This is a genomic window from Serratia sp. 25CWL12, from assembly GCF_055790885.1.
Map to the genome: position 1 here is coordinate 1,958,970 of NZ_CM147698.1, position 57,671 is coordinate 2,016,640.

Annotated in this window: 49 protein-coding genes and 1 pseudogene (2 of these 50 cut by a window edge); 30 read left to right on the forward strand and 20 right to left on the reverse strand. The window is 48.0% G+C overall.

Features of this window, described 5'->3' with window-relative positions; genetic code table 11:
- Positions 1-59: the final stretch of a 6-phosphofructokinase II gene (gene pfkB, locus ACX9GV_RS08515; protein ID WP_473197725.1), read on the forward strand. It extends 874 nt beyond the left edge of the window; the window shows 59 of its 933 coding nt (coding positions 875-933); its start codon lies beyond the left edge, outside the window; the stop codon is at positions 57-59.
- A 199-nt stretch (positions 60-258) separates the two neighbouring features.
- Positions 259-1,452: an enoyl-ACP reductase FabV gene (fabV, locus tag ACX9GV_RS08520; protein WP_473197726.1), complete on the forward strand. Its 1,194-nt coding sequence runs from the start codon at positions 259-261 to the stop codon at positions 1,450-1,452.
- A gap of 234 nt (positions 1,453-1,686) precedes the next feature.
- On the opposite strand, the gene uspE is transcribed toward fabV, so the two are convergent.
- From uspE to ogt, 3 genes are all read right to left on the reverse strand, one after another.
- Complete coding sequence (gene uspE / locus ACX9GV_RS08525; RefSeq protein WP_473197727.1) at positions 1,687-2,646, reverse strand: universal stress protein UspE; 960 nt, start codon at positions 2,644-2,646, stop codon at positions 1,687-1,689.
- A 130-nt stretch (positions 2,647-2,776) separates the two neighbouring features.
- Positions 2,777-3,550, reverse strand: a complete 774-nt coding sequence (locus ACX9GV_RS08530; RefSeq protein WP_023490874.1) for an FNR family transcription factor — start codon at positions 3,548-3,550, stop codon at positions 2,777-2,779.
- A gap of 316 nt (positions 3,551-3,866) precedes the next feature.
- On the reverse strand, positions 3,867-4,376 hold the full coding sequence (gene ogt / locus ACX9GV_RS08535; protein WP_473197728.1) for a methylated-DNA--[protein]-cysteine S-methyltransferase: 510 nt from the start codon (positions 4,374-4,376) through the stop codon (positions 3,867-3,869).
- 290 nt (positions 4,377-4,666) lie between these two features.
- Between ogt and olsF the strand changes: the two genes are divergently transcribed.
- The gene (olsF, locus tag ACX9GV_RS08540; RefSeq protein ID WP_473197729.1) at positions 4,667-6,382 is read left to right on the forward strand and encodes a bifunctional ornithine lipid synthase OlsF; all 1,716 of its coding nucleotides are present in this window, start codon (positions 4,667-4,669) and stop codon (positions 6,380-6,382) included.
- Between the two features lie 86 nt (positions 6,383-6,468).
- Entirely contained in the window at positions 6,469-6,909 is a 441-nt protein-coding gene (locus tag ACX9GV_RS08545; protein ID WP_473197730.1) for a VOC family protein, read from the forward strand.
- Here ACX9GV_RS08545 and ACX9GV_RS08550 read toward each other — a convergent pair.
- On the reverse strand, positions 6,883-8,103 hold the full coding sequence (locus ACX9GV_RS08550; protein WP_473197731.1) for a multidrug efflux MFS transporter: 1,221 nt from the start codon (positions 8,101-8,103) through the stop codon (positions 6,883-6,885). The genes ACX9GV_RS08545 and ACX9GV_RS08550 overlap by 27 nt on opposite strands.
- 251 nt (positions 8,104-8,354) lie before the next feature.
- Between ACX9GV_RS08550 and ACX9GV_RS08555 the strand changes: the two genes are divergently transcribed.
- Positions 8,355-9,125, forward strand: coding sequence for a PA3715 family protein (locus ACX9GV_RS08555; RefSeq protein WP_473197732.1), 771 nt, complete (start codon positions 8,355-8,357; stop codon positions 9,123-9,125).
- Positions 9,126-9,235: 110 nt separating this feature from the next.
- Here the strand turns inward: ACX9GV_RS08555 and arcA are convergent, their stop codons facing one another.
- Positions 9,236-10,510, reverse strand: a complete 1,275-nt coding sequence (arcA, locus tag ACX9GV_RS08560; RefSeq protein ID WP_473197733.1) for an arginine deiminase — start codon at positions 10,508-10,510, stop codon at positions 9,236-9,238.
- Between the two features lie 14 nt (positions 10,511-10,524).
- Entirely contained in the window at positions 10,525-12,042 is a 1,518-nt protein-coding gene (locus ACX9GV_RS08565) for an amino acid permease (RefSeq protein ID WP_473197734.1), read from the reverse strand.
- A 632-nt stretch (positions 12,043-12,674) separates the two neighbouring features.
- On the opposite strand from ACX9GV_RS08565, the gene ACX9GV_RS08570 reads away from it, so the two are divergent.
- Positions 12,675-13,643 carry an acyltransferase family protein gene (locus ACX9GV_RS08570; protein ID WP_473197735.1) on the forward strand — a complete coding sequence of 323 codons (969 nt, stop codon included), beginning with the start codon at positions 12,675-12,677 and terminating at the stop codon, positions 13,641-13,643.
- Here the strand turns inward: ACX9GV_RS08570 and ACX9GV_RS08575 are convergent.
- From ACX9GV_RS08575 to ACX9GV_RS08595, 5 genes are all read right to left on the reverse strand, one after another.
- Positions 13,608-15,110, reverse strand: a complete 1,503-nt coding sequence (locus ACX9GV_RS08575) for a Na+/H+ antiporter NhaC family protein (protein WP_023491849.1) — start codon at positions 15,108-15,110, stop codon at positions 13,608-13,610. The two genes, ACX9GV_RS08570 and ACX9GV_RS08575, sit on opposite strands and share 36 nt — an antisense overlap.
- A 357-nt stretch (positions 15,111-15,467) precedes the next feature.
- The gene (locus tag ACX9GV_RS08580) at positions 15,468-16,208 is read right to left on the reverse strand and encodes a 3'-5' exonuclease (protein ID WP_473197736.1); all 741 of its coding nucleotides are present in this window, start codon (positions 16,206-16,208) and stop codon (positions 15,468-15,470) included.
- Between the two features lie 6 nt (positions 16,209-16,214).
- Positions 16,215-18,083 (reverse strand): DUF294 nucleotidyltransferase-like domain-containing protein, encoded by a 1,869-nt coding sequence (locus tag ACX9GV_RS08585; protein ID WP_473197737.1) that lies wholly within the window; start codon positions 18,081-18,083, stop codon positions 16,215-16,217.
- Positions 18,084-18,140: 57 nt separating this feature from the next.
- Positions 18,141-18,671 carry a YgjV family protein gene (locus ACX9GV_RS08590; RefSeq protein ID WP_023491853.1) on the reverse strand — a complete coding sequence of 177 codons (531 nt, stop codon included), beginning with the start codon at positions 18,669-18,671 and terminating at the stop codon, positions 18,141-18,143.
- A 98-nt stretch (positions 18,672-18,769) separates the two neighbouring features.
- Positions 18,770-20,542 (reverse strand): sodium:solute symporter family transporter, encoded by a 1,773-nt coding sequence (locus ACX9GV_RS08595; protein ID WP_473197738.1) that lies wholly within the window; start codon positions 20,540-20,542, stop codon positions 18,770-18,772.
- A 298-nt stretch (positions 20,543-20,840) separates the two neighbouring features.
- Here ACX9GV_RS08595 and ACX9GV_RS08600 point away from each other — a divergent pair, with 298 nt between their 5' ends.
- The 6 genes from ACX9GV_RS08600 to ACX9GV_RS08625 all read left to right on the forward strand — a co-directional run bounded on the left by ACX9GV_RS08600 (position 20,841) and on the right by ACX9GV_RS08625 (position 28,296).
- Entirely contained in the window at positions 20,841-22,868 is a 2,028-nt protein-coding gene (locus ACX9GV_RS08600; protein ID WP_473197739.1) for a heparinase II/III domain-containing protein, read from the forward strand.
- Between the two features lie 199 nt (positions 22,869-23,067).
- Positions 23,068-23,913 (forward strand): hypothetical protein, encoded by an 846-nt coding sequence (locus tag ACX9GV_RS08605; RefSeq protein WP_473197740.1) that lies wholly within the window; start codon positions 23,068-23,070, stop codon positions 23,911-23,913.
- 262 nt (positions 23,914-24,175) lie between these two features.
- Complete coding sequence (locus ACX9GV_RS08610; protein ID WP_473197741.1) at positions 24,176-24,952, forward strand: SDR family NAD(P)-dependent oxidoreductase; 777 nt, start codon at positions 24,176-24,178, stop codon at positions 24,950-24,952.
- Positions 24,953-25,104: 152 nt separating this feature from the next.
- The gene (locus ACX9GV_RS08615; protein ID WP_473197742.1) at positions 25,105-25,458 is read left to right on the forward strand and encodes a VOC family protein; all 354 of its coding nucleotides are present in this window, start codon (positions 25,105-25,107) and stop codon (positions 25,456-25,458) included.
- Between the two features lie 190 nt (positions 25,459-25,648).
- Entirely contained in the window at positions 25,649-26,104 is a 456-nt protein-coding gene (locus tag ACX9GV_RS08620; RefSeq protein ID WP_473197743.1) for a GNAT family N-acetyltransferase, read from the forward strand.
- 572 nt (positions 26,105-26,676) lie between these two features.
- Positions 26,677-28,296, forward strand: coding sequence for a phosphoethanolamine transferase (locus ACX9GV_RS08625; protein WP_473197744.1), 1,620 nt, complete (start codon positions 26,677-26,679; stop codon positions 28,294-28,296).
- A 219-nt stretch (positions 28,297-28,515) separates the two neighbouring features.
- On the opposite strand, the gene ACX9GV_RS08630 is transcribed toward ACX9GV_RS08625, so the two are convergent.
- Positions 28,516-29,016 (reverse strand): nuclear transport factor 2 family protein, encoded by a 501-nt coding sequence (locus tag ACX9GV_RS08630; protein ID WP_473197745.1) that lies wholly within the window; start codon positions 29,014-29,016, stop codon positions 28,516-28,518.
- 407 nt (positions 29,017-29,423) lie between these two features.
- Positions 29,424-29,741, reverse strand: a pseudogene (locus ACX9GV_RS08635) (cupin domain-containing protein).
- Positions 29,742-29,868: 127 nt separating this feature from the next.
- On the opposite strand from ACX9GV_RS08635, the gene ACX9GV_RS08640 reads away from it, so the two are divergent.
- From ACX9GV_RS08640 to clcB, 4 genes are all read left to right on the forward strand, one after another.
- Positions 29,869-30,405 carry a metal-dependent hydrolase gene (locus ACX9GV_RS08640; protein ID WP_473197746.1) on the forward strand — a complete coding sequence of 179 codons (537 nt, stop codon included), beginning with the start codon at positions 29,869-29,871 and terminating at the stop codon, positions 30,403-30,405.
- A 109-nt stretch (positions 30,406-30,514) separates the two neighbouring features.
- Positions 30,515-31,264, forward strand: a complete 750-nt coding sequence (gene ydfG, locus ACX9GV_RS08645; RefSeq protein WP_473197747.1) for a bifunctional NADP-dependent 3-hydroxy acid dehydrogenase/3-hydroxypropionate dehydrogenase YdfG — start codon at positions 30,515-30,517, stop codon at positions 31,262-31,264.
- Positions 31,265-31,489: 225 nt separating this feature from the next.
- Positions 31,490-31,852, forward strand: a complete 363-nt coding sequence (locus ACX9GV_RS08650; RefSeq protein ID WP_473197748.1) for a DUF1283 family protein — start codon at positions 31,490-31,492, stop codon at positions 31,850-31,852.
- 140 nt (positions 31,853-31,992) lie between these two features.
- Complete coding sequence (gene clcB, locus ACX9GV_RS08655) at positions 31,993-33,273, forward strand: voltage-gated ClC-type chloride channel ClcB (protein WP_473197749.1); 1,281 nt, start codon at positions 31,993-31,995, stop codon at positions 33,271-33,273.
- A gap of 3 nt (positions 33,274-33,276) precedes the next feature.
- Here clcB and bioD read toward each other — a convergent pair whose 3' ends face one another.
- Positions 33,277-33,942 carry a dethiobiotin synthase gene (gene bioD / locus ACX9GV_RS08660; RefSeq protein WP_473197750.1) on the reverse strand — a complete coding sequence of 222 codons (666 nt, stop codon included), beginning with the start codon at positions 33,940-33,942 and terminating at the stop codon, positions 33,277-33,279.
- A 276-nt stretch (positions 33,943-34,218) separates the two neighbouring features.
- Between bioD and ACX9GV_RS08665 the strand changes: the two genes are divergently transcribed.
- Positions 34,219-34,977 carry a hypothetical protein gene (locus tag ACX9GV_RS08665; protein ID WP_473197751.1) on the forward strand — a complete coding sequence of 253 codons (759 nt, stop codon included), beginning with the start codon at positions 34,219-34,221 and terminating at the stop codon, positions 34,975-34,977.
- Between the two features lie 186 nt (positions 34,978-35,163).
- The gene (locus tag ACX9GV_RS08670) at positions 35,164-35,511 is read left to right on the forward strand and encodes a YgiW/YdeI family stress tolerance OB fold protein (RefSeq protein WP_473197752.1); all 348 of its coding nucleotides are present in this window, start codon (positions 35,164-35,166) and stop codon (positions 35,509-35,511) included.
- Between the two features lie 281 nt (positions 35,512-35,792).
- Here ACX9GV_RS08670 and mlc read toward each other — a convergent pair whose 3' ends face one another.
- Complete coding sequence (gene mlc / locus ACX9GV_RS08675) at positions 35,793-37,010, reverse strand: sugar metabolism global transcriptional regulator Mlc (protein WP_473197753.1); 1,218 nt, start codon at positions 37,008-37,010, stop codon at positions 35,793-35,795.
- Positions 37,011-37,327: 317 nt separating this feature from the next.
- Here mlc and ACX9GV_RS08680 point away from each other — a divergent pair, with 317 nt between their 5' ends.
- From ACX9GV_RS08680 to tus, 3 genes are all read left to right on the forward strand, one after another.
- On the forward strand, positions 37,328-38,623 hold the full coding sequence (locus ACX9GV_RS08680) for an MFS transporter (protein ID WP_473197754.1): 1,296 nt from the start codon (positions 37,328-37,330) through the stop codon (positions 38,621-38,623).
- Between the two features lie 50 nt (positions 38,624-38,673).
- On the forward strand, positions 38,674-39,600 hold the full coding sequence (locus ACX9GV_RS08685) for a fumarylacetoacetate hydrolase family protein (RefSeq protein ID WP_473197755.1): 927 nt from the start codon (positions 38,674-38,676) through the stop codon (positions 39,598-39,600).
- 198 nt (positions 39,601-39,798) lie between these two features.
- Positions 39,799-40,716, forward strand: a complete 918-nt coding sequence (gene tus / locus ACX9GV_RS08690; protein ID WP_473198008.1) for a DNA replication terminus site-binding protein — start codon at positions 39,799-39,801, stop codon at positions 40,714-40,716.
- Positions 40,717-40,755: 39 nt separating this feature from the next.
- On the opposite strand, the gene ACX9GV_RS08695 is transcribed toward tus, so the two are convergent.
- The gene (locus ACX9GV_RS08695; RefSeq protein WP_473197756.1) at positions 40,756-41,457 is read right to left on the reverse strand and encodes a helix-turn-helix transcriptional regulator; all 702 of its coding nucleotides are present in this window, start codon (positions 41,455-41,457) and stop codon (positions 40,756-40,758) included.
- 285 nt (positions 41,458-41,742) lie between these two features.
- Here ACX9GV_RS08695 and manA point away from each other — a divergent pair, with 285 nt between their 5' ends.
- Both manA and ACX9GV_RS08705 read left to right on the forward strand, forming a co-directional pair.
- Complete coding sequence (gene manA / locus ACX9GV_RS08700; RefSeq protein ID WP_473197757.1) at positions 41,743-42,921, forward strand: mannose-6-phosphate isomerase; 1,179 nt, start codon at positions 41,743-41,745, stop codon at positions 42,919-42,921.
- Between the two features lie 154 nt (positions 42,922-43,075).
- Complete coding sequence (locus ACX9GV_RS08705) at positions 43,076-44,557, forward strand: YdgA family protein (protein WP_473197758.1); 1,482 nt, start codon at positions 43,076-43,078, stop codon at positions 44,555-44,557.
- Between the two features lie 152 nt (positions 44,558-44,709).
- On the opposite strand, the gene ACX9GV_RS08710 is transcribed toward ACX9GV_RS08705, so the two are convergent.
- Positions 44,710-45,741, reverse strand: a complete 1,032-nt coding sequence (locus tag ACX9GV_RS08710) for a Mal regulon transcriptional regulator MalI (RefSeq protein WP_473198009.1) — start codon at positions 45,739-45,741, stop codon at positions 44,710-44,712.
- Between the two features lie 226 nt (positions 45,742-45,967).
- Between ACX9GV_RS08710 and malX the strand changes: the two genes are divergently transcribed.
- On the forward strand, positions 45,968-47,551 hold the full coding sequence (gene malX, locus ACX9GV_RS08715) for a maltose/glucose-specific PTS transporter subunit IIBC (RefSeq protein ID WP_473197759.1): 1,584 nt from the start codon (positions 45,968-45,970) through the stop codon (positions 47,549-47,551).
- A 45-nt stretch (positions 47,552-47,596) separates the two neighbouring features.
- Positions 47,597-48,778 (forward strand): MalY/PatB family protein, encoded by a 1,182-nt coding sequence (locus ACX9GV_RS08720; protein WP_473197760.1) that lies wholly within the window; start codon positions 47,597-47,599, stop codon positions 48,776-48,778.
- Positions 48,779-48,934: 156 nt separating this feature from the next.
- Here the strand turns inward: ACX9GV_RS08720 and ACX9GV_RS08725 are convergent, their stop codons facing one another.
- From ACX9GV_RS08725 to ACX9GV_RS08735, 3 genes are all read right to left on the reverse strand, one after another.
- Positions 48,935-49,255 carry an NIPSNAP family protein gene (locus ACX9GV_RS08725; RefSeq protein ID WP_473197761.1) on the reverse strand — a complete coding sequence of 107 codons (321 nt, stop codon included), beginning with the start codon at positions 49,253-49,255 and terminating at the stop codon, positions 48,935-48,937.
- 31 nt (positions 49,256-49,286) lie between these two features.
- On the reverse strand, positions 49,287-50,285 hold the full coding sequence (locus ACX9GV_RS08730; protein WP_473197762.1) for a bile acid:sodium symporter family protein: 999 nt from the start codon (positions 50,283-50,285) through the stop codon (positions 49,287-49,289).
- A 195-nt stretch (positions 50,286-50,480) separates the two neighbouring features.
- The gene (locus tag ACX9GV_RS08735; RefSeq protein ID WP_473197763.1) at positions 50,481-51,521 is read right to left on the reverse strand and encodes an oxidoreductase; all 1,041 of its coding nucleotides are present in this window, start codon (positions 51,519-51,521) and stop codon (positions 50,481-50,483) included.
- A 222-nt stretch (positions 51,522-51,743) separates the two neighbouring features.
- Here ACX9GV_RS08735 and ACX9GV_RS08740 point away from each other — a divergent pair, with 222 nt between their 5' ends.
- The 5 genes from ACX9GV_RS08740 to rsxD form a co-directional block, all read left to right on the forward strand.
- Positions 51,744-53,156: a glycoside hydrolase family 1 protein gene (locus tag ACX9GV_RS08740; RefSeq protein WP_473197764.1), complete on the forward strand. Its 1,413-nt coding sequence runs from the start codon at positions 51,744-51,746 to the stop codon at positions 53,154-53,156.
- A 186-nt stretch (positions 53,157-53,342) separates the two neighbouring features.
- Complete coding sequence (rsxA, locus tag ACX9GV_RS08745) at positions 53,343-53,924, forward strand: electron transport complex subunit RsxA (RefSeq protein WP_473197765.1); 582 nt, start codon at positions 53,343-53,345, stop codon at positions 53,922-53,924.
- Positions 53,924-54,499, forward strand: coding sequence for an electron transport complex subunit RsxB (rsxB, locus tag ACX9GV_RS08750; RefSeq protein WP_023490193.1), 576 nt, complete (start codon positions 53,924-53,926; stop codon positions 54,497-54,499). The genes rsxA and rsxB overlap by 1 nt, the downstream gene beginning before the upstream one ends.
- Positions 54,492-56,867 carry an electron transport complex subunit RsxC gene (rsxC, locus tag ACX9GV_RS08755; protein ID WP_473197766.1) on the forward strand — a complete coding sequence of 792 codons (2,376 nt, stop codon included), beginning with the start codon at positions 54,492-54,494 and terminating at the stop codon, positions 56,865-56,867. Before rsxB ends, rsxC begins: the two co-directional genes overlap by 8 nt.
- A 107-nt stretch (positions 56,868-56,974) precedes the next feature.
- Positions 56,975-57,671: the 5' portion of an electron transport complex subunit RsxD gene (gene rsxD / locus ACX9GV_RS08760; protein WP_473197767.1), read on the forward strand. 386 nt of this gene lie beyond the right edge of the window; the window shows 697 of its 1,083 coding nt (coding positions 1-697); its start codon is at positions 56,975-56,977; the stop codon falls past the right edge of the window.

Sequence of the window (57,671 nt, forward strand, 5' to 3'; positions counted from 1 at the left end):
CGAAACTTTGCTCTTTGGCAGATACCGAGCGGTTATATCACTATATTTGTCAGCGCTAAATTAACGGCATACTAAGCAAAATGAGTTACAAGGCAGACACTGTATATGCCAAAACTACAGCCAAGTTGGCAGCCGAAGTATCTCATTTAGCAAAATTTGTATAAAATACAATCAATCTAACAAGTCAGATCACAAAAAAGGCACATAATGAGTTATCTTATGTGCCGATTTCATCTCTTTAACGGATCCTAGACCCATATGATTATTAAACCTAAGGTTCGCGGCTTTATCTGCACCACCACTCATCCGGTAGGTTGTGAAGCGAATGTTCGTCGTCAAATTGCCTATACCAAAGCGCAGGGTAAGATTGCTAATGGCCCTAAACGTGTTTTGGTGATCGGTGCCTCTACCGGTTATGGTCTGGCTTCCCGTATTGCCGCGGCCTTTGGCAGTGACGCTGCCACCATTGGGGTGTTTTTTGAAAAAGCCGGAACGGAAAGCAAACCGGCTACGGCGGGTTGGTATAACTCGGCAGCTTTTGATAAAGCCGCTAAAGAAGCCGGTCTGTATGCCAAAAGCGTTAATGGTGATGCTTTCTCTAACGAATGCCGCGCCAAGGTGATTGAGCTGATTAAAGCCGACCTGGGCCAGGTGGATCTGGTGGTTTATTCACTGGCTTCACCGGTGCGTAAAATGCCAGAAACTGGCGAAGTCGTGCGTTCTGCCTTGAAGCCGATCGGTGAGGTTTACACCACCACCGCTATCGATACCAATAAAGACCAGATTATTACTGCAACCGTTGAACCCGCCAATGAAGAAGAGATCCAGAACACCATTACCGTGATGGGTGGTCAGGATTGGGAATTGTGGATGTCAGCGCTGGAACAGGCTGGTGTGCTGGCTGAAGGTGCTAAATCTGTCGCTTATTCCTATATTGGTACTGACTTGACCTGGCCTATTTACTGGCATGGGACGTTGGGCCGTGCCAAAGAAGATTTGGACCGTGCAGCTAGCGCTATTCGTGGCAATCTGGCTGCCAAAAAGGGTACAGCCCATGTGGCGGTATTGAAATCTGTGGTCACTCAGGCCTCTTCCGCCATTCCCGTGATGCCGCTGTATATCTCCATGGCTTTCAAAATAATGAAAGAGAAGGGGATCCATGAAGGTTGTATGGAGCAGGTTGACCGCATGATGCGTACCCGTCTGTACAGTGACGATATGGCGCTTGACGACCAAGCTCGTATTCGTATGGATGACTGGGAGCTGCGTGACGATGTGCAAAAAACCTGTCGTGACCTTTGGCCCTCAATCACCAGTGAAAACTTGAGTGAATTGACGGATTACACGGGTTACAAGCAGGAGTTCTTGCGTCTGTTCGGTTTTGGGCTGGAAGAAGTCGACTACGATGCCGATGTTAACCCGGACGTTCGTTTTGATGTGGTTGAACTGTAATAAAATAAACAAAGATACTTAGTCTTGATATGACTTGACTAAGTGTTCACATGACTATTAAAGCCGGGGCTAACAAGGTTCCGGTTTTTTTGTCTCGATTTTTTATCGGGGATAACTTTGTTTCTCCAGCCGTTTGTGGAAGCCTTATTTCCCCCTGCCGGTGTTAACGGGCAGGGGGCTGAGGTCTACTGGTTATTTAAAACTCACGAAAACTTCCCTCAAATAGGGCAGTGATTAATCCTCATCATCGTGCTCGTCATCTTCATCGACGACAGGCTTACCAAAATCATCGGGCTTTAACACCAATAGGTCACATTTAAGATGATCGATCACATGTTCGGCGGTATTACCGATAAAGGCTGCTGAAAGCCCAGTGCGACCGAGAGTCCCTAACACCACAACACCAGCCTTGAGTTCTTCGGCTAAATGAGGGATCACCTCTTCGGGTAGCCCTTTTTCCACATGGGTAAACTCTTCGCTGATATGGAATTTCTGCCTTAATGCTTTCATGGCAATCAGATGTTGACCACGAATTGCATCGTTATAAACACTAGGATCAAAATCAGGCAATTCAATTGCGATATTGAATGGTGTAACCGGGTAGGCTCCTACCAAATGAACTTCGGTTTGGTCAGCATTTTGTGCCAGTTCCAGCGTTTCTTTGACCAGCCGGATATTCAAAGGATCGTGATAAGGTTCCTCACTGGAAAGGTTAACTGCAACCAGCGCTTTACCCCCTTCGGGCCAAGGTTGATCTTTCACCATCCAGACTGGGCAAGGGCACTTGCGCAGTAGGTGCCAATCGGTAGGGGTGAAGATCACAGACTCCAGCCGATCATGTTGATGGGTCATTTTCACCAGCAGATCATGATTGCTACTTGTCACTTCCTGAATAATTGCTTCATAGGGGCGACGGTGCCATACCACTTTGATTTCAATCGGAACGCCATCTGCCAGATAAAAACGACACTGTTGCTTAATCCAAGCTTCACGTTGCTTGATGACACCTTCCCTCATGGCAGTTCTTTCGTCAGGGGAAAGTAGCGTTGTTAATTCATAAGAAAAGTCATAGATAGGAAGAAAAGCTTTAATGCACCCACCGTTCCTTTTCACCAGATAAACCGCCCGCCGTAGTGCCGGTTGGTCGTCTTGGTTTGGGTCAATAACCACCAGAATATTCTGATACTTTGCCATAGGACCTCCTCCAAACAGCTATAGATCAATGCTCAATTCAATAACAGAGTAACTCAACATTGAAAAACAGAATAGTAGCAGCAGAGTCGTTAGGCCAATAATTTCAGGGAATTATTGGCCTAATTGTGGGTTAAATGTTAACCGCGGTGAGATGTGTTTTTATTTTTGGCGATCCAGCCAGTTGTGATAAGACGTCCATATTCTCTATGGTGATATATTTGCCTTTTACGCTAAGAATTTGACCTTTTTGGAAACGACCCAGCAAGCGGCTGATGGTTTCAACGGTCAAGCCCAGATAGTTACCGATATCACCTCGGGTCATGGTCAAGCGAAACTCACGTGCAGAAAAGCCACGCTCAGCAAAACGATGCGAAAGGTTATGAATAAAGGCAGCCAGGCGTTCTTCGGCATTTTTCTTGGAGAGCAGCAGAATCATCTCTTGATCGCCTTTGATTTCACCACTCATTAGACGCATGATCTGCTGACGTAGGTTTGGCATTTTGCCTGAAAGGTCATCTAATGTTTCAAATGGGATCTCGCAGACCATGGAGGTTTCTAACGCCTGAGCAAAGCTTGGATGCATTTGCCCACCAATAGCATCAAAACCGACCAAATCGCCCGCTAAGTGGAAGCCGGTGATCTGCTCATCACCTTGTTCGGTGATGGTGTAACTTTTAATGGTTCCGGAACGGATTGCGTATATCGACTTCAGCTCGTCGCCAGCCTTAAATAACGTCTGACCCTTTTGGATTGGCTTCTTCCGTTCGATAATGTTATCGAGTTGGTCAAGCTCATGGGAATTCAGCGTAAAAGGGATGCATAACTGGCTGATACTACAGTCTTGGCAATGGATTGCACAACCACCAGACTGAATACGACGAATCACGCGTTTTTCCGGGATCATAAATTAAGCTCATGCAATAATTGATATGTGTCAATTTTAACATCATTTTTGGCAGATGATAAGTACAGCAATCAATAAGCTCAGCGACATTTCTTTCAATTTGACTTTCTTCGGTTAACGAGAGAAATCAAGTATTGAGGTAAATCTCTTTTGTGGTGGTTAAGTCTAAATTTATTAAAAAAAACAACATTTAATCATAACAATGCTTTATAAATAAGTATATTATTATCATTTAAGCTTGAAGTATGAATGCAATTAGCACGAGTAATAAATGTAGCCAAAGATAGGCACTTCACCATGTTTGCCTTGGAAGCCATTAAGGCAAAAAACCTTCGTGTTTAAGCAACCATTGTTTACGTTGTAAGCCCCCCGCGTATCCGGTAAGCGTTCCTTGTGCGCCAATAACACGGTGGCAAGGTACCACGATACTGATGGGGTTGGCACCATTAGCCATGCCCACTGCACGAGAAGCAGTAGGGCGACCTATTCGTTTCGCCAACTCCCCATAAGTGACGGTTTCTCCACAGGGGATTTTGCGCAACTGTTCCCAGACGGTACGCTGGAATTCACTACCGAGCGTCTTGACTGGCATACTGTCGATCACGGTTAACTCCCCGGCAAAATAACGTTGCATCAGATCCGTAAGCCCTCCTGGATTGGTTTTTATCTGTAGTGCGAATTCACCGCGATAGTGGATATTTAACAGTTTCATCAGACGAGCCTCATGGTCTGTCCAATCCACTGCTCGCATCTGGCCCTGTACATCGCTGACCAACACCAGTTCACCAATCGGTGTTAGCATCCGGTCAAGAAAAAAAATCTGCATGTAAATTCACTCCTTGCATTTCATAGGCCGATTATGACATGAAAATTAATGCGACAATGGCGAATTACGGACATTAAAATGGCGATGTGATTCTAGGTTGTTGAAATAAGATTTAACGTGGTATTCCGTTAGCAGTCATATAGCAGCGGACAGTAAAAGAGTGCCTGGCTTGAATTTTTTGCTATAACTGCGCAGTATGGGGATGGAGTTTCATTTTTTTGTCATGAAATGGATATATTAAGGTCATGATGCTCGCTTATGTTAGCCATGACTAGGCTAGGAGAATCACGATGTTTAGTTTGGATACTTTTCTGCAAGAATCATTCCCGCATCGCAAAACCCCCGCTTGGCAGCGTAAACTGCTGTCAACCTTGCTTTGCGAGAAAGAACTCAATCAATTTGCAGCTGATTATCCTTACCTGAGAGGGTTGGATTTTGTCGAGCAGGTGTTGGATTTTTTTAATGTAAATTGCGAGTTGGTGGATGGTGATCTGGAGAATATCCCCAGTCAGAGCCCGGTGGTTCTGGTGGCCAATCATCCTATCGGGTCACTGGATGGGTTGGCATTAATACGGGCAGTCGCGGCAGTCAGATCGGACATCAAAATAGTTGCCAGCCAATTCTTATCCTATATTGAACCGTTGCGTAGCCTGTTTGTACCGGTGGATAATTTCAACTACCGTACCAACCGCAAGCAGATAGAGGCCATGCAAGCACAACTGGATAACCAGGGCGTACTGATTCTATTCCCGGCAGGGGAAGTATCGCGCATGAGCGCCAAGGGGATTCGTGATAGTCATTGGCACACCGGTTTTCTGCGTTTGGCCGCCAAGGCCCGCGCGCCGATCGTGCCAGTGCATATTACTGCGCGTAACAGCAATCTGTTCTATTTCACCTCTCTGGTTTACAACCCATTATCAACCTTATTATTAGTGCGAGAGATGTTCAAACAGCGCGGAGGACGGATTAAAATCCGCATCGGGGGCCGCATCCCATTCAGTCAATGGCACGATGGCCATACCCATGCGCGTGATCTCGCAGAGCGGTTCCGCCGCCATGTTTACCGTCTGGGGCAGGGTAAACCGGGGTTATTTACCAGTGAAGCGGCCATTGCCTTGCCGGAAGATCGTTTAGAGTTGAAAAAAGCCTTGGCTGCTTGTGAACAACTGGGTAGCACTCCCGATGGCAAGACTATTTTCCTCTATCGTCGGCAGGGGGAAGCAAGAACCCCTATCCTGCGTGAGTTGGGGCGGTTGCGTGAGATTGCTTTCCGCGCAGTCGGTGAGGGGTCAGGTAGACGTCGTGATCTGGACAGCTACGATGACGACTATTATCACCTAGTATTATGGGACGAAGATGAGCTCGAAATTGTTGGTGCCTATCGCTTTATCCCCACCGGTCCTCAGTTAGCCAATAAAGGCCTGGAAAGCATCTACAGTAACAGTCTGTTCCATTACGATCAGGATATGATGCCGATCCTGGAGCAAGGGATTGAACTCGGTCGCAGCTTCATTCAGCCGGTTTATTGGGGCAAACGGGGATTGGATTATCTGTGGTTGGGCATTGGTGCTTATGTGGCAAAATATCCGCAGTATCGTTACCTGTATGGTCCAGTGTCTATTTCCGGCGCTATGCCGGTGACCGCTCGCGACCTGTTGATTGCTTTCTACCGGCTCTATTTTTCGCCTGAACAGATGATGGCCCAATCACGTCGCCCTTATCCAACTTCTTTACCGCAGGTATTGGCGCAATTTGCAGGCGATAACTATCAGGAAGATTTAGCGCGGTTAAAAAGTTTATTGAGCAATATTGGTTGCTCCATTCCCACTTTGTATAAGCAATACAGTGAATTGTGTGAGCCTGGCGGGGTACAGTTTATCGACTTCGGTACTGACCCGGCGTTTAACAATTGTATTGATGGTTTGGTGTTAGTGGATTTAACTCGCGTCAAGCCAGCGCGCTACCAGCGCTATATCGCGGTTCACCTAGAGCCAGAAACGGTTTAACGCTACGACGGTTCACGCCTGTCAACGAATAGGGTGAACCGAGCCTCAAATTTACTGCATATTCAAATGACAAGCGAGAAAAGGGCATGGAGCATTTATTACATGATATTGAGGTGTTATTCGTTGCCGGCTTTGGCCCTATTACTCAGAACAGCCCTCAAAGCCAGCACTTTTATCAACAAACATTAGGGTTGCCGTTAAAAGCAATGGCAGGGAATAGTGACTATTTATTGACGGAAGCTGATGCTTTGCCTGGCGTAAAGCATTTTGCATTATGGCCTTTGGAACAGGCTGCACAAACCTGTTTTGGCCAGGGGCAGTGGCCGCAGGATTTACCTGTGCCGCAGGCCTGGCTAGAGTTTGATGTGGCCGATTTGGGAAAAGCCACGCAAACCCTGCAAAATCAGGGATACCATTTACTGGTGGCTAACCGTCAGGAACCTTGGGGCCAGAACGTTACCCGCCTACTTAGCCCAGAGGGGTTGTTGGTCGGGGTAACGTTAACCCCTTGGTTGCGAGACCGATAAGCTACGCTCAACCCGTGTAACTCGGTGTTGTACCAGGATAAAATTAATCAATACCAAAATTGCGGTGACAATAAATACCCAGCGGAATCCCATCATGGCGGAAACAGAAGAGCCGATCAGCGGGCCAACCACATTACCCAAATACATAAATGACTGGTTATAGCCAAAAATACGCCCTGTAGCCTGAGAAGGAGAGTAGCGTAACAGCAGTACTTGAATGGCAGGCATCAATGCACCATCGGCAAAGCCAAGCAAAAACCGCAAAATACCAAGCTGTATCGGGGTTTGTACCCAAGTCATGATGGCAAACAGCAGGGCGGTGAAAGCCAATGCCATGGCCAGGATCCGTGCAGTGCCGATACGGTCACCCAATCTCCCCAGTCGCGGGGCGGAAATCAAGGCGGCAACCCCCGGAATTGCAGCGATCATCCCACTGACAAAGGCAATGTTGTCTTTATAATCAGTCAGAGTCAGATCACGGATAAAGAGCGTTAAAATTGGGCTGACGGATGAGTTAGCCAATTGGACCATCATGGTACTGACAAACAGCGTGATAATAACCCCTGGATAAGGCAATGAGCGAAACAGGGCTGCACCACTCGGTTGGTCGGCCTTTTTTATCACTGTATGATTTTCTTTGATCAAAAACAGTGTCACCAAAAAACTGACAAACATCATGACGGCAGTGACAAAAAATACCACCCGCAACCCCAGGTGATCAGCCATTAAACCACCGAGCAATGGGCCAACGATCACCCCTGAAATGGGCCCGGTAGATAAGGTTCCCAATGCCCAGCCACTCTTATTGCGTGGTATTTGTGAAGCGATCAAGGCCATGGCATTAGGGATATAACCGGAAGTCAGCCCCATTAAGGCACGCAGAGCAAATAACTGGTAGACATTGCTGACCAGCCCTTGCAAGGCAATAAGTGTCGCCATACCCAGGGAGGCTCGCAGCAGCATTAGCTTACGTCCTCGGCGATCAGCCAAGCTCCCCCACCAAGGTGAAACGATGGCAGAAACTAGAAACGTGCCGCTAAACACCAAACCCGACCAAATACTTAGCGATTCATGACCATTAACACCAAGTTGCTCAACATACAGCGGTAGAAAAGGCAGAATCTGGCTCATCGCCATGCCAGTAAAGAAACAGCCGAACCATACCGAGATTAAATTAAGTTTCCATGCTTCCATTTTATAGCAACTATCGGGATTAATTATTTAGCTTGATAATGATACCACCAGAAACCGCCTACAGTGGGCGGAAATGAGTGAGTAAACGTAAATAGATGAATTGATACAGCCTTAAACCTGCCAAGCTGGCTGTTATCCCTTGAGGAAACTACAACGGGGTATTCTCATCAGTACAAATTGATTTGCCGCTGCAAACTGCGCGACAATGCACTTATGCCATCCAATAACAGAAGCGGAACAGGGTTAACCCCATGCAACAGCATCATTTAGGACTAACAAGGATAGGGTATCTGTTATTGATACTGCTGATTGCCCCGATCAAGGGATGGACTAAGGAGCAGCAACCCTGTGATCCTCAACTGATCAGTTCATTAGCCAAACAGCTAAAGCAAGATAATTGGGTCGTTCCCACTGGTGAGGAAAACAATCCGCTGATAGCCACAGCCTGTAAAGTGTGGGTGGAGGAGGATAGCCAATCCGTGGTGGCATTAGCCTATCTTGATCAAGGTAATAAAGCCCCGGTTGGTGAGCGTGAATTCCATTTATTGGTAGGTAAAGTGAATAATCAGGATGGTCTGTTACTGGAGTCTTACCAGGAACTGATGGCAGAAGATGCTATGCTTGAAATTGGACGGAGTAGCTTATGGCTAGATACTGCTCGCTATCACTTGGCACCCGGTATACGGGCATTTGGCCTGGTATTAACCAGCGTTGGCAGAGGGGCAAGTAACCCGGATGCTTGGGCTGATGGCCTATTAACGCTCTATGTACCTGATAACGGCAAATTGCGTTCGGTGTTTAGCACTTATCTTGACCTGTCGGTGTACTGTTCCTCCGACAATGGCGTACCTCCTAATGCCGACTGTGACACTAGTTTCGCCAAAGTCACCCTCGGTATCGGCCCTAAACAATCCCATGGCTTTGCTGATCTTATCGTCACGGTTAACTGGCAAACCGATGGTAACACCAAGGTAAAACAGACAGTACATTATGATGGGCAACGCCTGAACATATTGATCTAACCAGTCAACCTTGGGATCCAACCCATACCGGGGAACCAATTAATAAAAACCAATAAAGTAAAGGCCACCTCAAAAGGTGGCCATATTTACCGGTTAAGCGTCAACTTTGCTTAGTAATCGATAGCATCACGGATAATCGGGCAGGTCATACAGTGACCGCCACCACGCCCACGACCTAACTCACTACCGACAATCTCAATTACCTCAATACCTTCTTTACGAAGCTGGGTATTGGTTTTGGTATTGCGATCATAAGCCATAACCACGCCAGGAGAGAGCGCAACCATGTTGTTGCCACTGTCCCACTGTTGGCGTTCAGTGTCGTAATCATTACCTTCAGTTTCCACAACCCGCAGTTTCTTCAGGTTCAATGCCCCAGCCACGGCTTCAACAAAGGTGCCTTTGTCGCGGCTCAGTTTCATACCAGTTGGGCCACTATCTGGCCGCAGTGAAAACGTTTTGATCTGGTCGACAATAGCAGGGTATAGAGTGACAACGTCACGGTCACAGAAAGTAAATACCGTATCCAGGTGCATCGCAGCACGCAGCTTCGGCATTGCCGCGATCATCACTCGTTCAACACCGGAATGCTTGTTAGAGAACAACGAGGCTGCCAACTGAGTAATCGCCTGATGAGAGGTCCGCTCACTCATACCAATCAACACGGTTTTATTACCGATCGGCATCACATCACCACCCTCGAGCGTTGCTGAGCCATGGTGTACAGTCGGATCCCCCCACCAGACATTGACATTAGCTTCACCAAAGTCAGGGTGGAATTTATAGATGGCGGTGGTCAGAATGGTTTCTTCGTGGCGTGCTGGCCAATAGAGTGGGTTTAAAGTCACTCCACCGTAAATCCAGCACGTGGTATCACGGGTGTAAAGTGTGTTAGGCAAGGGTGGCAGCAGATATTCGGTAATGCCTACTGCTTCGCGGATCAGCTTAAGTTCTTCGTGATCGGCATAACCTTCTTTAGCCAGATCAGTGGTGGAAAGACCCCCGATCAGAACTTCAGCCAATACTCGTGGAGCCAGGCCATCTAAATAGCTGCGTGTTTCCTTAAGAATACCTACCGACACCTCATTCGGCACAATCTGCTGGTCGAGGATCCACTTTCTGGCTTCTGGTAATGCCAAGGTTTCAGCCAGCAGATTATGCATTTCAACCACGTCAACCCCGTGCTCACGCATCTTGGTCATAAAGTCAAAATGGTCACGTTTGGCGCGTTCAACCCATAACACATCATCAAACAACAGTTCATCACAGTTACTTGGTGTTAAACGGTTATGTGCTTTACCTGGCGCACACACCATCACTTTATGCAGTTTCCCTACTTCTGAATGAACACCAAACTTAGCGTGCGTCTTTTTTTTAGTCGACATATGACTTGCCTCTATCAGATAGTAATAACGCCTGTCGCAATGCTATAAATTGCAACAATTGCGGCGACCATGATGATAACAAAGAGCCCCATTTCAGCCGGCGTGAAAGCTTTTGCCTGTTGCTCACGCTTGGCGATAATGTACAACAACGTGCCCGGGCCATAGATAACGGCAGAAAGCAGAATATATTTCATTCCACCGGCATACAGCATCAGGAATGCATAGAACGTGGCTACCGCTGCGATGATCAGATCTTTCTTGAGATTAGCCTTATCCTTCTCATAGGTTTCACCGGTCCAGGCCAGCTTCAACCCATAGGCCCCAACCAGCAGGTAAGGGATCAGAGTTAGTGAACTGGTGAGCTCAAGTGCCAGTTGGAATGCATATTGGCTAAAGAGCGTCAGAATCAAGAAGACTTGAATGGTGATATTGGTTAACCAGACTGCCGCTGAAGGGACTGCGCTACTGTTTTCCGTACCAAATACTTTGGGCATACTTTCGCTTTTCGCTGCGGAAAACAGCACTTCTGCTGCCAGCAACGACCAAGAGAGATAGGCCCCCAGTACAGAAACAATCAAACCCACGCTGATGAAAATTGCACCCCAGCGGCCAACAATAGCCTCTAGCACACCAGCCATAGAAGGTTGACGCAGTGCCGCCAGGTCAGGGCGCAGCATGACGCCATAAGAGAGCATGGTGATCAGCACTAACAAGCACAGCACACCAACAAAGCCCAGCACTGTAGCAATACCTACATGGCTACGCTCTTTCGCATAACGGGAATAAACGCTGGCACCTTCAATCCCCAGGAATACGAACACTGTGACTAACATGGTACTGCGCACCTGGCTGAACAATGACTCAGGTTCTGCAGTGGCGGTGATAGCCGCTGCCGCATGGCCCACATAGCCATAGTCGTTAAGGTGAGATAAATCACCGGTACCTGCCAACGACGTGGCGACCTCTGGCGTCCCCCAGAAGTTGAGCATGAACATGTCACCTTTAAAGGCGAAGAACAGTACAATGATAAAAATAAAGATTGGCAGAATTTTAGCGAAGGTCGCGATAGTATTAATGGTGGCTGCATTTTTCACGCCACGTAGTATCAGAATATGAAACCCCCACAAAATAGCGGTGGCCACCAATACTGCCGGGATGGTATTGCCATCACCAAACACCGGGAAAAAACCACCCAGTGTGGATTTGATCAATACAAAGTAGGAGACATTACCAATACAGGAGCCGGCCCAGAACCCCAGAGCAGAGATAAAACCGAGATAATTACCGAACCCGGCTTTAGCATAGATAAAAACACCAGAATCGAGATCGGGCTTGCGCTGAGCCAATGTCTGGAAAACAAACGCCAGCATTAACATACCACCACCGGCAATACACCAAGCGATGATAGCTCCAAACCCCCCGGTAGCACGCCCAAAGGTTGCCGGTAAAGAAAATATCCCAGCACCAACCATAGAACCCACCACCAATGCGGTGAGCGACCATAGGGACAATTTATTCGTTGATGAGCTCATTGTCGTTTTCCTTCCTGACACCTGTCATAAGTTATTTGTTATTAAAGGATAAACTTAATCATGCACTGACGATTAAATCATAGCTGCAATCATGGATTTTTCCTGTTGAGAGACATTTTTCACCATCACCACCCCAAAAAAATTGGTTTAATATTTCAAGATAAACAAAGAAATCAGTATAATAAACTAATAAATTGATAATCATCAGCCGACAATGCGACAAAAGGGCATAATAAAATTTATGTCTGATTGTTGTACAGAGATAATCTATTTGACGAGCGTTACAGTAAAATGAAAGCTTTTACTTTCAAATGGCGAAATACTGCGAAGTCGGATTGGCAACATGTCGTAGCAAAATCAGACTAATCTCAGGTGAAATAGAAATCGCTGAGTAGCACTGCAAAAAGAAAGGTTTTGAGTTAAGCGGGCAACCGTAGAGAATATGATAGGCATCTTTTTCACAATAATTTTACATTGTATGCCTTCGCTAGTTATACTAAGATTATTTTCATAAAAAACAGCACGGTGAGCTATACTGAAAACCATTCGAGTTACTTATAGGTGAGGGATGTAGTCAAGACTCAAGTGACTCGATGAAAGTATATACAGGCTCAGCCATAGGCGATTGCATAATGAGTAAAAGTTTCGGTCTACCTGCATTGAAGAGTCTGAGCTGCTTTTCAGCAGTTACCTTTTTTTCAACCAGCCAGATTTGCGCTTATGAATGCTTTCTAAGAGCTGACACAATGAGTGCGCTGTATTTCGTGTCGATCATTGCACAACCACTGTTTTTTATTATCATGGGTTATCTTGATGAAGTGGGTAAGTTATCTAAAATAGAGATTGCCTTTAAGATTAAATCCATTTTAATGATAATGATATTATGGAATGTGGTTTTCTCCCTGCTGAAAACACAATATATCCAACAGGGATATATTTTACAGAATGGGATATTGTTAAATATGGGGATCATTTATTTGCTTTACCCAATCATTGTCAAAGCGATTAATAACTTAAAGGTGACTGCAGGGGTTTTTATTGGCCTGGTGGCTATTATTGCGCTGTTGGATATATTCAGCCCCTTGGATACCACAGATGACCCACTATTCATATCGAGTTACTCATTTATTTGGATCTGGAGTGGATATTACATCGTTGGGCATGTGTTGGGGGAGGCCCCTGGGCGGCGGTTTACTAAACAGCCTAAGGTGTTGTTGGTAGCCAAATTATTGGTTGTTCCTATCGGCATTTCGATGTTTTTTTATGAGCGCTACTTATCAACGCACACTCTAATCAGTGTAGCCGGTTGGTTTGTGCTGGAGCATTTACATCTGCTGGCCATGAGCCTAGCGCTGTTTGTTCTGTTTGATAATATCGACATAAAAAACAGGCTGATAATCACCATAGTGAAGTTTATCAGCCCGGCAATGGTTGGCGTGTACATTGTGCACTACAGCGTATTTTACTTTATTATAACGCTGTATGATTTCCAAAGTGCCTTACTAAAATTCATATTGCTCATCATAGTTTTCATTGTCTCCGTACTCGTTTCAAGGCTGTTATTGCTAAACCGCTTTACTGCCAGGATTATCACCTTTTGACTCGGTGGCTTTGGGTATATAGCGGATCTTAAAGCCGGTAATCCCCAAGGCCAGCGTAATTAAAGGGGCAGCAATATTGAATACGGCAAAGGGCATATAGGCCATGGTGGAAACGCCCAACACTGCGGCCATATAAGCCCCACAGGAGTTCCATGGAATAAGCGGGGAGGTGACTATCCCTGCATCAGAAACGATACGTGAGAGGTTTTCCGGTGCTAAGCGTCGTTTGGCAAATTCAGCCTGGAATAACCGAGTCGGCAAAAGCAATGCAATATATTGATCACCTGCGGTAATATTAAGCCCAATTGCGGTGGCAACCACCGATGTAAATAGACGACCAACCGTTCTGGCACGTAACAGCAGTGGGGTAACCAGTTTATTCAGCAGACCAAAGTCATCTACCATAATGCCGAATGTCACCGCACCAATAATCAACCAGATGGTTAGCAACATACTGTCCATACCACCACGGGAAAGTAGGGCATCAATCTGCATCATTCCGGAGTTTTCTTGAAAGCCATTCGCCATCGCCACCCAAACGGCCTTAATGGCTAATAGCGGTGCAGCGGTATCGGGTTCGGCAATAAATCTTTCAATAACCTGCGGCTGCATAAAAGAAGTCATCACCCCCGCCAGTAAGGCAGACGACATGATGGCTAATGATGCAGGGACTTTATATACCGAGAGTATCAACAGTAATACCAGCGGCAACAGATTCCACGGGGTGATATTAAATAGTTCACTGAACCGCATCAGCTCATTATCGGTGACCGTGGCATCAAAAGCGCCAATCGGGTCCAGCCCCAAGAGAATAAAGGCACACAGGGCGAGAAACGCGGCAGGAATGGTGGTCCAAAGTTGTGCACGGATATGTTTATAGAGTTCGACGCCATTTAATTGCGCTGCCAGTACCGTCGTTTCAGACAACGGTGAAATTTTATCTCCTACATAAGCGCCGGAGACCACGGCACCGGCGGTGATTTCAGGGGATATCCCCAGCATAGTGGCTAAACCAACCAAGCCTACCCCTAATGTTCCTGCAGTGGTCCAGGAACTACCGATACTTATAGAGACGCCGACACAAACCAGAAAAGCGATGGGGTAAAACCAGTTGGGGCTAATCATGATAATGCCGTAATACACCATGGTGGGAATAGTGCCAGACATATTCCAAGTACCAATCAGTGCACCGACAGAAAAGAGAATAAAAATGGTCCCTGAAACTGTTGATATTCCTTTACGTCCAGATTCAGCAAGTTCCTCCCACGAATGACCATTCTTCAAGATAATCATTGAGGCAATCATGGAGCTGAGAATGATCGCCACCTGTAGCGGGCCGTTAACCGCGTCAAGACCAAACAAAGCCACAGAAGCACCCACCAACACAATCAGTGTGACAATGGGCAGGATGGCATCCAGGTAACTGGGCGCTTTGATCGGGCGAGGGGCTTTAGTCTTAATGCTCATATGTACTCCACAGACGGTTAAAACGAGAGGAATGCCTGAATTTCACGTCAAGAAACTGCGATAGCTGTGGCAGTTAGTTACTGCGATAAGTATAGCTCGCTGTACTATATCGCGATGATTATTTTAATAATTAGCGACAGCCCAAGTTTACTGCTATAGCGCGGTTTGGCGGCATAACCAGCAACAGTGAACACAGTGATTAAACGGCTGGGAATAGGGAATGCAGACACGGAAAATGCTTTCCAGAGACTATCACTCAGTTGCGTTAGGTAGGCTATACCGAATTTATAAACATTGAATTTATCGACATAGAATTTATGAACATTGATTTATAAACACGGCTATCACAACCCGATATTATGCCCCTGAAAAAGTTGTTTTATTCCCCTGAAGTTGCAGCAAATCGGCCAAGGTGACAGGGCGTGAGGTCACCAATTTGGTACTGTAAAACAGTAGCAGTTCGGCGGTGGCGACGGCATCGAGCAGTGCATCGTGCGCGGGATAATCCGGTAATCCAGCTTTTTGACGTAATACGGATAAACGATAGTCACCGCTGAGTTCCCGTTGGTGACGATAACGACGTTTTTCCATCTGCAGCGTGTCTAACCAAAGTAGCGGTGGTGGCGGTAAACCAAACCGGCTGGCAATATAGGCCTCAATAAAACGCCGCTCGACCATGCTACCGTGTGCCAGCATGACCTGCCCAGCCATGTTGGCCAACAGGGCTTCCATTAAAAGGTCGAGAGGTTGACCGGTAGCTAACAGCTCAGGCAGTAGTTGGTTAATCACGGCGGTCTCGGCATTGATCGACCGAGGATCATTAACGTAGCTATGATCGGCACTGCTGAGGGCGATCCCGCCGTCGTTGAGTGCTACCGTCCCGATACTCAGAATATGATGAAGATAAGGATCTAGCCCGGTGGTTTCAAAATCGAGTGCCAGGATGGGCAGTTGTGCCAGTGAGCAACTGGCACTAGGTAGGGGTGAGAGCAACAGATCTTTGAGTACCTTGGGGAGCACCGGATGTTGCGCCAGATAATGGGCACGGGCACGCTCCAGTTTCGACAACGGCGCAAAGTAGCGAAAAACGGCCAGCATGATCAGTTACTCCTTAATAAAACGTAATTTAGCGAAGTCTTGCAGATCCCCAATAATACGGAACGCATCCTTTAAGTGTTTACGTTCAAAGCTGCCAAATTGATCCGGACGGATCAGGTTATTCGGCTGCAAACCTTGCTTTAACGCATTAAGTTGATGCAAATAACGGATACGCAGCACAAAACGATAAGCGCCGATAATATTCTTATAACTCTCCTCTGATAGAACCTGATGCTGTTGGGCGTAGAGAAAGCGCTCTTCAGTGCCAGTTTGGGTACAACCGGCAGCCATGCCGTAAATGCGCGCCAGATCGATAATCAACGTTAAGGCATAACGCTTGATATTCAGTACCGGCGTATCGTGCCCATTTTTTTCCAACACCAGATTTTTGAAGATCCCCAATGGTGGTTGGGTAGCAATGGAATCACGAGTCAGCGCACGCAAGAACACCGGGTGCTGAGCAATTAGGCTATACAGATGCTGTTGCAATTGATTACAGAGCTCCTTGTTACCATGTAGCGCACGTAATTCAAGAAACACACTGGCATTCAATAACTTATCGTATTCGGGATTGGTCACCCATTTATGATAGTAGGCTTGCCAGATACGCAGCGGCTGACACCATTTATGCACCGAGGCCATATAATTGCCCGAACAGAGTGGGTAGCCACAACTGTCTAATCCCTCTACAACTAATTTTGCCAGTTGCAAAAAATAGTGGCGATCTTGCTCCGTGGCCTCATCCGCCATAATGATGGCATTGTCTTGGTCCGAGAACATATGGACTTCGTTCCGCGCCTGCGAACCCGCCGTCAGCCAGACATAATCACAGGGTGGAGGCCCGTATAACGTTTCCCCCATCTGCAACAACCGATGACAATACGCATCCATGATCAGTGCCATCACTTGGCCAATGTTCTCGCCTGGCACATTTCCTTCTACTAAGGCTTCAAAAATAGCCTGGCGTTCCACAGTGAGTGCGCTGAGGGCTTCAATACTTTCGCAATATTTAATTTTTTCAATCAGGAAGATGGCTTGTACGCGGTGGTTATGCACCAGATGCGAAGTAGTCAACAAACCCAGTACCTGATGGTCTCGAACTATTGGCAACCCGCGAATATTATGCTGCATCATTAACGAAGCTGCTTTCAGTACCAAATCATCAGGATGAATGGTCACTGGGTTCGGGGTCATCACTTCACGGATAGGGCGTGTAATATCGAACCCTTCGGCAATCACCCGTTTGGTCATGTCACGATCGGTGATTAGGCCAACCAGCTCTCCTGCGGCCATCACGACCGCCGTGGAAGAGCGGCAATTCAGACGCATTTCCCGTGCGACTTGCTGGATGGACATATTTTCATCCACCACTGCAATCTTGCCGCTATGGATCTCACTGACACGGCGCATGAAGAGCCCTTTGTCGTTATCCGACCAAACCACATTCAGCGCGGATTGCAAACGCTCTCGCGCTTGGGCCGCGAACAGGTTGGCATATTGCGGGTGTTCATGCAGTAACTGCTTGAGCTTACTATGCGGGATTTGGTACAGCAAAGTGTCATCAATCGCCGTGACGTTGTAACAATCAGCAGGGTTGCCCGGCGTACTGGCAAGAAAGGTAAAACCAAACAAGTCATCAGGCCCGAGCTTTGCACGCAACACGCCGTTGGACATACGCTGCTCTAACGCACCAGTACGCACAATGTAGAGATAACGCTCCTGCGCATCAATATCAAAGGGCAAGCTCTCTCCTTGCCCAAGATAACTGATACGCACGGTTTGGGCGATTCCCTGTTGTAATTGGGCTGGCAACTGATCGAATGGATCGATACGTGCGATAAAATCAATGATATTGGGCAGTAGGGTCTGAGACATGTTAGCAACCTGTTGGATGTGGTTTCAGGCTGTGATGACAACCTGAATGCTGCTCGACTAGGGGTTTTCTTTAACCAGTGATGGTGTGCTCCGCTGAGTGCGGTACATTTTCAAAATAGTGTAGCTGTTGATGACCAGGAATGAGCCTTCCAGCAAAATGCCACCAATGGAACCGGCCCAAATATTATGTGTCACCCAACAGATGGTACTGGCCAGCATGCACAGGCGCAGCGCCAGCCCATCCAAGCGAAATAGTGCATAAGTGCTCAGGGTGGTACCAATCACGGTGAGCCATTGGATCGGATGATTGATCTGTGGGATCACCAGTCCCCAAGCCAAGACAATGAATAGCAGCATCACCAGTGTGGTGCGGTAATAACCTGAGATCCAGGTGCGCACGGCACATAACAAACAATTGATGGCGGCGACGGTTGCGCCCAGCATCAGGAAATGAACCGCCAGTAGGGCGCCGTTAAGGGTAAGATGCAACCGCAGTTTGCTATCTTGCCGTTGTAAAAAGGCGGTAATACCGATAGCACAGGCTAATAGCCCAAGGAGTTGTGCCAGCCAATGTGTATCAAAAGACATTATCAGTTTCCCTGTGTGTAATTGGCAACAAAGGCGCCATCCGGCGCCTTAGGTCTATCGAGGCGCTCACCAAGCCGCCTTGTAGAGTATCCATCTTATTAATGAGAATTCAGTGCCGCTTTACGGCGATCTTCTGCACCCGCACTGCGCTTTAATAGATAACCAATCAGCAAGATGGAGCCCGCACAGGCGGCGTACAGCACACGTCCCCACAGCGGGTTAGGCAGCAACACCATCAACATTAAACCCGCGCCCATCATCAGGGTGATATGCCCCAACTTGTTACGCTGCATACGGTCAAAGGTATCTTGTTCATCATCAGCGATGACCGGTGTTTCTATATCTTTAAAGAAATCCTGAATGCGCTGACTTTCTGCCGCAGTGAAACTCTCAGGCTTATAAAATAGGGTTGTCGCCCAGAAAAAACCACCTGTGAGGAATAAATGAGCAGCAACAGTGATAGTGGTGGTGAGTTCAGAGATTTCACGCTTGGTCAGAGTGACACCAAACTGGTCAGCCAACCATTGTGCAGTAAAGACATTCATCACCAGCCACGAGACAAACATCCCGAAGCACACGGTACCCCATGCAGCCCATTTAGGCGTTTTACGAATAAACATGCCAAAAAACAACGGGACTAAAATTGGCGACTGGAGCAGGGTGGCAACACGCATCATCAGTTCAAACAGGCTCAGCCCTTTAAGTTGAGCAAACAATTGAGCAACCAAGATGACTAATATGCCATTGATCAACGTCACCAACTGACTAATGCGCAAGGTTTTCGCTTCACTCATTGGTTTGTTACGGCAAACAATAGGCGCCCAGAAGCTGCGGACAAAAATACCCGCATTACGGCACAAGGCAGAGTCCATGGAAGACATGGTCGCTGCAAACAGCCCGGCAACCAGCAGACCGACGACACCCAGAGGCATATAACGTTCTGCAAACACCAGATACACCGCATCGCTTGCTTTATTGCCCAATTCAGCGTGTGCTGCTGCCGCATCAGGGACCAGGACCGCCATCGACCAAGGTGGAATAAACCAAATTATCGAACCAAAAATCATCAGGGCCATCGCTAATAGCGCTGCTTTTCTGGCGTTATTAGAATCTTTGGCATTCAAGAAGCGGTAAGAGTCCTGCATGTTATTGATGCTTTGCAGTTGCTTGACCAAGAAGAATAGGAAAGAACCAACCAACAACAGGCCGTAGTTCATATCTGGCCCCATCACAAAGTTGGTTGGGAATTTCTCAATAATTTCAGTTGGCCCACCGACAACAACCAGCGCAACCACCGCACAGGCAACAGAAACTACCGCCACAACCAGTGTTTGCACAAAGTCACTGGCGACCACGCCCCATGCGCCACTAAGCATCGAAATCAACAGTACTGAGATGCCGGTAACCCAGATGGTGGTATCCATATCGTAGCCAAATACCGCACCGACAAAAATAGCCAACCCGTTCAGCCAGACACCGCCGTTGAGGATACTCAGCGGAATGATGGCCCAGGTAAAGAATTGTTCATTCCCTTTGCCGAAACGACGATCAATCGCTTCGGTAGGGGTATCCACGCGCATTTGGCGGAAACGTTGGCTGAACCACCAGTAAGAGACAATATAGGCAAAGATATTGCCGAGAAAGACAAAGGTGACTGCGAAACCATCAGTAAACGCTTTGCCCGCAGCGCCGGTAAAGGTCCACGCGGAAAATTGCGTCATAAAGGCGGTAGCACCGACCATCCACCACAACATCCGACCACCGCCCCGGAAGTAGTCACTGGCGGAGTTACTCGCCATTTTTTTGAAGGCGAGACTGATGAAAATCATCAGCAAGAAGTAGCCTCCAAGGACCAAGATATCAATATTCATAGCGTCTAACGCCCCTATTTAATTAAAAGTATTCCATTCTCGGGCCACAGAAAAAGATAAAATGAACCGATGTTTTAAAAATATTTGCACACTTTACATCTTTTAGGAACATTGTTTCAATTTCTTATCGATCTAGATCACAAAATTTAGGTGAGAATGACTGATTTTTTCCGTTATTGAGGGGGTAGTCCCAAATTTATGAAACATGGGTTTAATTAGGTTTATTTCTCACTGTGCTGACTCTATCCTTTTGAAAACATAAAGCCTTGTAGGCAATAGGGTTAGCGGAGAGGGTGGTATGCAACATCATGAACGGTTACAGCAGGTGTGCGCTTTACGCAGTCATCAGTTTGCAGCGCAAGTGGTGGAGCGTCTCAAGGCTGATAATCAACAGGTTCTGACACACAGCGTATTGGTGCCCAACCATTCTAAAGCCACATGGAATCTCTACTATTTTTGTCCTGATCACGGTGTACGTCTTGATTGGCGTTGGGACTCGTCAGAAATACATCGCTGCCCGGTGGATGGGGCGTTATTTACCGGGGAACCCTATGATGGTGGGTGGTGGCGCGGTCTGAATGGCTTGAATGCCAAAGCGTGCCATGAATTGGCGTTACTGTGGTTGCTGACCGATAACGTTATTTACTTACAAAAAGTACGTGAGTTGTTGCTGGGATACGCGGAACAATACCCTGACTATCAGGAGCACGGGGGGATTCCTTACAATGGGCCTGGGAAAGCGAACGCACAAACACTGTGTGAAGCCAACTGCCATCTGGATTTCGCTCAGGGTTATGACTACATTCGTACCGCACTGTCTACGGAAGAACAGCAAACCATTGAACAGCGTTTACTCCGTGAAGGGGCTGAGTTTTTAATGGCGCACCGTGGCGAACAACTGCATAACCATGAGGTTAAGATCGGGGCAACCATCGGTATTATCGGGTTTATTTTACAGGATCCGCGTTATCTTGAGTTTGCGCTAGCAGGGAAGTATGGCTTGAAAGGGCAGTTACAGCGCGGAGTCCTGGCTGAAGGCCTCTGGTTCGAAGGGTCGATCCATTATCACTACTACGCGTTGCAGGCATTTTTGCAGTTCGAAAAGTGGGCTTGTGATACCCCTTACTCGCTGGCTGCGGAACCGAATCTTGCCAAGATGCTCGCTTTCCCCTTGAGGTTACTGGACAGCAGCGGCCGTTTTCCGCGCATCAATGATTGCATCGCCGGGCAGGAGTGGTTAACGCATAATCATCTGTATGAGTTTGCTTACCGCAAGTATCGGCAACCGGCTTATGCGCAGGCACTGCAGACCATCTATCGCCGTAAACCACGAAATGATCTTGATGCATTACTTTATGGCTGTGAACCATTGCCCGCCGCTGATGATCAACCGCTAGCGGCCGAACTGCATGCCCCTGTGGCGGGGTTGACCTTATACCGTGACCTGCAACATGGGCACCAGTTATTGGTGAAGCACAGCCCCTATGGCGGTGAACATGATCACTATGATCGTTTATCGATCTCACTGATGCGGGCGGGTGTTGATCTGTTGCCTGACCTTGGCACTACTGGCTATGGTGCTGAACTGCATTATGGTTATTACAAAAACTCGTCTACGCATAATACATTGGTGATCGACCAAAGTAATCAGCCACCCACTATCCCGAAATTGCTATCACGGCAGGGGGGTGATGGCTTTAATTTGCTGGATGTGAAAGTGGATTGGAGTCAACCTTATCCGGGGCTTGATAGCTATACCCGAGTTCAGTGGGATCAACAGGCCTATCAGGATGTCACCTTCCGGCGCATTCTGCTGTGGCTGGATCAAGCGGCAGTGGAAATCGATCTGGTTCACAACCCGCATCAGCGCCAGATGGATCTGGTTTGGCTGGTCCGTGGGGAGTTAGCGCGGCCAGAAGCTATTTGGCAACCATTAGATAACCCGATCACCACCGGAGCATTAGCACGCATGCATCACTGCATGGGGTTACCGTTATCCGCCAAGTCTACACCGAGTGAAAGGTTACACTACAACGTGAATGCCGCCGCACCATTCAGCCAGTGGATCTTCGGTGAGGGTGAGCTCCTGAGCGGGCGCGCACCGGATAACCCGGCAACCCAGGATCTTTCCTGCCTGCTGTTACGTAGCCGCGCAATTCAGGGGCGGACGTTGATGCTACATGACTTGTCAGTGGATCGGCCGATAGAGGAAGTTAATGTAGAATGGCAACACAATACACTGAGCTTGACTTGGATGCGTGACGGTGTCACAAAATCACTGGTGTTGGAGATTACCGAAACCCAATCACATGCTGGTTGGTGTTAAGGGGAATAGAAGGGTGCGTATGGCCGTTTATAGTAGAAAATTAGCCGTTTTAACTTTTTCGTTTCTTATCGTATTAACTGCTTATCCAGTTTCTGGAGCTGAAATAACCAATGTTACATTGAGCGATAATCCGGTAGCCCAACCCATTCGGAATTGTGCTATTCCTCTCAGAAAACTCTTAGCAAGTTCTAACTAGGCTATGGTTGCCAGTGAACATCCACGTCCAGAAGATCTGGGGTTCCTGATTGAACACCATGATGACCGCAAAGGGCTCGAATTTATTCAAATCATTAATGAACATCAACGGAAAACCGATTCATCACCCAATGCAGGCCATTATGGATGGGTAATTTACGATCCAAAAACAGGTGAATTATTGGATGAGAGTCTCGATGAGGGCCACCCAGTAAAATTGAAGATTGATAAAACAGCAGCTCAGGAATATCAATCATGCCGCGCTGCTGATGAACAATGTTATCAGGCCATTCAAAATATGGGCGATGATCCCACTGCGGGATTTTATCCTAATGCTTTCGAGGTGGCTGGCGATTCCAGCGAACGATATGTGAAGATTGCTGAAAATCGTCAACCCTTTTATTGGGCCCCCAACAAAAACTGTGCCGTGAAAGCATTTCTGGTTAATCGAGATAAGGTGCTGGCGTTATCCTGGGGGCAGAATAATGGTTTTGTATGGACTCGCTATATACATCCAGCAACGCAGAAAATGACTGAAGGATGGCTACCGCAGGAAGTTTTGGAAACAAAACAACAACGATGTGATGATGTTCGGCAGGAGTCTGGCGTGGGTTCCACCTCTATTGTGGAGTTTATAACACGAGAGGTCGCCAATAATCAGCAGCGGCTCTATTTCTACGATGCGCCTGACCCGATTTGCCTCGGTGAAGAAAAGTCATTTATTGTCGATGGTGATAAAGTGCAGGTATTGAACGAACCAGTTTTTGCTGGCTATCTCTTGGTTCGCTATACCCATCCGGTGACGCATGATGTGACGGAAGGATGGGTACCAGTGAGTGGATTGAAGTAAACATAACAATTGGTGTCGAATGGCAACCCAATGCACTGTTCTTGACTTGGGGGTGTCGTGACGGTGTCACAAAATCACTGGTGTTGGAGATTACCGAAACCCAATCACAGGCTGGTTGGTGTTAACCTGCCTAATTAAATTCTTGCAATGATAACAAAACCATTTGGAGCAACAGATGTTTTCGGGGGATATTATCTGAGTAGCCAAAAATTGATTGTGTCGGGTTGGCTAACTGAATATTCACTTATATTTTGAGGTGCACATGTTTACTGATTTACAAGGACGACGCGTCTTGATCACCGGATCCAGTGCGGGTATCGGGTTGGCGGCAGCTAAAGCCTTTGCTGCGCAAGGCGCATCAGTGGGGATCTGTGGGGCGCGTGATGCTAAAGAAGGTGCTAGTCTGCTGGCAGAATTCAAGACATTGGGTGCTAACGTCGCCTATTTCCAAGCTGATTTGACTCAATCCTCTGAGTGTGCGCGTTTGGTTGAGGCCTTCGTCAACCATTTCGGCGGCATGGATGTGCTGATCAACAACACCGGTGGTTTAGGTGGTCGTCAGCGTTTGGAAGAGATCGACGATGCATTTTTTGATCATGTGATGGACCTTAATGGTCGCTCAGCTTTAATGATGACCAAATATGCCATCCCGCATTTGCGCCATAGCGTAAAAACCCATGGACAGACGGCCTCGGTGATCAGTACGGGTTCGATTGTCGCTCATGAGGGCGGGGGAATGGGTACATCACTCTATGCCGCTTCCAAGGCTTGGTTGCACAATATTAACCGTAGCTGGGTCAAAGAATTCACTCAGGACGGGATTCGCTTCAATATTATTTCCCCAGGTGTGATCGATACTGCTTTTCACGCTGATAAGAGCGATGAGTTTAGAGCGCGCATCGCAGAAAATATCCCAATGAAACGCTTTGGGCACAGTGATGAAGTGGCTCCTGCATTCCTGTTCTTTGCTTCCCACACCTGCAGTAGCTACATCACCGGCCAAATCCTTGATATTAATGGCGGGCAAATAATGCCTTAAGGGCTTTAGCAAACGGTGCGTTAAGTTAATGCAACTGGCTGTCGCGATGGCAGCCAGTAGATGTGGGGAATGGCGGGGGATTCATACTATTAATATTTTGAGCCTACAAGTACAAAAAACGGATATTTTAATTTGATAAGGAGAATAAGGAAGTGTCGAATAACAACTTTACGAACATAGTCTCCGTTCTTCACGTGAATGATTTCGACGGAGCCGTTGAATGGTATGCCAAATGGCTTGGGCGCAAGCCAGATGTTACACCTGATGAGGGAATCGCCGAATGGCAACTGGCAGAAAATGCCTGGATTCAAGTTTCGGTTGCTCCTGACCCAGGCCTTGCAGGTAAATCATTTGTAGTTTGCGGTGTCCGCGATATCGAAGCACAAAGGGCCGTTTGTCAAGACGCTGGTGTTACCGCTAGCGAAACACAGAACCTAGGATTCATAAAGCTTGCGCAAGTCTGCGATCCAGCCGGAAACACCGTGATGTTCGTCCAAGAAATGTAGATTCTGGCTTTTTAAGGGGGTTCTATGTCTTAAGGGAACGGCGTTGATCGTTATCTCGGCTGCTGGCATGAGGAGGGTGATGCATTAGCCCAGATGGCAATGGCCAATTACATGAGATCTTGGGCGTTGATACTTGACGTGATGTCGCATTTTGCAGCTTCGCTTCCACTCGGCCAATAAGGAATAAACAATGAGGATCAGAGTAGCCACATCGTTCGATGTGGCTGATATGTTTCGTATTCGTATTTGTGTTAATGAAAACAAAATGACAATGACCGAATTAGCTGCGTACGGCATTACGCCAGAATCTCTTCCCGGGATGCTCTCTGGTGACGGTCAGGGGTGGGTTGCAGAACATGACGGAAAAATTGTCGCATTCGCTATGGCTGATGCCAGTGAAGCTACAATTTTCGCACTATTTGTCGAGCCATCGTTTGAAGGTCTTGGTATTGGCCGACGCTTGATGGCTGAAGCCGAGCGATGGTTAGTTGATATGGGATGTTCGCAAGCATGGCTGGAGACAGACAGCGATACTGATGTACGTGCAAACGGTTTTTATCGTCACCTTGGGTGGGTGGAAAACAATAAACAGAAAGATGGTCAGACAAAATTCATTAAAAATTTACAGTCACTCAACGAGGACTGACTCAGACGACGAACAAAAACTTTGTTGACACAGGCTTATAAAAATTACATCCATCATCCAAAACCGTTAAAGCCAATGTCGTCAAATCGCAGCTTCGCTCCCACAGGGCCTTGTATAATGTCTCTGATCCAAAAAAGCCATAAACCTTGGGGATGGTAAGCCCGAAGCGTATGGTGAGGGAAGTGTATGACTGGCAGGGTTCACAGGGCAGTTATGTACTAAGTAGCCTGATATTCTATTTAACATAATATACATTATACGCACCAATGTAACGGTACGTGGAATCTAGCTATCTAGCGCAGATTGCCCCCCCAGACTAGCAAATCCTCTCGCAACGTCACTATGTACATTGCTATTAGGCAGACATTTCTAATGAGCCTTGACAAAGGGAACGATAAGCGAAATCTGAGGTCATATGGTCTTGGTTATGTTCATGCGACAACGCAATGGCGCTTGGATGACCGATTGGCGTGCTAATTTGCGTTAGGAAATGCTCTGTCTGGCAACCTGTTTGCGAATTTGATGAAGCACCTTATGTATAGATTGGAATGGATTTATTTATGGAGTTCGCAATGCCCGTACTTTTCAGGATGAAAGTTGTACCACTGGTTTTACTGTTGGCAGTCGTTTTTGCATTCTTACTTAACTGGCCCGTGTTATTGCATTTTTACGATATTTTGACCCATCTCGAACACGTTAAGATTGGTTTCATGATCTCGATTCCGTTCGTGTTGGTAGCGGCACTCAACTTCGTGTTTATGCCCTTCTCGATTCGTTATCTGTTAAAACCATTCTTCGCCTTGTTGCTCGTCACAGGTTCCATAGTTAGTTACTCCACACTCAAATATAAAGTGATGTTTGATCAGACAATGATCGAAAACATCATTGAAACAAACCCTCAAGAAGCCCATTCCTACCTGAATGGCTCACTTATTTTATGGATTCTATTAACCGGCATTGTTCCAGCTATCCTGCTGTTTTTGATAAAAATTGAATATCCGTCAAAATGGTACAAAGGCATTGCCTACCGTTCTCTGTCAATGATGGCATCGTTGACTTTAGTTGCCGGTGTTGCCGCACTCTATTACCAGGATTATGCCTCCGTCGGGCGCAATAACTCGACGTTGAATAAAGAGATTATCCCGGCGAATTACACTTACAGCACTTTCCAGTATGTTAAGGATAGGTACTTTAAGACTGAAGTGCCCTTCCAGACGCTGGGGGATGATGCTAAACGCGTCGCCAGTAACGAAAAGCCCACGCTGATGTTCCTGGTGATTGGCGAAACTGCACGTAGCCAGAATTTTTCGATGAACGGTTATGCGCATGATACCAACACCTTTACCAGCAAATCTGGCGGCGTTATTTCGTTTAAAGACATGCATTCCTGTGGTACTGCGACAGCAGTTTCCGTGCCGTGCATGTTCTCGAATATGAACCGCACCGAGTACGATGGTAAAAAAGCATCCAACAGTGAAAACTTCCTCGATATTGTGCAGAAAACCGGTGTCTCGCTGTTGTGGAAAGATAACGATGGCGGTTGTAAAGGCGTGTGTAACCGCATTCCGACTATCGAAATTAAGCCTAGTGATAACGCAAAACTGTGTGATGGAAAAACCTGCTATGACGATGTGATGCTTGAAAACCTTGATACGGAAATCGCTAAAATGGCAGGAGACAAGCTGGTCGCCTTCCATATGATTGGCAGCCATGGCCCGACCTATTACCAGCGTTACCCGGCTGAGCATCGGCAATTTATGCCAGAATGTGCACGCAGCGATATAGAAAACTGTACTCAGGAACAACTGGTTAACACCTACGACAACACTGTTCGTCACAGCGACTATGTCCTAGCGCAGATGATAGAAAAACTAAAAACATACAGCGGTCAGTACAACACCGTGCTGCTGTATGTTTCCGATCACGGTGAGTCTTTGGGCGAACGCGGGCTGTATCTCCATGGCACGCCATACAAACTGGCACCGGATCAGCAGACGCATATCCCGATGCAGGTCTGGATGTCACCGGGATTTATTGCTGAGAAACACATCAATATGTCTTGCCTGCAGGATCATGCGGCGAAAAAACCGTACTCTCACGACAATCTGTTCTCGTCCGTTCTGGGGCTTTGGGACATCAGCACCAGCGTCTATAATCCGGACAGCGATTTGTTCCGCGAATGTCGAGGCTAATGGTCCGTTGACAATGGCATAAAGCTTGGCACAGAGGTGACGGAAAAATCAGGGGTTCCAGTGTAGAACCCCTATACGTTACATATTACGATTTTCAGTGCGCGAGTTAAGCAGTGAAATACAGCCGCCTTGCGCTTCTTTCGCAAGGCTATCCGTCATCACTGCAAACCCGATGAGGAAAAGATTACCCTAATACAAAGGAAATATCTGAAGTTCAGGTTACTTAGGGGCATAAAGCGGAGCAATGTCCATATAGATATATGTGCCAGCCACTTTATTATCTTTTATTTTAAATACATCGGTCACTGGTAATGTGATGGTGCTACCATCATGACGGGTATAAGTGACATTCATTTCAGCAACAATACTTGATTTATCATGCCAAGAGTGAACAACTTCATGTTTTAACCCTTTAATGCTGCTATAAAAGTCAGTCTGAGATTTTGCAATCGCTTCTTTTCCAACTGCTTCTGGAAAATTACCGAATTTAAACTTTGAATTGTCAGTTAATAATTTGGCAAATTGCGTAGGATCCATGCTGTCAATTGCCTGTAAAATCGAATCAAGTTTGATAGTTTCTTGTTGAGCCGCTTGGGGAGCGGCAATCTGTGCCTCAGCGCTGTCAAGGGTAGAGGCTCTTGCAGTGACATTATCAGCCTGACTACTGAAGGAGACTAGAGTAACAGTAGATAATAAAGCAAATAATTTGATTTTCTTCATGGTATTATCCTGGTTAAAATGTTTATATTTAACAAAGTGATTTATTGTATTAAATAAGCATACATCAGTTATCATCATTAAAGAACACTAACTATTTGCACCAGTCTTTCAGAAAAAATGAAATAGTCGGTTTTGTTGAAGTATATGGATGGCAATAGAGATTATATGCTGATGGACCATGATGTATTAAAGGGCTTTAAACTTTTTTGCTCTTTGGCCCATTAGCCATCCCACTAGTTCCCTTAACTAAGAAAGAGCTGATCATTGAGTTGGCAGCGACCAAACGCTAAGGCGTATTATTTAGTACAGACCACCTGCCTTGGACGATAAAACCAAGGCAGGTACCTCTGCATCTAAAATAACCATCTGATAAATATAAATAACATCCTTATATTTATCAGATGGTTTTAAACTGATCCTTCTTTCTCAATAACCAGGATACGGGCTTCACCTTGCGGATAAGCAATATGCTCGCACCCTATTCCGGCATAAAATATATCCCCGGCATTAAGGAGAGCCTTTTTCAGCTCACCTTGCTCTTTGTAATGCATCTCGACAGAACCCTCCATAACAGCAAAGACCTACTGCCCATCGTTGACATGCCATTTGTAAGGTGCATCCGTCCAGTGAAGACGGACTGTAGTACCCTCGAAATTGGCAATATCGAGGGCTCCCCACGCTCTATCGGAACTAAACTGTTTACTGGAGAACACTTTTGAATTCATAAGTATTACTTCTTTTCAGTTTGTTGAAATGGATATTCAATATATTCATCGATTTTTAGTGTTGTCGCACTCTGTTCTGTAAAATATCATGTGCCACCGTTACCAACTGAAATCACGCAAGATAATTATGCCCACAATCATTACCCATGCTGCGGTGCCCTTGTGTCTTGGTTTGGGCCTCGGTCAGAAAGTTATCCCCCCTCGCCTGTTACTGGCGGGTATTGCGTTTTCCATGCTGCCGGATGCCGATGTGGTGGCGTTTAAATTTGGTGTAGCTTATGGCAATGCTTTCGGGCATCGGGGTTTTACCCATTCACTGCTGTTTGCGGTACTCATGCCTACCTTGGCACTGCTGTTTTACCGTTGGTTTAAAGTGGCTCCCATCAAAACCTGGTTATTCCTGTTTATCTCGTTACTGTCGCATAGTCTATTGGATTCAGTCACCACCGGGGGTAAAGGGGTTGGTTGGTTATGGCCTTGGAGTAGCGAACGCTTTTTTGCACCTTGGCAAGTGATCCGTGTTGCTCCTTTCGAACTGCACAAATATCTCACTCCCAGCGGGCATGCGGTGATTGTTTCAGAATTGCTCTGGGTATGGTTGCCTGGCGTAATCCTTATGGCTGCCATGATCATCGCGCGTAAATACCGGAGCAATAGCCAGTAAAAATAGACAATAGCAGCTATAGCTCTTGCGCTATTGGCAATTCAATTTGTGAGTATAACGCCATCGCGCTAGAGTAGCCGGTAAAGTAAAAACAGTTGAGGACAGTAATATGATTATTTTTGTCACCGGTGCTACCTCCGGTTTTGGTGAAGCGATCGCCCGTAAGTTTGTCGGTGAAGGTCACCAAGTGATTGCCACTGGGCGTAGAATTGATCGCTTGGAAGCATTACAGGCAGAGTTAGGGGATGCGCTGTATATTGTCCGCTTGGATGTTCGCAATCGTGCTGCCATTCAACAAGTTATTGCTGAATTGCCAGCCGCACTGCGTGATGTGGATGTATTAGTGAATAATGCAGGCTTGGCATTAGGCCTGGAGCCTGCCCATAAGGCCAATATTGATGATTGGGAAACCATGATCGATACCAATACCAAAGGGTTGGTCAATATCACTCGGGCCTTATTGCCAGCCATGGTCGAGCGCAATGTGGGTCATGTGATTAATATTGGCTCCACCGCCGCCAACTGGCCGTATGCCGGTGGTAATGTTTATGGGGCTACCAAGGCGTTTGTGAAGCAATTCAGCCTGGGGCTACGTGCTGATCTGCATGGAACACATATTCGTGTCACCGATATTGAACCCGGCATGGTAGGCGGCACAGAATTCTCTAATGTCCGCTTCAAAGGCGATGATAACCGGGCAGAAAAAACGTATGCGGGGGTCGATAGCCTGACACCAGAAGATATTGCCGAAGCGGTATTCTGGGTAGCGACATTGCCTGCTCGCGTTAACATTAATACCCTTGAAATGATGCCGGTCAGCCAGTCCTTTGCCGGGTTAAGCATTCACCGCAGTGCTTGATGTTTTACCTAGTTAATGTTTCTTCGTTAATGTTTTCCCCGTGGCAGGGCCGATGCTCTGCCGCGAGGGGTTTCCCCCCACATAAGCCCACTTCCATCTCATTTTCTCGCCCCAAGCTGCCTTTACAGGCTGGTGTAATGCAAGAACAGAATGATATATTTAGCCATTGCAGCAGCCTGTGTTGTTTTACTGAGGGATGCAACACTCACTAATAAGGATAAAACGATGAAACCCATTTTTATTCAACGACTGATGCGCGGGATGTTGCCAGTCACCATGGTTATGTTGGCAGGCGTCTGGCAAGCCCCAGTGTTTGCCGACACCTGTACTCAGGGGGGGACCTGCGTTACGGTCAACGGTAGTAATGCAATGAGCAATGAGCAAGCTCGCCAAAGCAAAGAGCAATGGGATGCCACCCGTTCTCTGCGTAACAAGGTTAATACTCGCGTTGAAAAGGAGTTTGATAAGGTTGACCGTGCCATTGACGATGAAGAACGCTGTGATAACAGCTATAACGTTAATGCTTATTGGGAACCATCAACCCGTAAATGTCTGGATCGTACCACTGGCCGTCAGGTCACACAATAATTCGACCATAACGTTAAACGATGCATCTGTAATCGGTGGCACAGCATGCTGTGCCCTGCTCTATTTATGATTGACTGACTTCCAACTGGACAGGCAAACATCATGCCCAACGACTCAGTGATTCTCATCTTTACCAACCTATGAAACGATGGGTACATCTACGTCGCTATCGTGCCTTATTGCGTCGTTTGCTTATTGCTATTTTTCTTGGTATTTCAGCAGCATTGGCGGTATGGCTTTTTCACCAAGCCATGCTGATGCTTGAATGGCTATTTCTCGATCATGCCAATGGTAGCTTGGTCGCGGCGGCCGCTACACTGCCAGGATGGCGCAGAGCTTTGACACCCATGTTGGGTGGCCTGGTGGCCGGTTTATTACTTTGGGCTTACCAACATTATCAACACCAACGGCCAGTCGCGCCCACCGACTATATGGAAGCCATTGAAACTGGTGATGGTCGGCTAGATGTGGGCGCCAGCCTGGTGAAGAGTCTTGCTTCACTACTGGTGGTCTCCAGTGGTAGCGCCATTGGCCGCGAAGGGGCGATGATCCTGCTGGCCGCCCTGGTGGGGTCGGTATTTGCCCAGCGCTTTACTCATGCCCGAGAGTGGAAGTTGTGGGTTGCTTGCTCCGCAGCGGCCGGTATGGCCAGTGCCTACCACGCCCCATTGGCCGGTAGCCTGTTTATCGCTGAGATCTTGTTTGGTTCATTAATGTTAGCGTCCCTTGGCCCGGTGATTATTGCTGCCGTGACTGCACTGTTGATGACAAATCTGCTTAATGGGGGGCAAACACCGCTGTATATCGTCACGCCACTGAGCGCGCCATGGCCAGAACAATACCTGCTGATGGCCCTACTAGGAATATTGGCAGGTATCTGTGGCCCACTTTTTTTATGGGGGATGGCGGCCAGCGGGCGAGCATTTCGTTCACTTAACCTCAAACCCCCATTACAACTGGCATTAGGTGGCTTAATTGTCGGGTTGCTGTCCTTGCTGTATCCCGAAGTGTGGGGAAATGGTTATAGCGTAGTGCAATCATTGCTCTCCGCACCGCCGGGTATTTTGCTGCTTGGCGGTCTGCTGGTTTGCAAGTTATTGGCGGTGCTTGCCAGTAGCGGTTCTGGCGCACCAGGGGGGGTATTTACGCCAACGCTGTTTGTCGGTGCCGCTTTAGGGTCGCTGGTCGGTCAGTTTTGCGCCAACTGGCCGGAACTCGGCATGGCAGTACCGATTCTGATGGCCTTGACGGGGATGGCAACGCTACTGGCTGCCACCACTCATGCCCCCATTATGGCTGCCTTGATGGTATTTGAGATGACCGGTGAATATACCCTGTTGCCCGGTCTGCTGTTAGCTTGTGTTATTGCCACAACCATTGCTCGCGGATTACGGCCACAATCGGTTTACCATAATGCGTAGCGTTTACTTTAGGCGGGAAATATCCAGATATTGCGCCAATTCACGCTGTTCGGTACGGGGAAGATAAGGGATCTCACCCAGTAATGGGGCCGGAATACGTTTTTGCAAAGCATCAATGGTATCAGCATAGTGGGCTAAACCCGGGTTGATACGGTTAGCCACCCAACCTAATAAAGGCAAGCCATCGTTAATAATTGATTGTGCAGTAAGCAAGGCATGGCTGACACAACCTAGTTTAATTCCCACGACCAGAATAACTGGCAACTGTTCCTGCACCACCCATTCGGCATACGGGCGTAGATCGCTCATCAACACACGCCATCCCCCGGTCCCTTCGACCACGACAACATCAGCCTTGCTGGATAAATGCTGTAGGCCACGGCTCATCACGCCATAGTCAATATCTTGGGTTGTCGGTGTGTGAAACACCTCATCAATACAGGTAATGGGGTTAATTTCATTATAGGACAATGGCATGGTGGAAGATGCCTGTAGAACCAAAGCGTCTCTATTCTGAAAGCCTTCGCTGGTTTCCTGGCAACTTGCAGCAATGGGTTTATACCCCGCAGCAGAACGGCCCTGTGCGGCGAATGCCTGCAGTAAAGCACGAGAAACTACAGTCTTACCTACGTCGGTATCCGTGCCTGTAACAAATAAACGCTTTAACATGAATAGATTGCCCTGATATGCCACGTTAATGAAATGACCTCTGCGAATTACGGAGAAAGTAACTCACTGAGAAAAGTCTAGGGGATACCAATCAACAGGGGCTTGAGATAGCTCAATCTTTTAGCGGTAAGCAATAATAAATTTTGATAATGTTGTTGCGAGAAACAAAAATAATCATGCTAATGATTAGTTATCATACATAAATGGGTGCACTCAAAAATGATATCATCCTGTGATTTTATATTTGTCATCAGCCAGAGACTGCAACGAATGAACATGAGATTAAATCTGTCTATTCTCCTGACAACAGCAATAATGTTATTCCCTGCTCTATCGCCAGCGAATATGCGAGCCCCCCATTTAATCTGGCAACCCCCTTCGTTTTCTCTGAGTTCGCCGCAGAGCAACAAATTCACGGTAAAAAGAGAAAAGTTAAATATTGATTGTGATTACGAAAACTGTCAGGTTCAGGCTGTTTACGAGATCACTTCTGATATTCAAGCTGATGTTGCATTTGTTTTTGTGATGCCTGCAAATACGCCGGTTAGCGCAAGGGTGAATGGAACGCTGCAGCCTGCGACGGTTACGCTTGATAAAAAGAATGTATGGAAATTACGCGATAGCGATACTCGAGAATATCCGTTATATGAGGCGGTTTTTACTGGGCAGGTATCCAGAGGCGTAAATAACATCAATATTAAATATAATCAGCCGCTGACAATTCTAGAACGTGCTTATGGTTACTTGACTGACAGTCGCTCTATTGAGCAATTTTCCTACCAGCTCGGGCCATTAAAAGAGTGGCCGCTTGCTGATGATTTTTCCCTTGATGTGACATTATCCAGCCTGCGTAAACGACCAGAACGTGATGGTGGTTGGAGTATATTGAAGTCTCGTACCATTGATTGTATGCAGCCTGAACAGAAAATAGAAAAAGATAGTGAACATCTGAATTTGACTGTTAAATTCGGCAAAAAATTCCCAGATACGCTGATTTGTAAAATTGGGGATAGTGATTTATTAGAGGAAAAGTAAGAGGCGCTAATACACAGTGACACTGGAGCCGCCGGGAATTTTTACCCTGACTTAAACCCGTTACAATGCCAATTAGTCATTACAGTGAAATTTTTGAGACTCAACCGGCGCTTTCTTTGCCAATTTGACAATAGCTTGACATCATCAATACTTAAGGCTCTACAAAAATGCAAAGAGGAACACAATATGAAGAAAGTTTTATCTATCATTATGTTATCAGGTACTCTTTTTGCGGTTAATGCTTCAGCCAATTTCACAGGGCCTAGCGTAACTGGCCAAACCAGTACTGTACAGCAAGCCATGAGTGCACGGGTAGGAAGTTATATTACTCTGACTGGTTATATTGTTGCACACCAACGTGAGGACTATTTTACTTTCCGCGATGATTCTGGAACTTTGCGCGTCGAGATAGAAAGTTCCGTTTGGCGCGGTCGTGACGTAAGCCCACAAACCCGAGTTCGGTTGATGGGTGAAGTTGATACTGGCGCTGCAGGACGTTATTTGTGGGTTAAATCACTGGATGTGGTCAACTAGAAACCGCCTGAGTGGATTAAGGGCCAATGTGACAAAAACCTGCACTAAACATTGGCCTTCCCGTAAACTTCCCGACCCTTTGTTTTTAATCCTTCCAAAGCGTGGCTCATAAAAACAAGATCATCAAACCAACAACTTGGTGGCCCCATTATTGTCCTTAATTCCTGCTAGTGCTTTCCCTTTCTGTTGCAGAGATAAAGGCATTTGATAACAGCTGATTATAATGGTTGACAGAAAGTGAGCGGGATTTGCCCCTCTGCAATTGGCAAAGTGATGGAATATTACCCTTGTAATAATTTGACCAGTAATGAACCATTATATAGCGCCTCTTTCACCAGTGCGGCTCCAGGCATGGTGCCCTGGTTGAAAAACAGCGTGGATTCAACCTTCAAATGTTCACTATAAGCGGGTAAAGATTGTTGGCGGATGCAGGAGATGATAGCAGGATAGAGAATCTCAGCCGCGCGGTTTAACGGTGAGCCAACCAGAATCTTTTCTGGGTTAAATAAATTGACCATAATTGCCACGATACGCCCAACACTATGCCCTACACCCAGAATAATATCCTTGGCCAATTGATCACCCGCTAGCGCTGCATCGCACAGCGATTCTACCGTGAGTTCCACACCTTGAAGTATTGATGAATGGGCCCCTGCCAAGCGCTGTTGAGCAATTTCCAGCATATTATCGATACTGGCTACGGTTTCCAGGCAACCATGGTTACCGCAGTAACAACGTTTACCGTAAGGATCAACCTGCGTATGCCCAATCTCTACCACACTACGGCTACCGGCATGCAACACTCGCCCGTTGGTGATCACTCCAGCACCCACGTTATGGTCAATCACCACCTGAATGACGTTCTGGGTACCACGAGAGGCCCCGAACAACGCCTCTGCCATGGTCCAAGCACAAATATCATGTTGCAGATAAACCGGCAGGCCGGTGCGCTTTTCAAGTGCGGGCCCCAATGCCATCTCATTGACTTGATAAAATGGCATACGATGAACCACCCCGGCAGCGGCATCAATCATACCGGGAAGCGTAATGGCGATGGCGGTTAAACGTTCGAGTTTATTTTGGTGACGAATAAAGAAGCTGTCGATTTCGTCGACAATATGTTGCAGTAGCGATTCCGATTGCTCAGCTTTCAGTGGCAACAACTCCTCCACCACCATTTTGCTACTGAGATCGCGCAACGCTAAGGTAATAGTGCCGAGGCTGATACGCACAGAAAGATAATGCCAAGCGTCGGTATCTAGCACTAATCCGATAGCCGGGCGGCCACGACTCCCTACTTCCTGATATTCGGTCTCTTTGACCAGGTGAGCTTCCAGCAACTCACGTACAATCTTGGTAATACTGGCAGGTGCAAGCTGTGCCAACTTGGACAACTCGATTCGCGAAATCGCCCCCCGTTGATCGATCAACCGATAAACGGCGCCAGCATTTATTTGTTTGATTTGATCAATATGTCCAGGTTGCCCATCCATAATCACAAACCTGCCCCCGCTATTTTTCGCGCTTCTAAATAAAGACTAAGGGCTATGGTGGGGCTTTTGGTATACAGCGTCAACTATTACTCCTTGATTCGTTATGTGATTAACAGCACAAATTGCATGTTATCACGGCAAAAAAATTTCACTTACGCGCAGGGATCAATTTGATTAGACAAAAAACGGCCTATTCAATACTATTTTGTAAATCAGAATCTGTTTTTTTATACCCGAATTAGTTCAAGTTGCAGGTCGTGTGGCGACCGAGTAAAGCGATATCTTGCCACCCGAATGATCACCGAACTCGGTAAGGAAATACTGTGATTACCCCTCCGCGTGCTGCGGCTAGTTTGCCGTTAACGCCACCTGAAAGTGACAACGTAGTAACAGTGTCTGACAGTAAATGTTCAACACCGAATAAACTGCCTTATATTGAACGGGGAACGCCACAGTTTATGCTCGTCACCTTGGCGCTGTTCTCTGCGGGTCTGGCAACCTTTGCGTTACTGTATTGCGTGCAACCTATCCTGCCGGTGCTCTCGCAAGATTTTGGGGTTACCCCAGCGGAAAGTAGCCTTTCTCTCTCATTGTCTACAGGCTTGTTAGCTGTTGGCCTGCTGTTTACCGGGCCGTTATCGGATGCGATTGGCCGTAAATCGGTCATGGTGATAGCCCTGTTTCTGGCCGCTATCTTCACCTTAATCTGCACTTTTATGACCAGTTGGCACGGTATTTTATTGATGCGAGCACTGATTGGGCTTTCATTAAGCGGGGTGGCGGCGGTAGGCATGACCTACTTGAGCGAAGAGATCCATCCTGGGGTTGTCGCCTTTTCCATGGGATTGTTTATCAGCGGTAACTCTATTGGGGGTATGAGCGGACGGTTGATTACCGGGGTACTTAGCGACTTTTTCTCCTGGCGCATCGCACTGGCGGTGATTGGGCTTACCGCCCTGGTGTTAGCAACACTGTTCTGGCGTATTCTGCCGGCTTCCAAACATTTCCGCGCGACATCGTTACGACCCCGTACCCTACTGGTTAATTTTAAATTGCACTTACATGACCAAGGGTTGCCACTGCTGTTTGCTGCCGGTTTTTTGTTGATGGGGAGCTTTGTAACCCTGTTTAACTATATTGGTTATCGCCTGCTGGATGATCCTTACCATCTCAGCCAGGCCGTGGTTGGCTTTTTGTCGGTGGTTTACCTTATTGGCTCATACAGTTCACCTAAGGCAGGAGCATTAACCTCTCGCTTTGGGCGCGGACCGGTGTTGCTAGCGTCTATTTTGATTATGCTGATGGGCGTAATCATTACCGCCTTCTCCCCCATTGTACTGGTATTTATCGGCATGCTGCTGTTTACCGCTGGCTTTTTCGCTGCTCATTCGGTGGCGAGTAGCTGGATTGGTCGTAGAGCGCGTCGAGCCAAAGGACAAGCCTCGTCGCTATATTTATTCAGTTTTTACGTTGGCTCAAGTATTGCCGGTACCCTGGGCGGTGTATTCTGGCACAGTTTTGGCTGGTTAGGCGTGGTCGCTTTTATCAGTCTGATGTTATTCCTCAGCATACTGGTTGCCTATTATCTGAACAAACTGCCGGAAGCTGCGCGTATTTAACCCCTCCCGCTGGCCTTAGGGTTATGGGGGCTTATCTTTCAGGTGTAGATATGGATTGTGTAAATAGATCTTCTGATGTTAGTGAGCTTGGTCTTCGTCTCACCAATCTTAGGTGTAACGGTGGATTCGCTGTCGGGGCAGAAATTGACGGTAAAATCGTCAACATAACCCAAGCTGGAGCGATATTTGGCCTGCCTGTACCATCAGATATGGACGATTTACTGCAGAACCAGCGTGCGGCGGATGTCAGGGCGATTGTCGAGCGTATTCGATCCTCTGCTGATCATGCGGCAATTGAAGTGACCGAGGTTGATTTCGCCCCACTGGTGACTCGTCCAGGCAAGATCATCTGCGTGGGGTTCAACTATCGCTCTCATGCGGCGGAAATTGGTGCTCCGGTGCCCAAAGCCCCGCCACTGTTTAGCAAATTTGCCAACGCGTTGAACAGTAACCAAGGCGTGGTGCCCCTCCCAACACATATTGACCATGAGTTTGACTACGAAACTGAACTGGTGCTGGTTTTTGCCAAGCGCTGTCATCAGGTAGCGGAAGCCGATGCTTTATCCGTGCTGGCGGGGTATGCCGTAGGTAATGATATTAGTGCTCGCGGGTTGCAGAATATCACCTCGCAGTTTACCGCCGGAAAAACATCGGATGGTTTTGCCCCTATCGGGCCGTGGCTGGTCAGCCGAAATTTAGTTCCCAACCCCAATGCACTACGGTTGAAGACCTGGATGAATGGTGAATTACGCCAAGACAGCAGCACTGAGGAGATGATTTTCAATTGCCAGCAACTCATCCATTACGTGACGAGCATTATGACTATCGAACCGGGGGATATTCTATTCACCGGAACGCCGCCTGGGGTGATTTGGGGGCAGAAAGTACCGCGTGAACAACGGCGCTGGCTCAAATCAGGGGATAAGGTGACCTCCTCCATCGAGGGGCTTGGTGAGCTAAACATTAGGTTTTCATGAACATCAGGCTTTCATAAATAGCAGGTTGAGTGAATGGGGCTTAACCGGTAAAGATATCGGGATACCGTTCGCTCAATCCCTCCTTTTTTCCCCTACTCAGCTTGGACCAGGTATTATTTACATGAGGTCACAATAGCCAGTGTTAGCGCCTTGATTGTGTTATCTTACAGTGTATGTTGTAACTAAAATACGTTAATGATGAATAAATATACACTAATAGGCCGTATGAACGGTTGTTTTAATACGCTGGAACAAGCGTTAATCGAACTGAGCCAACAAATTCAGTCATTACCCTTGTTAGCAGCTCGCGTATTTACCCTACCGCAGATCGAGAAAGGCAAAGAGCATGACAGCATAGAGAAAATCGAGGTTGTGCAAGAGGTTGGTCAGGTGGCGCGCGATTTAGCTCTACAGCAGTATCAGCGGTTGTTTATCCATCATCATCAATCAACTGTCAGCAGCAAAGCAGCAGTCCGTCTACCTGGTGTTATTTGCCTGGCTGTTGATGACAACGGTTGCGTGGCGTTACGGCAGCAGATTGCATTGATTAACCAGTTAAAGGCCGAGCTCGAACAGATTATTACTGTCGAGTCTGGGCTGACACCAGAACAACGTTTTGACTTTGTCCATGATCAGCTACACGGATTGATTACCCTCAGCGCCTATCGGGCAATCACCCTACTCACTGACCCAGATTCAGTGCGCTTTGGTTGGGCCAATAAGAACATCATCAAAAATGTGAAGCGTGATGATATCGTTGCCCAATTGGAAAAAAGCTTAAAAGCAGGCCGTGCCGTTCCCCCCTTTAACCGTGAACAATGGACAGAATTAGTGAGCCGTGAAATCGATGATGTTAGCCGCTTACCACAACAGGCAAGATTAAAAATCAAACGGCCGGTGAAAGTGCAACCCATCGCACGGGTCTGGTATCAGCAACAGCAGAAACAGGTACAACACCCCTGCCCACTGCCGCTGATTGCACTCTGTCAGCAGAAAACACCCAAAATTGGTGAGTTGCCCAATTACGATGCTGCAACAGTAAAACACAAATACAAACCGGATGCCGAGCCACTCAGGCTTGTGGTCAAACGTTTGCATTTATATACCGACCATTAACTGATAATTAAGCGCCTTAGACGCTACTCTGCTTCACTGTCAATTTTTGCCAGCAGTATGCTCATTACATTCGCGTTCCCGCCATATCTTCATCAAGGCTCTACGCCCTTGCGGATAACGCTGCGAAGACAGTGCAATACGGCTAATGCGGTCAAAACGAAAATGGCGCAGAGAACCTCGCAGTTCACACCACGCCATCAGGATCCTTACCTGTTCGAAATAACCTATAGCAAAGGGCCATAGCGTTCTTTCACTGCTGTTACCGTTGCTATCGCAATACACCACGGCAATTTTACACTCCTGGTGAATCGCTTTACGCACTGACATCAATAGCTCATCGTCAACATGAGTAATAGAAACAGGGCCTATCAACAAGGTATTGGCATTCAGTTCTTCCCGTAACTCTACAGATAATACTGAGGCAATCTTGGCCAATGCATCCGTCGCCGCAGAGGCAAGTTGACTATCCCCCCGTTGTTCTACCCAACGCATTCCCAATACCAGCGCTTCAATTTCATGCTGGGAAAACATCAGCGGCGGGAGCATAAAGCCTGGCCGCAAGATATAGCCAACCCCCGCCTCCCCGGTGATGTCTGCCCCTTGCTGTTGTAAAGTTGCAATATCACGGTACAAGGTACGCATACTGATTCCCAGTTCCTGCGCCAAACACTGCCCAGTCACCGGATAACGGTGGCGGCGCAAAATCTGCATCAAGCCAAGCAGACGTTGAGTTCGTGTCATCTCTTCCTTCCATCCTTGTATTGGTTGAATAGCATTAACTAACGCCCCTACAGTCAAAAATATGTTCTTAATGACACGACAAATGTGACATCGTCACTTAAATCTATCTAGTTAGATAAATGGATCCCTATCTATCTCAACAAAATTAGTCAAAATGCACAACATTAAATAAGAATCACTCTTATTGACATATTGAGTAATAGACTTTTTTAAATATATCGACTTGCAATACAACCACAGCACATTGTTTACTTAACACAATTTTTTTAAAAGTAGGTATCACTCATGCAAAAAATGACCAATGCAATCCAAAACTATGCTTGGGGTAGTGTTGATGCATTAACTCGCTTGTATGGCATTGCCAACCCTTCGGGTAAACCCATGGCGGAATTGTGGATGGGAGCACACCCGAAGAGCAGCTCTCAACTTACTGATTCCGCAGGAAATTTCTGTTCGTTACGCGCAGTGATTGATAGCGACCCGGCTAAACAGTTGGGAACCGAAGTGGCCCAACGATTTGGCGAATTACCGTTCCTGTTTAAAGTGCTATGTGCCGACCAACCACTGTCGATCCAGGTTCACCCCAGCAAGCGTGCCGCTGAAATAGGCTACGCCAAAGAAAATGCGGCGGGCATCCCTCTTGATGCTGCTGAGCGCAACTATAAAGATCCCAATCACAAACCAGAACTGGTGTTTGCTTTGACGCCATTCCTGGCGATGAATGGCTTTCGTGAACTGGATGATATTGCTTCCCTGCTGCAACCCCTCGCCGCAGCACATCCTGATATCGCATCATTTTTGCAACAACCGGATATTGCTCATCTGACAACTTTGTTTGCCAGTCTGCTAGCCATGAGTGGCGAGCAAAAAGCACAAGCACTATCAGTACTAAATAGTACGCTGAAAAACCAGCAAGGTGAGCCTTGGGACACCATTCGCTTTATCGCCAGTTTTTATCCAGATGACAGCGGCTTGTTCTCCCCATTGCTGCTCAATGTAGTTAAGCTGGCCCCAGGGGAAGCCATGTTCCTTTATGCAGAAACTCCACATGCTTACCTCAATGGTGTCGCGCTGGAGGTGATGGCCAACTCAGATAACGTTTTGCGTGCCGGGTTGACGCCTAAATTTATCGATATCCCTGAGTTATTGGCTAACCTGCAGTTCCGGCCACAAGCTGCCTCCTCGTTATTGACGCAAGCTGAAAGCCATGGCGATGCGTTATTATTCCCGGTTCCGGTTGAAGACTTCGCCTTCTCATTACACCACCTCACGGCGACGGCACAACCGTTAGAGCAACAAAGTGCAGCTATAGTGTTCTGCCTGGAAGGCGAAGCTACATTGGAAAAACAGGGGCAACAGATCATATTGCAGCCAGGTGAATCCTGTTATATTGCTGCCTTTGAATCACCCGTTAACGTCGCCGGTAGCGGCCGTATCGCCCGTGTTTATAATACATTGCAATAATTCAGCTAAACTTTGGCAACTACGCAAGGCAAATTAGTTGCCAAGATGATTAAATTAGCTTCACAATAACTGTCTTCAGGTGTTTATTGCCTACAGACTCATTTTGCCCAGCCATTTTTTGTATTAGTTGGCCTTAGAAAGGATAAACGGAACTATGAAAAAATCAGTCGTTGCAGTCAGTATCATTGTGGTTCTTGGCGCTGCATGGACCGGGGCCTCTTGGTACACCGGTAAGCTAATTGAACAACGAATGGGTGAAGTGGTCGCTAATGCCAATAACCAATTGAACGATTACCTACCGAAAGCGGGTCTTAAGCTCAGTGCTGAAAACTATCAGCGCGGTATTTTCAGTAGCCAGATGCGCTATGTTCTCCGTACTAATAGCACCAGCGATAATGCGTTATTGAAGCCCGGTGATGAAATTGCATTTATCGAAACTATTGACCATGGCCCTTTCCCTCTGAGCCAACTGAAAAGATTCCACCTGCTGCCAAGCATGGCTTCGGTTTACACCGAATTGGAAAACACCGCAAAAGTGAAACCTTTGTTTGAGATCACTAAGGGTAAATCGCTGTTTAGCGCTAATTCACGTGTTTCCTATAGTGGTGCTATTAACACCGTTGCTGACGTGATCCCTCTTGAGTTCACCAAAGATAAAGTGTTGCTGAAATTCAGTGGTGCACAGATTAATGCGGATATGGGCCGTGATATGAAAACCCTGAAACTGGATGCCAATAGTGACAACCTCACCATTAGCGGGCCCAGTGCGTTGGGGCAAAATGAACAAGTGACCATACAAGGCGTTACACTCAACGTTGATACTCATCAAGGTCAATCTGGCATGACTCTCGGTAACCAGAATATGGGCGTCAAGCAGTTTGCAGTGGCCGTTGACGGTAAAACGTTAATGTCAGTGGAAGGCTTCAACCTGGGCAGTAAATTTGATGAACAAGGCTCAAATTTGGCAGGCCAACTCAGTTATACGTTGGATGGGATAAAAGTTCAGGATATGGACTTTGGTTCTGCTAAGTTGTTACTGAAAGTTGATAATCTGGATGCTAAAGCCCTAAAAGAATTCTCTGAGCAATACAATCAGCAAGCCATGGCTTTGTTGAAAGATAGCCAAGAGATAGATCCAGTGGCTTATCAGGAAGAAGCCAGAACGATTCTACTGAAGAATCTGCCACTATTGCTGAAAGGTAACCCAAGCATCGCTATTGCCCCGTTGAGTTGGAAAAACAGTCAAGGTGAAAGCAGCTTTAATTTGAATGTTGCTTTCCAGGATCAGGCACAGTTTGCTACACCAACAGAAGATCCAGAGCAAAAATTCGCCCGTACATTCAAGAAAATTGAAGCCAACCTCTCCATCCCTATGGCAATGGCAATAGAAACCACTACCCAGGCAGCAAAACTGCAAGGTTATAGTGCTGAAGACGCGCAGAAATTTGCACAACAGCAAGTGCAAAGCTTGTCGGCAATGGGTCAGATGTTCAAACTGACGACGGAAAAAGATGGGGTAATCAGCAGCAGCTTCAATTATGCCGACAATCAGATTGAGCTCAATGGCAACAAAATGTCACTGCAAGACCTTTCTCGCCAGCTCGGTGCGTTTGGCGGTAATGATGGGCTAGAGTGAATTAGATCGCCACATTCTGATCGGCATAATTCACCGGTACCACTATAACAATACATTAAGGGCCCACATTGGGCCCTTAACTGTTTTTGTCGTCAATGCAACTGTCGCGGCTGGCTGTAAGGTTTTTGGGCCTCGCTCAATATGCAGGTAGATCAAGCAGATCCGCGTTTGATCAATGTGGGTTGCAATATCACGCTTTGTGGTGGTAACTGATCGTTATCAATGCGTTGCAACAAACGGCTAGCAGCACTGCGGCCGACATCGCGCGCCGAGTTAGAGATAAACGTCAGCGGCGGTTCCGTTAACTCAGCTTCGGGGACATCCCCAAAACCAATCAATGCCACCTGCTGAGTATAAAAACTGTCTAGGCCTTCGGAACCAATATGACGGCCACTGCGCACAATACCAAAATAAGCCCCCAATGCCACAGAGGCCTTATGACATACCAGCGCACTGATATTTGGGTACTGGCTTAATAGGTTTTCGGCAGCTTGCGCCGCTATGCGTTGATGGCAATCGCATTCCACAATCCACTCCGTGCGAAATGGCAAACCATACTGCACCAGCGTGGCACAGAACCCGCCTAAGCGTTCAGCCCGGGTCAAAGAATCGCTCTTCCCACCTAAATAGGCAATTTGGCTATGACCGCGCTTGATCAAAAACTCGGTCGCCATTTTGGCCGCCTGCATATTATCTGGCCGCACTACATCTACGCCTTCCAGGCCATTAGACCGTGCAGCGCACACCAGTGGCACCCCCTGCTCTGCCGCTTTTTCTTGCAAGCCGCTCACAGAACGCAGCCCGCCGGCCAAAACCATCCCATCCACACCCTGTTCCAGCAACGTATCAAAACAGCGCCTTAAGCCCTTACCATCTCGGCCACTCTGCGTCAGAAACAGCACCTTGCCATGAGCTTCCAGCACCTCACTCAAGCCTGCTGTCACCTCAGCATAAAAAGGTTCACTGATATCACGCAGAATCAACCCCACTATGCCTGACGCTCCGCCACGTAATGTCGCTGCCTGACGATTACGGACATAGCCAAGCTGCTCGATGGCCTGATTAACACGCATCATGGTGGCCGGTGAAATACGCCCTTTACCACTCAGGACTAACGAAACGGTGGTAACGGATACCCCAGCCAATTGGGCAACTTCAGTGATAGTGATCTTTTTGATGGTTATAGCCTCTGCCAAGCCATATCGGAGTGCTTCTCTCGCTGACCACAAATGGTATACCGAATTTCTTTACGCAGTAAAACGATTTACTGGTATTGCGGCTGAGGCAGCAAAAAGATGATTCACATTTGTGATTATTAGCGCATTTTTAGTAGGTAAAACGTTTTATCTTATTTTTTACCTAATAGAGCACGCACATTGTTGCGTATTTTTTTGCCAGGAGTTATCGGTTATGCCCGCACCCAAAAAACAAAAAATTACGCTTTGGGAGTTCTTCCAGAGCCTGGGCAAGACATTCATGTTGCCCGTCGCACTACTTTCGTTCTGCGGCATCATGCTGGGGATCGGCAGTTCCCTCAGTAGCCGAGATGTTATTACCCTGCTCCCGGCGCTCAACCATCCGGCGTTCCAGTTACTGTTCACCTGGATGAGCAAAATCGGTTCTTTTGCCTTTAGCTTCCTGCCGGTGATGTTTGCTATCGCCATTCCATTGGGTATGGCGCGTGAAAACAAAGGCGTTGCCGCCTTCTCTGGCTTTGTTGGTTTTGCCGTGCTTAACCTGGCCACCAACTTTTATCTGACTACCGCCGGGATTCTACCGACCACTGACCCACTGATACTGAAAGCCAACAATATCCAGAATATTTTAGGTATCCAATCCATCGATACCGGGATCTTGGGGGCGGTGATCGTCGGTGTCATCGTTTATCTGTTGCATGACCGTTTTAATACCATCCGCCTGCCTGATGCACTGGCATTTTTCGGTGGTACCCGGTTTGTGCCTATCGTTACCACCGTGGTGTTGGGCCTGTGTGGGCTGGCGATCCCGTTGATTTGGCCATGGTTTGCCATGGGAATCAACGGGCTGGGGAATATGATCAACAGTGCGGGGGCGTTTGGCCCGATGATCTTTGGCTCCGGCGAACGTCTACTGCTGCCATTTGGCTTGCACCATATTCTGGTGGCACTGATCCGCTTTACCGAAGCGGGGGGAACGCTGGAAGTCTGTGGCCGTGAAGTGAGTGGCGCGTTGACCATTTTCCAGGCACAACTCTCTTGTCCAACCACTCATGGCTTTGCCGAGAGCGCCACTCGCTTCCTGTCGCAAGGTAAAATGCCAGCCTTCCTTGGTGGACTGCCAGGGGCGGCTTTAGCCATGTATCACTGTGCAAAACCTGAGAACCGTCATAAAATCAAAGGATTATTAATTTCCGGCGTCGTTGCTTGTGTCGTGGGTGGCACCACAGAGCCAATCGAATTCCTGTTCCTGTTTGTTGCGCCATTCCTCTATTTGATCCACGCAGTGTTGACTGGCCTCGGTTTCACCGTGATGGCGCTGCTCGGGGTGACTATTGGTAATACCGACGGCAATATTATTGACTTTGTGGTGTTTGGTATCCTGCATGGTACTGCAACCAAGTGGTATCTGGTGCCAGTTGTAGCCGCCATCTGGTTCGTTATGTACTACGCGATTTTCCGCTTCGCCATCCAGCGTTTTAATATTAAAACACCGGGCCGTGATAATGACACCAGTCCTCCACAGACGGTATCAACGGGCAGCGTCGGTAAGTCCGGTTATAATGTGCCCGCTATCCTGCTGGCTCTCGGCGGTAAAGAGAATATTATCTCCTTGGACAACTGTATCACCCGGTTGCGTTTGTCGGTTAACGATATGAGCAAGGTGGATGATGCGCTACTCAAAGCCAACCGTGCCATTGGTGTGGTTCATCTCAATGATCACAATCTGCAAGTGGTGATCGGCCCACAAGTACAATCCGTGAAAGATGAATTAGACTATTTGATGACCAGTGCATAATTTCTTTCAGGCGCAGCATTGCTGCGCCGTTGCCCGGAGTTTTACATGTTTGATTTTTCCACCCCGGTTGATCGCCATGGTACTTGGTGTACCCAGTGGGACTATGTTGCTGACCGTTTTGGCAGCGCCGATCTGCTCCCATTTACTATCTCCGATATGGACTTCGCCACCGCCCCTTGCATTCTTCAAGCCCTGCAACAACGCCTGCAACATGGTGTACTGGGCTATAGCCGTTGGCAGCATGAAGACTTTCTCGGTGCCATCAGGCACTGGTACCAACAGCGTTTTCATTGCGCCATTGATACTCATCTAGCGGTGTATGGCCCATCGGTGATTTACATGGTGGCGCAGTTGGTACGCATCTGGTCGGCACCAGGTGAGTTTGTGGTTACCCATACCCCGGCTTATGATGGGTTCTATAAAGTGGTGGCAGGCAATCAGCGTCAAATACTCCCTTGCCCATTGCACAAAGTGGGTAATGATTGGCACTGTGATATGGCCCAGTTGGAAGCCCTACTGGCGTTACCACAAACCCGGATCTTGCTGCTGTGCAGCCCACACAACCCTACCGGCAAAGTTTGGACCCAGCAGGAGCTGGCGCAGATGGCAGCACTCTGTGAACGCCATAAGGTCAAGGTGATCAGTGACGAGATCCATATGGATATGGTTTGGAACGGACAGCAACATATCCCATGGAGCCAGGTTGCCACCACCCCTTGGGCATTACTGACTTCAGCTTCTAAGGCGTTCAATATTCCGGCTCTCACCGGGGCTTATGGCTTGATCAGTGATGATTACACCCGTGAAAGCTATACCCGTGCCCTGAAAAACCGTGATGCTATCTCATCACCAGCGGTGATGGCACTTATCGCCCATATTGCCGCCTATCGTCATGGTGAACCTTGGCTAGATGCACTGCGCGATTATCTGCAAGCTAATCTGGCTTATGTCGCCGAGCGCCTTAATCTGGCCTTTCCACAGCTTAACTGGCAACCACCCCAGGCCACTTATTTGGCATGGATAGATTTGCGTCCACTGGCGATTGATGACCAACAGTTGCAACAGGTTCTGATTGAGCGCGAGAAAGTGGCCATTATGCCGGGCTTTACCTATGGCGAAGAGGGGCGCGGTTTTGTGCGCCTGAATGTCGGTTGCCCACGCAGCAAAGTAGAGGCGGGTGTGGATAAATTGATTAATGCCTTGAATTTTCTGTTAGCCAGCAGCTAAAACCATCGTCAACTTACTACTGAACTCCTCGCCCGCATTTCAATTAGGGCGAGGGTTTACCACAGTTTTTTGCTGACACGCTATCTCATCCGGTTTGGAGACTCAGCTAAACAAAAGGGATTGTTGCCGAGATGCCTTCGTGATGATTAATCGACCTTAAATCAGCGAATCGATCCTATGATAAGGCAATACAACTCGATGACTTTCCTCAATCAATGACACAATCTCTGTTCGCGGCCCTTCTCGCCAGGCTTGGCTGTGATAGAAATCATGCAGTACCTGCTCCATTTCCTCCATGCCATTAAATAAACGAATCAAATAGTAGGCATCGGCGGCATGCAATGAAATACCATACTCAAGCACAGTAATGCCTGATGTTAAATGCAATGGCACACTGTTATGTTGCATTATATGGTGAAAGCGTTCTCCACTTCCCACCCGTAATCGGTACTGTAAAATCTCGATCACTTTGCCCATAGAGGCTCCTTCGGTTGAATGCGCTGACAAGTTATTTCCCTACCTCCGCGTCTGCCTGCTGCTGCGCCGTCTTGCGCGCATAACGTTGCGCCAGTACCGCGCACACCATTAACTGTATCTGGTGGAAGATCATTAAGGGCAACACCATAGCCCCAACGGCAGATGCCGAGAACAGGACATTGGCCATCGGAATACCATTAGCCAAACTCTTTTTCGAACCACAAAACACGATGGTGATCTCATCGGCGGTATTAAAACCGAGCCAGCGCGCAATATAAGTGTTGAAAATCAGTACCACCGTTAGCAGCAGCATTGACATAATCACAATCATCAGCAATGACCAGCCATCAATACGCTGCCAGATCCCTTCAACGACTGCGGCGCTAAACGCGGTGTACACCACCAGCAAGATTGATGAGCGGTCAGTGAGATTAATTAATTTACGGTGCCGTTCAACCCACTTGGCAATCAGTGGTCGCGACAGGTGGCCGATAATAAAGGGCACCATCAGTTGCAAAATAATGGCACCAATGGCGTGCCAAATATCCGTTCCTTCCCCTTGGGCATGCATAAGCGCCCCCACCAGCAACGGTGAAAGAAACACGCCCAAAAGACTAGAGGCAGACGCACTACAAATAGCCGCAGCCACATTTCCCCCGGCAACAGAGGTAAATGCTATCGCCGATTGAACCGTGGCAGGCAAGGCACATAAATAGAGAAAGCCGAGATAAACCGTTGGGGAAAGATAATCCGGCACCAAGAATTCCATACTCAGCCCCAGCAACGGAAATAGCGCAAAAGTACTGAACAACACCAGCAGGTGTAACCGCCAATGACTGATCCCGGCAATAACCGCAGCACGGGAAAGTTTTGCCCCATGCATAAAGAACAACAAAGCGATAGCGGCGGTAGTAAGATGCTCAAAGAACGTTTTCCAAGCCCCCTGGCAAGGAAACAGTGAAGCAAGAATCACCACTATAATCAGAACCAGCAAAAATCTATCGATACGTAGGCGCTGCAACCAGGACATTTAACACCCTACCTTGAAATTAATGGCCTATCCCATGGGTTCGGACCGTTGGATGATCGGTTATCACAAAAGCTACCTATACCCTTAATACGCTTAATACGCTTAATACGCTTAATACGCTTAAGCAGCGTACATAAAAAAGGGTTCAAACCGAACCCTTTGATAAGCTGATTATTATATAACTTATACTGCCACTTAAACTATCGGCAGTGCTTTTTGCTGCCGGGCAGAGTCAATACCCAGTTCAATCAGCTCCATCACTTTGATCGCTTCATTCGCCGTTACCGGGTTAACCCCCTCACCGTTGATGGCATCACGCACCGCAGCATAATAGGTAGGATAGTTACCCGGAATGGTCAGTAAAGGTTTCTCTGTTAACACCCCATCAAGTGACAACGTCACCACACCATCACGCATATCATAACCCCAATCTGCTTGTGGCAAGCGTTCACCGGCTTTCAACCGATCTTCTTGTGGGTCGAGTCCAAATTTAACAAAACTGCCTTGAATGCCATGGACCACATAGCGCGGGCTTTCTGCCGCCGCCAGCATGCTACTGTGCAGCACCACACGGCGATTGGCATAAGTTAGCACTGCATGGAAGTAATCCACTGATTGAGCACCGGGGCGCAACTCCCCAAGGTCAACAAACAGCGTTTGCGGCGTGCCAAACAGTTGCAGAGTCTGGTCAATTAAGTGTGGAGCCAGATCGTACCATAACCCACTGCCCGGCCCGCCTTGCTCGCGCCAACGCTGGCGAACTTCTGGCCGAAAGCGATCAAAATGAGATTCAAAGTAGACCACTTCCCCGAGCGAGCCCTCTTTTAGCAATGCTTTCAAAGTCAGAAAATCACTGTCCCAACGGCGATTATGAAACACCGAAAGTAGTAGCCCGCACTGTTCTGCTTGCTGCTGTAACTGTTGCGCTTGTGACAACGTCACCGTAAACGGTTTATCCACCACCACATGTTTACCGGCGGTCATCGCCTGCTGTGCTAACGGGAAATGGGTCTCGTTTGGGGTCGGAATAACAATCAGATCAATCGTGGGATCATTAAACAATGCCTGCGGATCACTCACCACTTTCATGGTGGGCCAATCCGCATGAACTTTACCGGCATCACTACTAGAAACCGCGGTCAACTCCATCCCAGGGGTTGCAACAATCAATGGGGCATGGAAAGTCTTACTGGCATAGCCATAACCGACCAGGCCAACATGGATTTTTTCGGTCATTTTGAGTCCTCATAACAGAACAATGCTATCGCTAAGTGTATATCAGTTGCCGATAAGCAGCAGTGCCATCAAACCTGCATAATCCTCTACTGACTGTAATTTGAATAGCACTGATTATTTAAAAAGTTGAAACCGGTTTCAGAAACCGGTTGTAATCCTCAGCGCATCCCCCCTAAACTAGACTCAATTTTTATTATCCAACGAGATGTGGAGCAAGAGGTTATGACTGCTTTTCCAAAATCCTTCCTTTGGGGTGCCGCTAGCGCAGCGTATCAAGTTGAAGGGGCCTACAACAGCGATGGCAAGGGCCTTTCTATCTGGGATACCTTTTCCCATCTGCCTGGCACCACCTATCAGGGCACCAATGGTGATGTCGCTGTCGATCACTATCATCGTTTCCGTGAAGATGTCGCCTTGATGGCTGAAATGGGGTTGCAGAGCTATCGCTTTTCTATCTCCTGGCCACGTCTGTTGCCACAAGGACGGGGCGAGATCAATGAAGCGGGCGTCAAGTTCTACAGTGACCTGATTGATGCCCTGCTGGAACATAACATTGAGCCGATGATTACGCTTTATCACTGGGATTTACCGCAAGCATTACAAGATGAAGGTGGCTGGGAAGCACGCAGTACCGCAGAGGCGTTTGAAGAGTATGCCCGCCTGTGTTACGAGCGTTACGGCAAGCGCGTCAAACTCTGGTCAACCTTCAATGAAACCGTATGCTTTATCGGCTTTGGTTATATTACCGGCGGGCATCCACCGGGTATAAAAAACCCCGCACGAGCGATACAAGCCTGCCATCATGTTTTTGTCGCGCATGCCAAAGCCGTCGCCGCCTTTCGCACCAGTGGCATTGAAGGCCAAATCGGCTTCGTTAATGTACTACAGACCCATACGCCACTCAGCCAATCGGCAGATGATCTTGCCGCCTATCAACTGGCCGAAGGGATCTTTACCCATTGGTTCTATGATCCGGTGCTGAAAGGTGAATACCCGGCAGAACTGCTGGCTCAAGCTCAAGCCATATGGGGAGTGCCGCTGTTTGCCCCTGGGGATGAACAGCTATTACGTGACAATATTTGCGACTTTATTGGCTTGAACTACTACAAGCGTGAAACCATTGCCGCCAATCATCAAGACTCACACCTGAGTATGAATACCACCGGTGAAAAAGGCAGTGGCCATCAGCAAGGCAACGAATTTGGCTTTAAAGGGCTATTCAAGTTCGTCCGCAACCCTCACGGCGTGTATACCGATTGGGACTGGGAGATTTACCCACAGGGCCTGACCGAAGGCATTATGAACATCAAGGCACGCTATGGTGATATCCCACTCTACATTACCGAGAATGGCCTGGGTGCCAAAGACCCTATTATCAACGGTGAAGTGGTGGATGATGCGCGCATCGATTATCTGAACCAGCATATCAGCGCGGTTGAAGATGCCATCAAACAAGGGGCTGATGTTCGCGGTTACTACCCATGGTCATTTATCGATCTACTGAGTTGGCTCAATGGCTTCCAGAAGCAATACGGCTTTGTTTATGTCGACCATAACAAGGGGCTGGCTCGCCAACGCAAGAAGAGCTTCTTCTGGTATCAGCAGTTAATCGCCAGCAATGGTGCTGAGCGTTAATCCCTTTCCGGCGACGTTTGCTGTCACCTGAACTTGGCAGCGTCGCCGTCTATCGGCTCATTTAACTTAATTAACCGCACTATTTTCAGCAAAACCGACAAAAAGAGCCATAACCCTACAATTCAAGTGTTGTTGTTACGCCGCCAATTTCCGATAATAGGCGGCTTTTATTTTTTAGGCATCGCAATGACCGAATACCTGCTCCTGTTCGTTGGCACCGTGCTAGTGAATAACTTTGTCCTGGTGAAATTTCTGGGGCTGTGTCCTTTTATGGGTGTTTCCAGGAAGCTGGAAAGTGCCATAGGCATGGGCATGGCGACGACTTTCGTCATGACACTGGCCTCTATCTCTGCCTGGTTGATTAACAGTTTGATCCTGATCCCGCTGGATCTGGTGTATCTGCGCACCCTATCCTTCATTTTGGTGATCGCGGTGGTGGTGCAATTTACTGAGATGATGGTGAGAAAAACCAGCCCGGCACTGTATCGTCTGCTGGGGATTTTCCTGCCGTTGATCACCACCAACTGCGCGGTGCTGGGTGTCGCTTTGCTGAACGTTAACCTGGGTTATAATTTTCTGCAGTCTGCTGTCTATGGCTTTAGTGCCGCCGCCGGTTTCTCCCTGGTGATGGTGCTGTTTGCTGCTATTCGTGAGCGTTTGGCGGTTGCTGATGTCCCCGCCCCCTTCCGCGGTTCGTCTATTGCGCTGATCACTGCCGGGCTGATGTCCTTGGCCTTTATGGGCTTTACCGGATTGGTGAAATTCTGATGAGCGCGTTATGGATTGCGATTATCGCATTAAGCCTGTTAGGGCTGCTATTTGGCGTGGTGCTGGGTTTTGCTTCACACCGATTTGCAGTGGTCGAGGATCCCCTTGCCGAACAGGTCGATGAGATTCTGCCACAAAGTCAGTGTGGTCAATGTGGTTATCCTGGTTGCCGCCCCTATGCCGAAGCGGTGGCCAATGGTGAGATGATCAACAAATGTGCGCCCGGTGGTGAGGCAGTGATGCTCAAACTGGCTGAATTGCTCAATATTGACCCGCAACCCCTTGATGGCGGCGAGGCGGTGGCCGTACCAATCCGCACCGTGGCTTTTATTGATGAAGCCAACTGCATTGGTTGCACCAAATGTATCCAAGCCTGCCCGGTAGATGCCATTGTAGGGGCGACCCGGGCGATGCATACCGTGATCGCCGACCTTTGTACTGGCTGCGATTTGTGCGTTGCCCCCTGTCCGACGGATTGTATTGAAATGATACCGGTCACCACCACTACCGCCACCTGGAAATGGGATATGAAAACCATTCCACTGCGCGTGATCCCCGTGGAGCCACATGTTTAATCTGTTTAGCCGCGCTAAAAAAGGAAAGATTTGGGATTTCACTGGGGGGATTCATCCACCCGAAATGAAAAGCCAATCGAGTAGTGTGCCTCTACGTACGGTGCCTCTACCTGATATTTTTATCGTCCCATTGCAACAACACCTGGGGCCTGAAGGTGAGCTGCGGGTTAAAATCGGTGATTCGGTATTAAAAGGCCAGCCTCTGACCTTCGGACATGGGCGAACACTGCCGGTACATGCCCCGACATCAGGGATGATCCGCGCTATTGAGCCCCATATCACTGCTCACCCTTCTGGCTTGCCTGAACTCTGTGTCATTCTGCAACCTGATGGTGAAGATCGCTGGTGCCCACTGTCACCAATCGCCGATTACCATCAATTGGATGCCGATGAGCTAATCCAACGTATCCACCAGGCCGGAATAGCTGGCTTGGGTGGAGCTGGTTTCCCCACCGCCAGTAAACTGCAGGGCGGTGCCGATAAAGTGGAAACACTGATCCTCAACGCTGCTGAATGTGAGCCCTATATCACCGCCGATGATCGCCTGATGCAAGAGCACGCCGATCAAATCATTGAAGGCACGCAAATTTTACGCCACCTGCTGCAACCCAAGGTGACGTTGATCGGTATTGAAGACAATAAACCGCAAGCTATTGCGGCATTAAAAAAAGCCCTTGGTCAACAGCGTGATATTAGCTTGCAGGTGATTCCCACCAAGTACCCTTCCGGTGGTGCCAAGCAGCTAACCAAGATCCTGACGGGTAAAGAAGTCCCCCATGGTAAGCACTCCTCGGCCATTGGCGTGCTGATGCAAAATGTGGGCACCGCCTTTGCCATTAAGCGCGCCATTATAGACGGTGAACCACTGATTGAGCGTGTGGTGACATTAACTGGCGAAGCCATGAGTCAACCGGGCAATGTCTGGGCACGCATTGGCACGCCTGTACAGCACCTGCTGAATATTGGCGGCTATCAACCGCAACCTCGGCAAAGCGTTATTATGGGCGGGCCACTAATGGGCTTTACCCTACCGCAACTTAACGTGCCGATTGTAAAAATCAGTAACTGTATCCTGGCACCTACGGCCAACGAGATGGCACCACAAGAAGCGGAGCAATCTTGTATCCGCTGTGCCTTGTGTGTTGATGCCTGCCCAGCCGGTTTGTTACCACAGCAACTCTACTGGTTTAGCCGTGGTGAAGAACATGAGAAAGCGCGTAATCATCATCTGTTTGACTGTATTGAATGTGGTGCCTGTGCTTATGTTTGCCCCAGCAATATTCCGCTGGTGCAGTATTACCGCCAGGAAAAGGCTGAGATCAGAGCCTTGGATCAGGAAGCAGTACGAACTGCTGCTGCCAAAGCCCGTTATGAAGCCAAACAAACCCGTTTAGCACGGGAAAAAGTGGCACGGGAAACACGCCATCAGCAAGCAGCAGCAAAATCGAATAGCAGTGACCAAGCAAAGGTTCAGGCAGCGCTGGCTCGAGTTCAAGCTAAACATATCGGGGATACTCCGATTATCATCACTGGCGGTGAACCTGACAATAGTAGCGCTATTGCCGGCCGTGCAGCGCTTAAGGCGCAAATACGCGCACGTAAAGCCGAGCAGCTCCCTGATACCAACCAGGCTGACACGCCCGCTGATGATCCGCGCCAAGCAGCTATTGCCGCCGCATTGGCAAGGGTAAAAGCCAAAAAAGCTACGCAGCAGGCAGAACAGACCGACACCACGGAAGCGGAAGCTCAACCAGACCCGCGCAAAGCAGCTATCGCGGCGGCTATTGCTCGGGCTAAAGCCAAAAAAGCTGAACCACAGGCAGAACAGCCAGAAGCCGCTGAAGCGGAAACTCAACCTGACCCGCGCAAAGCAGCTATCGCGGCGGCTATTGCCCGGGCTAAAGCCAAAAAAGCTGAGCCACAAGCAGAACAGCCAGAAGCCGCTGAAGCGGAAGCTCAACCAGACCCGCGCAAAGCAGCTATCGCGGCGGCTATCGCCCGGGCTAAAGCCAAAAAAGCTGAACCACAGGCAGAACAGCCAGAAAGCACGGAAGCGGAATCTCAACCAGACCCGCGCAAAGCAGCTATCGCGGCGGCTATCGCCCGGGCTAAAGCCAAAAAAGCTGAGCCACAAGCAGAACAGCCAGAAAGCGCGGAAGCGGAAGCTCAGCCTGACCCGCGCAAAGCAGCTATCGCGGCCGCTATCGCCCGGGCTAAAGCCAAAAAAGCTGAGCCACAAGCAGAACAGCCAGAAAGCGCGGAAGCGGAAGCTCAGCCTGACCCGCGCAAAGCAGCCATCGCGGCGGCTATCGCCCGGGCTAAAGCCAAAAAAGCTGAACAACAATTGCCGACAGCGGAAAAAGAGTGAGGAACGTTGTCATACCCCAGAAATGGCGGCGACTACAGCACTGCGGCATACACCCTGGCATCCACAGTGTAATACACTGATAATATGGAAAAAATGGTAGCTATTTTATGAAGTTCAGGCCGAAACAACAAATCGTTAATGGGGTACATATCGCCAGTTCCCCGTTTACCCATAACCAGCAAAGCACCAGTCGTATCATGCTGTGGGTAATACTGGCCTGTATCCCGGGTATTGCAGCACAAATCGTATTCTTCGGTTACGGTACGCTTTTTCAGGTCGCTTTTGCCATAGTCACGGCCTTACTGGCTGAAGCCGCTATTCTAGGGATGCGTAAACAACCGATAAAAGCTCGGCTGGCAGATAATACGGCCTTGCTCACGGCACTCCTGCTGGGCATCAGCCTCCCACCATTGGCTCCCTGGTGGATGGTGGTGATTGGTACCTTCTTCGCCATTGTGATCGCCAAGCAACTCTATGGTGGATTAGGGCAGAATCCTTTCAACCCTGCCATGGTCGGTTATGTGGTACTGCTGGTGTCCTTCCCGGTACAAATGACCAGTTGGTTACCGCCAGAAGAACTCCGCATCACCTCACTCTCATTGCAGGATACTCTACTGACTATTCTCAATGGGCATAGCGTACAAGGGATGACGCTGCATCAACTCGCGATGGGTGTTGATGGCATCAGCCAGGCTACGCCGCTCGATGGATTTAAAACCGGGTTACGTAGTGGTCATCCCATAGAGCAGGTGTTGCAGCAGCCGTTGTTTGGCGGCATGTTGGCAGGTATCGGCTGGCAATGGG

Excerpts from the sequence above, each read along its gene's own strand:
- fabV (WP_473197726.1), top strand. The coding sequence starts at position 259 with ATGATTATTAAACCTAAGGTTCGCGGCTTTATCTGCACCACCACTCAT.
- uspE (WP_473197727.1), bottom strand. The coding sequence starts at position 2,646 with ATGGCAAAGTATCAGAATATTCTGGTGGTTATTGACCCAAACCAAGAC.
- ACX9GV_RS08530 (WP_023490874.1), bottom strand. The coding sequence starts at position 3,550 with ATGATCCCGGAAAAACGCGTGATTCGTCGTATTCAGTCTGGTGGTTGT.
- ogt (WP_473197728.1), bottom strand. The coding sequence starts at position 4,376 with ATGCAGATTTTTTTTCTTGACCGGATGCTAACACCGATTGGTGAACTG.
- olsF (WP_473197729.1), top strand. The coding sequence starts at position 4,667 with ATGTTTAGTTTGGATACTTTTCTGCAAGAATCATTCCCGCATCGCAAA.
- ACX9GV_RS08545 (WP_473197730.1), top strand. The coding sequence starts at position 6,469 with ATGGAGCATTTATTACATGATATTGAGGTGTTATTCGTTGCCGGCTTT.
- ACX9GV_RS08550 (WP_473197731.1), bottom strand. The coding sequence starts at position 8,103 with ATGGAAGCATGGAAACTTAATTTAATCTCGGTATGGTTCGGCTGTTTC.
- ACX9GV_RS08555 (WP_473197732.1), top strand. The coding sequence starts at position 8,355 with ATGCAACAGCATCATTTAGGACTAACAAGGATAGGGTATCTGTTATTG.
- arcA (WP_473197733.1), bottom strand. The coding sequence starts at position 10,510 with ATGTCGACTAAAAAAAAGACGCACGCTAAGTTTGGTGTTCATTCAGAA.
- ACX9GV_RS08565 (WP_473197734.1), bottom strand. The coding sequence starts at position 12,042 with ATGAGCTCATCAACGAATAAATTGTCCCTATGGTCGCTCACCGCATTG.
- ACX9GV_RS08570 (WP_473197735.1), top strand. The coding sequence starts at position 12,675 with ATGAGTAAAAGTTTCGGTCTACCTGCATTGAAGAGTCTGAGCTGCTTT.
- ACX9GV_RS08575 (WP_023491849.1), bottom strand. The coding sequence starts at position 15,110 with ATGAGCATTAAGACTAAAGCCCCTCGCCCGATCAAAGCGCCCAGTTAC.
- ACX9GV_RS08580 (WP_473197736.1), bottom strand. The coding sequence starts at position 16,208 with ATGCTGGCCGTTTTTCGCTACTTTGCGCCGTTGTCGAAACTGGAGCGT.
- ACX9GV_RS08585 (WP_473197737.1), bottom strand. The coding sequence starts at position 18,083 with ATGTCTCAGACCCTACTGCCCAATATCATTGATTTTATCGCACGTATC.
- ACX9GV_RS08590 (WP_023491853.1), bottom strand. The coding sequence starts at position 18,671 with ATGTCTTTTGATACACATTGGCTGGCACAACTCCTTGGGCTATTAGCC.
- ACX9GV_RS08595 (WP_473197738.1), bottom strand. The coding sequence starts at position 20,542 with ATGAATATTGATATCTTGGTCCTTGGAGGCTACTTCTTGCTGATGATT.
- ACX9GV_RS08600 (WP_473197739.1), top strand. The coding sequence starts at position 20,841 with ATGCAACATCATGAACGGTTACAGCAGGTGTGCGCTTTACGCAGTCAT.
- ACX9GV_RS08605 (WP_473197740.1), top strand. The coding sequence starts at position 23,068 with ATGGTTGCCAGTGAACATCCACGTCCAGAAGATCTGGGGTTCCTGATT.
- ACX9GV_RS08610 (WP_473197741.1), top strand. The coding sequence starts at position 24,176 with ATGTTTACTGATTTACAAGGACGACGCGTCTTGATCACCGGATCCAGT.
- ACX9GV_RS08620 (WP_473197743.1), top strand. The coding sequence starts at position 25,649 with ATGAGGATCAGAGTAGCCACATCGTTCGATGTGGCTGATATGTTTCGT.
- ACX9GV_RS08625 (WP_473197744.1), top strand. The coding sequence starts at position 26,677 with ATGCCCGTACTTTTCAGGATGAAAGTTGTACCACTGGTTTTACTGTTG.
- ACX9GV_RS08630 (WP_473197745.1), bottom strand. The coding sequence starts at position 29,016 with ATGAAGAAAATCAAATTATTTGCTTTATTATCTACTGTTACTCTAGTC.
- ACX9GV_RS08640 (WP_473197746.1), top strand. The coding sequence starts at position 29,869 with ATGCCCACAATCATTACCCATGCTGCGGTGCCCTTGTGTCTTGGTTTG.
- ydfG (WP_473197747.1), top strand. The coding sequence starts at position 30,515 with ATGATTATTTTTGTCACCGGTGCTACCTCCGGTTTTGGTGAAGCGATC.
- ACX9GV_RS08650 (WP_473197748.1), top strand. The coding sequence starts at position 31,490 with ATGAAACCCATTTTTATTCAACGACTGATGCGCGGGATGTTGCCAGTC.
- clcB (WP_473197749.1), top strand. The coding sequence starts at position 31,993 with ATGAAACGATGGGTACATCTACGTCGCTATCGTGCCTTATTGCGTCGT.
- bioD (WP_473197750.1), bottom strand. The coding sequence starts at position 33,942 with ATGTTAAAGCGTTTATTTGTTACAGGCACGGATACCGACGTAGGTAAG.
- ACX9GV_RS08665 (WP_473197751.1), top strand. The coding sequence starts at position 34,219 with ATGAGATTAAATCTGTCTATTCTCCTGACAACAGCAATAATGTTATTC.
- ACX9GV_RS08670 (WP_473197752.1), top strand. The coding sequence starts at position 35,164 with ATGAAGAAAGTTTTATCTATCATTATGTTATCAGGTACTCTTTTTGCG.
- ACX9GV_RS08685 (WP_473197755.1), top strand. The coding sequence starts at position 38,674 with ATGGATTGTGTAAATAGATCTTCTGATGTTAGTGAGCTTGGTCTTCGT.
- tus (WP_473198008.1), top strand. The coding sequence starts at position 39,799 with ATGAATAAATATACACTAATAGGCCGTATGAACGGTTGTTTTAATACG.
- ACX9GV_RS08695 (WP_473197756.1), bottom strand. The coding sequence starts at position 41,457 with ATGACACGAACTCAACGTCTGCTTGGCTTGATGCAGATTTTGCGCCGC.
- manA (WP_473197757.1), top strand. The coding sequence starts at position 41,743 with ATGCAAAAAATGACCAATGCAATCCAAAACTATGCTTGGGGTAGTGTT.
- ACX9GV_RS08705 (WP_473197758.1), top strand. The coding sequence starts at position 43,076 with ATGAAAAAATCAGTCGTTGCAGTCAGTATCATTGTGGTTCTTGGCGCT.
- malX (WP_473197759.1), top strand. The coding sequence starts at position 45,968 with ATGCCCGCACCCAAAAAACAAAAAATTACGCTTTGGGAGTTCTTCCAG.
- ACX9GV_RS08720 (WP_473197760.1), top strand. The coding sequence starts at position 47,597 with ATGTTTGATTTTTCCACCCCGGTTGATCGCCATGGTACTTGGTGTACC.
- ACX9GV_RS08725 (WP_473197761.1), bottom strand. The coding sequence starts at position 49,255 with ATGGGCAAAGTGATCGAGATTTTACAGTACCGATTACGGGTGGGAAGT.
- ACX9GV_RS08730 (WP_473197762.1), bottom strand. The coding sequence starts at position 50,285 with ATGTCCTGGTTGCAGCGCCTACGTATCGATAGATTTTTGCTGGTTCTG.
- ACX9GV_RS08735 (WP_473197763.1), bottom strand. The coding sequence starts at position 51,521 with ATGACCGAAAAAATCCATGTTGGCCTGGTCGGTTATGGCTATGCCAGT.
- ACX9GV_RS08740 (WP_473197764.1), top strand. The coding sequence starts at position 51,744 with ATGACTGCTTTTCCAAAATCCTTCCTTTGGGGTGCCGCTAGCGCAGCG.
- rsxA (WP_473197765.1), top strand. The coding sequence starts at position 53,343 with ATGACCGAATACCTGCTCCTGTTCGTTGGCACCGTGCTAGTGAATAAC.
- rsxB (WP_023490193.1), top strand. The coding sequence starts at position 53,924 with ATGAGCGCGTTATGGATTGCGATTATCGCATTAAGCCTGTTAGGGCTG.
- rsxC (WP_473197766.1), top strand. The coding sequence starts at position 54,492 with ATGTTTAATCTGTTTAGCCGCGCTAAAAAAGGAAAGATTTGGGATTTC.